Origin of the sequence: Streptomyces sp. NPDC032940 (genome assembly GCF_040636935.1) — a bacterium.
In the GTDB taxonomy this organism is placed as follows: domain Bacteria; phylum Actinomycetota; class Actinomycetes; order Streptomycetales; family Streptomycetaceae; genus Streptomyces.
The window spans coordinates 1-55447 of record NZ_JBEZVJ010000027.1 but is presented as its reverse complement, the minus strand read 5'-3'; the positions used below and the strand labels follow the sequence as shown (position 1 = coordinate 55447).

58 protein-coding genes and 1 riboswitch (1 of these 59 cut by a window edge) are annotated in these 55447 nt (G+C 72.7%); of the genes, 30 read left to right on the top strand and 28 right to left on the bottom strand.

Annotated elements, in window-relative coordinates:
* The 4 genes from AB0E77_RS26915 to AB0E77_RS26900 form a co-directional block, all read right to left on the bottom strand.
* On the bottom strand, positions 1-278 hold the 5' end (the start) of the coding sequence (locus AB0E77_RS26915; RefSeq protein WP_361575080.1) for a cobyric acid synthase. It extends 1231 nt beyond the left edge of the window; 278 of the gene's 1509 nt are visible here — the first part of the coding sequence; the start codon lies at positions 276-278; its stop codon lies off the left edge, out of view.
* Positions 275-1240, bottom strand: coding sequence for a cobalamin biosynthesis protein (locus tag AB0E77_RS26910; RefSeq protein ID WP_361575077.1), 966 nt, complete (start codon positions 1238-1240; stop codon positions 275-277). Before AB0E77_RS26910 ends, AB0E77_RS26915 begins: the two co-directional genes overlap by 4 nt.
* A gap of 125 nt (positions 1241-1365) precedes the next feature.
* A riboswitch (cobalamin riboswitch) is annotated at positions 1366-1448 on the bottom strand.
* Between the two features lie 185 nt (positions 1449-1633).
* Positions 1634-1855, bottom strand: coding sequence for a hypothetical protein (locus tag AB0E77_RS26905; RefSeq protein WP_361575074.1), 222 nt, complete (start codon positions 1853-1855; stop codon positions 1634-1636).
* 33 nt (positions 1856-1888) lie between these two features.
* Entirely contained in the window at positions 1889-3145 is a 1257-nt protein-coding gene (locus AB0E77_RS26900) for an inorganic phosphate transporter (protein ID WP_361575071.1), read from the bottom strand.
* Between the two features lie 236 nt (positions 3146-3381).
* Between AB0E77_RS26900 and AB0E77_RS26895 the strand changes: the two genes are divergently transcribed.
* From AB0E77_RS26895 to AB0E77_RS26885, 3 genes are all read left to right on the top strand, one after another.
* Entirely contained in the window at positions 3382-4053 is a 672-nt protein-coding gene (locus tag AB0E77_RS26895) for a class II aldolase/adducin family protein (protein ID WP_361575068.1), read from the top strand.
* 350 nt (positions 4054-4403) lie between these two features.
* Entirely contained in the window at positions 4404-5534 is a 1131-nt protein-coding gene (locus AB0E77_RS26890; protein WP_361575065.1) for an alpha/beta fold hydrolase, read from the top strand.
* Positions 5535-5724: 190 nt separating this feature from the next.
* Positions 5725-7152, top strand: a complete 1428-nt coding sequence (locus tag AB0E77_RS26885; RefSeq protein WP_361575062.1) for a hypothetical protein — start codon at positions 5725-5727, stop codon at positions 7150-7152.
* An 18-nt stretch (positions 7153-7170) separates the two neighbouring features.
* On the opposite strand, the gene AB0E77_RS26880 is transcribed toward AB0E77_RS26885, so the two are convergent.
* Positions 7171-7584, bottom strand: a complete 414-nt coding sequence (locus AB0E77_RS26880; RefSeq protein ID WP_361575059.1) for a VOC family protein — start codon at positions 7582-7584, stop codon at positions 7171-7173.
* Positions 7585-7952: 368 nt separating this feature from the next.
* Here AB0E77_RS26880 and AB0E77_RS26875 point away from each other — a divergent pair, with 368 nt between their 5' ends.
* The 3 genes from AB0E77_RS26875 to AB0E77_RS26865 all read left to right on the top strand — a co-directional run bounded on the left by AB0E77_RS26875 (position 7953) and on the right by AB0E77_RS26865 (position 11076).
* Complete coding sequence (locus tag AB0E77_RS26875) at positions 7953-9551, top strand: ABC-F family ATP-binding cassette domain-containing protein (protein ID WP_361575056.1); 1599 nt, start codon at positions 7953-7955, stop codon at positions 9549-9551.
* Between the two features lie 335 nt (positions 9552-9886).
* Positions 9887-10111, top strand: a complete 225-nt coding sequence (locus AB0E77_RS26870; RefSeq protein ID WP_361575053.1) for a helix-turn-helix domain-containing protein — start codon at positions 9887-9889, stop codon at positions 10109-10111.
* Positions 10112-10272: 161 nt separating this feature from the next.
* The gene (locus AB0E77_RS26865; RefSeq protein ID WP_361575050.1) at positions 10273-11076 is read left to right on the top strand and encodes an enoyl-CoA hydratase/isomerase family protein; all 804 of its coding nucleotides are present in this window, start codon (positions 10273-10275) and stop codon (positions 11074-11076) included.
* A 335-nt stretch (positions 11077-11411) separates the two neighbouring features.
* Here AB0E77_RS26865 and AB0E77_RS26860 read toward each other — a convergent pair whose 3' ends face one another.
* The gene (locus AB0E77_RS26860; protein ID WP_361575047.1) at positions 11412-12155 is read right to left on the bottom strand and encodes a nucleopolyhedrovirus P10 family protein; all 744 of its coding nucleotides are present in this window, start codon (positions 12153-12155) and stop codon (positions 11412-11414) included.
* Positions 12156-12240: 85 nt separating this feature from the next.
* Here AB0E77_RS26860 and AB0E77_RS26855 point away from each other — a divergent pair, with 85 nt between their 5' ends.
* Genes AB0E77_RS26855 through amaP form a run of 5 tightly spaced genes read left to right on the top strand, consistent with a single transcriptional unit; the run spans position 12241 to position 14540 of the window.
* On the top strand, positions 12241-12702 hold the full coding sequence (locus tag AB0E77_RS26855; RefSeq protein WP_361575044.1) for an Asp23/Gls24 family envelope stress response protein: 462 nt from the start codon (positions 12241-12243) through the stop codon (positions 12700-12702).
* Between the two features lie 29 nt (positions 12703-12731).
* Positions 12732-12917 (top strand): hypothetical protein, encoded by a 186-nt coding sequence (locus AB0E77_RS26850; RefSeq protein ID WP_361575041.1) that lies wholly within the window; start codon positions 12732-12734, stop codon positions 12915-12917.
* Positions 12914-13297 carry an Asp23/Gls24 family envelope stress response protein gene (locus AB0E77_RS26845; protein ID WP_361575039.1) on the top strand — a complete coding sequence of 128 codons (384 nt, stop codon included), beginning with the start codon at positions 12914-12916 and terminating at the stop codon, positions 13295-13297. Before AB0E77_RS26850 ends, AB0E77_RS26845 begins: the two co-directional genes overlap by 4 nt.
* Positions 13294-13956 (top strand): DUF6286 domain-containing protein, encoded by a 663-nt coding sequence (locus AB0E77_RS26840; RefSeq protein ID WP_361575036.1) that lies wholly within the window; start codon positions 13294-13296, stop codon positions 13954-13956. Before AB0E77_RS26845 ends, AB0E77_RS26840 begins: the two co-directional genes overlap by 4 nt.
* The gene (gene amaP, locus AB0E77_RS26835) at positions 13953-14540 is read left to right on the top strand and encodes an alkaline shock response membrane anchor protein AmaP (protein WP_361575033.1); all 588 of its coding nucleotides are present in this window, start codon (positions 13953-13955) and stop codon (positions 14538-14540) included. Before AB0E77_RS26840 ends, amaP begins: the two co-directional genes overlap by 4 nt.
* Positions 14541-14600: 60 nt before the next feature.
* Here amaP and AB0E77_RS26830 read toward each other — a convergent pair whose 3' ends face one another.
* The 7 genes from AB0E77_RS26830 to AB0E77_RS26800 all read right to left on the bottom strand — a co-directional run bounded on the left by AB0E77_RS26830 (position 14601) and on the right by AB0E77_RS26800 (position 22238).
* A complete protein-coding gene (locus tag AB0E77_RS26830; RefSeq protein ID WP_361575030.1) occupies positions 14601-15356 on the bottom strand; it encodes an SDR family oxidoreductase in 756 nt (251 codons plus the stop codon).
* A gap of 4 nt (positions 15357-15360) precedes the next feature.
* The gene (locus AB0E77_RS26825; protein ID WP_361575027.1) at positions 15361-17145 is read right to left on the bottom strand and encodes a glycoside hydrolase family 15 protein; all 1785 of its coding nucleotides are present in this window, start codon (positions 17143-17145) and stop codon (positions 15361-15363) included.
* 28 nt (positions 17146-17173) lie between these two features.
* Positions 17174-17965 (bottom strand): SURF1 family protein, encoded by a 792-nt coding sequence (locus AB0E77_RS26820; protein ID WP_361575024.1) that lies wholly within the window; start codon positions 17963-17965, stop codon positions 17174-17176.
* An 88-nt stretch (positions 17966-18053) separates the two neighbouring features.
* The gene (locus AB0E77_RS26815; RefSeq protein WP_071528763.1) at positions 18054-18287 is read right to left on the bottom strand and encodes a hypothetical protein; all 234 of its coding nucleotides are present in this window, start codon (positions 18285-18287) and stop codon (positions 18054-18056) included.
* Between the two features lie 91 nt (positions 18288-18378).
* On the bottom strand, positions 18379-19365 hold the full coding sequence (locus AB0E77_RS26810) for a DEDDh family exonuclease (RefSeq protein WP_361575021.1): 987 nt from the start codon (positions 19363-19365) through the stop codon (positions 18379-18381).
* A 224-nt stretch (positions 19366-19589) separates the two neighbouring features.
* Positions 19590-20597, bottom strand: coding sequence for a CopD family protein (locus tag AB0E77_RS26805; protein ID WP_361575018.1), 1008 nt, complete (start codon positions 20595-20597; stop codon positions 19590-19592).
* Positions 20598-20720: 123 nt separating this feature from the next.
* Complete coding sequence (locus AB0E77_RS26800; RefSeq protein ID WP_361575015.1) at positions 20721-22238, bottom strand: S8 family serine peptidase; 1518 nt, start codon at positions 22236-22238, stop codon at positions 20721-20723.
* A gap of 440 nt (positions 22239-22678) precedes the next feature.
* On the opposite strand from AB0E77_RS26800, the gene AB0E77_RS26795 reads away from it, so the two are divergent.
* From AB0E77_RS26795 to moaA, 3 genes are all read left to right on the top strand, one after another.
* The gene (locus tag AB0E77_RS26795) at positions 22679-23038 is read left to right on the top strand and encodes a DUF485 domain-containing protein (RefSeq protein WP_361575012.1); all 360 of its coding nucleotides are present in this window, start codon (positions 22679-22681) and stop codon (positions 23036-23038) included.
* On the top strand, positions 23035-24669 hold the full coding sequence (locus tag AB0E77_RS26790) for a cation acetate symporter (RefSeq protein WP_361575009.1): 1635 nt from the start codon (positions 23035-23037) through the stop codon (positions 24667-24669). The genes AB0E77_RS26795 and AB0E77_RS26790 overlap by 4 nt, the downstream gene beginning before the upstream one ends.
* Positions 24670-24823: 154 nt before the next feature.
* Complete coding sequence (gene moaA, locus AB0E77_RS26785) at positions 24824-25813, top strand: GTP 3',8-cyclase MoaA (protein WP_361575218.1); 990 nt, start codon at positions 24824-24826, stop codon at positions 25811-25813.
* Here the strand turns inward: moaA and AB0E77_RS26780 are convergent.
* Both AB0E77_RS26780 and AB0E77_RS26775 read right to left on the bottom strand, forming a co-directional pair.
* Positions 25810-26028 (bottom strand): hypothetical protein, encoded by a 219-nt coding sequence (locus tag AB0E77_RS26780; protein WP_361575006.1) that lies wholly within the window; start codon positions 26026-26028, stop codon positions 25810-25812. The two genes, moaA and AB0E77_RS26780, sit on opposite strands and share 4 nt — an antisense overlap.
* A 234-nt stretch (positions 26029-26262) precedes the next feature.
* On the bottom strand, positions 26263-26661 hold the full coding sequence (locus AB0E77_RS26775; RefSeq protein ID WP_361575003.1) for a DUF3099 domain-containing protein: 399 nt from the start codon (positions 26659-26661) through the stop codon (positions 26263-26265).
* 260 nt (positions 26662-26921) lie between these two features.
* Here AB0E77_RS26775 and AB0E77_RS26770 point away from each other — a divergent pair, with 260 nt between their 5' ends.
* Positions 26922-27203, top strand: coding sequence for a GlsB/YeaQ/YmgE family stress response membrane protein (locus AB0E77_RS26770; protein ID WP_361575000.1), 282 nt, complete (start codon positions 26922-26924; stop codon positions 27201-27203).
* 67 nt (positions 27204-27270) lie between these two features.
* On the opposite strand, the gene tyrS is transcribed toward AB0E77_RS26770, so the two are convergent.
* The 3 genes from tyrS to AB0E77_RS26755 are packed head-to-tail and all read right to left on the bottom strand — an operon-like array spanning position 27271 to position 31497.
* The gene (tyrS, locus tag AB0E77_RS26765) at positions 27271-28539 is read right to left on the bottom strand and encodes a tyrosine--tRNA ligase (protein WP_361574997.1); all 1269 of its coding nucleotides are present in this window, start codon (positions 28537-28539) and stop codon (positions 27271-27273) included.
* A 43-nt stretch (positions 28540-28582) separates the two neighbouring features.
* Positions 28583-29977, bottom strand: a complete 1395-nt coding sequence (locus tag AB0E77_RS26760) for a metallopeptidase TldD-related protein (RefSeq protein WP_361574994.1) — start codon at positions 29975-29977, stop codon at positions 28583-28585.
* The gene (locus AB0E77_RS26755) at positions 29974-31497 is read right to left on the bottom strand and encodes a TldD/PmbA family protein (protein WP_361574991.1); all 1524 of its coding nucleotides are present in this window, start codon (positions 31495-31497) and stop codon (positions 29974-29976) included. The genes AB0E77_RS26760 and AB0E77_RS26755 overlap by 4 nt, the downstream gene beginning before the upstream one ends.
* Before the next feature lie 276 nt (positions 31498-31773).
* Between AB0E77_RS26755 and fabG the strand changes: the two genes are divergently transcribed.
* The 3 genes from fabG to AB0E77_RS26740 all read left to right on the top strand — a co-directional run bounded on the left by fabG (position 31774) and on the right by AB0E77_RS26740 (position 33767).
* A complete protein-coding gene (gene fabG, locus AB0E77_RS26750; RefSeq protein ID WP_189228506.1) occupies positions 31774-32478 on the top strand; it encodes a 3-oxoacyl-[acyl-carrier-protein] reductase in 705 nt (234 codons plus the stop codon).
* A 5-nt stretch (positions 32479-32483) separates the two neighbouring features.
* On the top strand, positions 32484-33251 hold the full coding sequence (gene fabI, locus AB0E77_RS26745; protein WP_361574988.1) for an enoyl-ACP reductase FabI: 768 nt from the start codon (positions 32484-32486) through the stop codon (positions 33249-33251).
* 162 nt (positions 33252-33413) lie between these two features.
* The gene (locus AB0E77_RS26740) at positions 33414-33767 is read left to right on the top strand and encodes a hypothetical protein (RefSeq protein WP_361574985.1); all 354 of its coding nucleotides are present in this window, start codon (positions 33414-33416) and stop codon (positions 33765-33767) included.
* 8 nt (positions 33768-33775) lie between these two features.
* On the opposite strand, the gene AB0E77_RS26735 is transcribed toward AB0E77_RS26740, so the two are convergent.
* A complete protein-coding gene (locus AB0E77_RS26735; RefSeq protein WP_361574982.1) occupies positions 33776-34471 on the bottom strand; it encodes a FadR/GntR family transcriptional regulator in 696 nt (231 codons plus the stop codon).
* Positions 34472-34541: 70 nt separating this feature from the next.
* Between AB0E77_RS26735 and AB0E77_RS26730 the strand changes: the two genes are divergently transcribed.
* The 4 genes from AB0E77_RS26730 (at position 34542) to AB0E77_RS26715 (ending at position 37099) form a co-directional block, all read left to right on the top strand.
* The gene (locus tag AB0E77_RS26730; protein ID WP_361574980.1) at positions 34542-35915 is read left to right on the top strand and encodes a CynX/NimT family MFS transporter; all 1374 of its coding nucleotides are present in this window, start codon (positions 34542-34544) and stop codon (positions 35913-35915) included.
* A 34-nt stretch (positions 35916-35949) separates the two neighbouring features.
* A complete protein-coding gene (locus tag AB0E77_RS26725) occupies positions 35950-36066 on the top strand; it encodes an SGM_5486 family transporter-associated protein (protein WP_361574978.1) in 117 nt (38 codons plus the stop codon).
* Between the two features lie 184 nt (positions 36067-36250).
* Entirely contained in the window at positions 36251-36457 is a 207-nt protein-coding gene (locus AB0E77_RS26720; RefSeq protein ID WP_361574976.1) for a hypothetical protein, read from the top strand.
* A gap of 123 nt (positions 36458-36580) precedes the next feature.
* Positions 36581-37099 (top strand): histidine phosphatase family protein, encoded by a 519-nt coding sequence (locus AB0E77_RS26715; RefSeq protein ID WP_361574973.1) that lies wholly within the window; start codon positions 36581-36583, stop codon positions 37097-37099.
* A 123-nt stretch (positions 37100-37222) separates the two neighbouring features.
* Here AB0E77_RS26715 and serB read toward each other — a convergent pair whose 3' ends face one another.
* Complete coding sequence (serB, locus tag AB0E77_RS26710; protein WP_361574970.1) at positions 37223-38455, bottom strand: phosphoserine phosphatase SerB; 1233 nt, start codon at positions 38453-38455, stop codon at positions 37223-37225.
* 116 nt (positions 38456-38571) lie between these two features.
* A complete protein-coding gene (locus AB0E77_RS26705; RefSeq protein WP_361574967.1) occupies positions 38572-40398 on the bottom strand; it encodes a streptophobe family protein in 1827 nt (608 codons plus the stop codon).
* A gap of 238 nt (positions 40399-40636) precedes the next feature.
* On the opposite strand from AB0E77_RS26705, the gene AB0E77_RS26700 reads away from it, so the two are divergent.
* Positions 40637-43240 (top strand): FHA domain-containing protein, encoded by a 2604-nt coding sequence (locus AB0E77_RS26700; protein ID WP_361574964.1) that lies wholly within the window; start codon positions 40637-40639, stop codon positions 43238-43240.
* A gap of 97 nt (positions 43241-43337) precedes the next feature.
* Here the strand turns inward: AB0E77_RS26700 and AB0E77_RS26695 are convergent, their stop codons facing one another.
* The 3 genes from AB0E77_RS26695 to AB0E77_RS26685 form a co-directional block, all read right to left on the bottom strand.
* Positions 43338-44087: a transglycosylase SLT domain-containing protein gene (locus tag AB0E77_RS26695; RefSeq protein ID WP_361574961.1), complete on the bottom strand. Its 750-nt coding sequence runs from the start codon at positions 44085-44087 to the stop codon at positions 43338-43340.
* Positions 44088-44435: 348 nt separating this feature from the next.
* Positions 44436-45476 carry an S-adenosylmethionine:tRNA ribosyltransferase-isomerase gene (locus tag AB0E77_RS26690; protein ID WP_361574958.1) on the bottom strand — a complete coding sequence of 347 codons (1041 nt, stop codon included), beginning with the start codon at positions 45474-45476 and terminating at the stop codon, positions 44436-44438.
* Positions 45473-46171: an SDR family oxidoreductase gene (locus tag AB0E77_RS26685; RefSeq protein ID WP_361574955.1), complete on the bottom strand. Its 699-nt coding sequence runs from the start codon at positions 46169-46171 to the stop codon at positions 45473-45475. Before AB0E77_RS26685 ends, AB0E77_RS26690 begins: the two co-directional genes overlap by 4 nt.
* A 224-nt stretch (positions 46172-46395) precedes the next feature.
* Between AB0E77_RS26685 and AB0E77_RS26680 the strand changes: the two genes are divergently transcribed.
* From AB0E77_RS26680 to AB0E77_RS26670, 3 genes are all read left to right on the top strand, one after another.
* Positions 46396-47565, top strand: coding sequence for a GAF domain-containing sensor histidine kinase (locus AB0E77_RS26680; protein WP_361574952.1), 1170 nt, complete (start codon positions 46396-46398; stop codon positions 47563-47565).
* A complete protein-coding gene (locus AB0E77_RS26675; protein WP_361574949.1) occupies positions 47558-48199 on the top strand; it encodes a response regulator transcription factor in 642 nt (213 codons plus the stop codon). The genes AB0E77_RS26680 and AB0E77_RS26675 overlap by 8 nt, the downstream gene beginning before the upstream one ends.
* Positions 48200-48362: 163 nt before the next feature.
* Positions 48363-48608, top strand: coding sequence for a chaplin (locus AB0E77_RS26670; protein WP_361574946.1), 246 nt, complete (start codon positions 48363-48365; stop codon positions 48606-48608).
* A 209-nt stretch (positions 48609-48817) separates the two neighbouring features.
* Here the strand turns inward: AB0E77_RS26670 and AB0E77_RS26665 are convergent, their stop codons facing one another.
* Entirely contained in the window at positions 48818-49597 is a 780-nt protein-coding gene (locus AB0E77_RS26665; RefSeq protein WP_361574943.1) for a hypothetical protein, read from the bottom strand.
* Between the two features lie 154 nt (positions 49598-49751).
* On the opposite strand from AB0E77_RS26665, the gene AB0E77_RS26660 reads away from it, so the two are divergent.
* The 3 genes from AB0E77_RS26660 (at position 49752) to AB0E77_RS26650 (ending at position 52104) form a co-directional block, all read left to right on the top strand.
* Complete coding sequence (locus AB0E77_RS26660) at positions 49752-50549, top strand: ABC transporter ATP-binding protein (protein WP_361574940.1); 798 nt, start codon at positions 49752-49754, stop codon at positions 50547-50549.
* A 52-nt stretch (positions 50550-50601) separates the two neighbouring features.
* Positions 50602-51033: an NfeD family protein gene (locus AB0E77_RS26655; protein WP_361574937.1), complete on the top strand. Its 432-nt coding sequence runs from the start codon at positions 50602-50604 to the stop codon at positions 51031-51033.
* Positions 51034-51144: 111 nt separating this feature from the next.
* Positions 51145-52104: an SPFH domain-containing protein gene (locus AB0E77_RS26650; protein ID WP_361574934.1), complete on the top strand. Its 960-nt coding sequence runs from the start codon at positions 51145-51147 to the stop codon at positions 52102-52104.
* Between the two features lie 133 nt (positions 52105-52237).
* Here AB0E77_RS26650 and AB0E77_RS26645 read toward each other — a convergent pair whose 3' ends face one another.
* The 3 genes from AB0E77_RS26645 to AB0E77_RS26635 form a co-directional block, all read right to left on the bottom strand.
* Positions 52238-52744 carry an HNH endonuclease gene (locus tag AB0E77_RS26645; protein ID WP_361574931.1) on the bottom strand — a complete coding sequence of 169 codons (507 nt, stop codon included), beginning with the start codon at positions 52742-52744 and terminating at the stop codon, positions 52238-52240.
* Between the two features lie 208 nt (positions 52745-52952).
* Positions 52953-53492 carry a YbhB/YbcL family Raf kinase inhibitor-like protein gene (locus AB0E77_RS26640; protein ID WP_361574928.1) on the bottom strand — a complete coding sequence of 180 codons (540 nt, stop codon included), beginning with the start codon at positions 53490-53492 and terminating at the stop codon, positions 52953-52955.
* Between the two features lie 49 nt (positions 53493-53541).
* Positions 53542-54324, bottom strand: a complete 783-nt coding sequence (locus AB0E77_RS26635) for a sporulation protein (protein ID WP_361574925.1) — start codon at positions 54322-54324, stop codon at positions 53542-53544.
* A 146-nt stretch (positions 54325-54470) separates the two neighbouring features.
* Between AB0E77_RS26635 and AB0E77_RS26630 the strand changes: the two genes are divergently transcribed.
* Entirely contained in the window at positions 54471-55112 is a 642-nt protein-coding gene (locus tag AB0E77_RS26630) for a DNA-3-methyladenine glycosylase (protein ID WP_361574922.1), read from the top strand.
* Positions 55113-55447: the final 335 nt, after the last annotated feature.

Here is a 55447-nt window from a genome sequence, read left to right as displayed (position 1 = left end):
CCGAGCAGCACGACCTGGCTGCTCTGCTCGCCGCCCGGCTTGAGCAGCACCGGGTTCATCAGCGCGGTCGGCTCGACCCGGCAGGCCTGGGCCTGCATCGCCTGCGCCCGCCCGATCTCGGCGCCCTCGCGCGTCACGAACGAGTTGAGGGACATGTTCTGCGCCTTGAACGGCGCCACCTTCACGCCCTGGCGCACCAGCCAGCGGCAGATCCCGGCGGTGACGACGCTCTTGCCGGCGTCGGAGGTGGTGCCGGCGACGAGGAGGCCACCGCTCATGACGTACGTCCCTTCCCAGTGACTCCGCGGACGAGCAGCCGCGCGCCCGCACAGGCGCCCAGCGCCAGCCAGCTCACGCGCCGGGACAGCCGTACCGCCCGCTCGATGTCGCCGCCGCCGGCCCGGACGGCGCGCCCCGCCGCCCCGTTGAGGACCGGCCGGTGTTCGACCCGGCCGCCGTACGAGAGCGTCCCGCCGAGCCGCACACCCAGGGCGCCCGCGAACGACGCCTCCACGGGCCCGGCGTTGGGGCTCGGGTGCCGCCCGGCGTCGGCCCGCCAGGCACGCACGGCGCCCCGCGGATCGCCGCCGGCCACGGTGGCCAGGACGGCGGTCAGCCGGGCGCCCGGCCAGCCCGCGAGGTCGTCGAGCCGGGCCGAGGCCCAGCCGAACCGCCGGTAGCGGGGGGACTTGTGGCCGACCATGGCGTCCAGCGTGTTCACGGCCCGGAAGCCGAGCAGCCCCGGCACTCCCGCGACCGCGCCCCACACCAGGGCGCCCACGACCGCGTCGGAGGTGTTCTCGGCGACGGACTCCACGACGGCCCGGGCGATGCCGTCGGCGTCCAGCGCCTGCGGGTCCCGCCCGCACAGGTGCGGCAGCCGGGCCCGGGCCGCCTCGACGTCCCCGGCCTCCAGCGCACGGCCGACGGCACGCGCCTCGCGGGCCAGCGAGGTGCCGCCGACTACGGCCCAGGTGGCGGCGCCGGTCAGCGCGACGGAGGCGGCGGGGGAGCGGCGTACGGCACGTGCGGCGGCGGTGCCGAGGGCGGCGGCGCCACCGGCGCACACGAGGGTGTGCAGGGCGCCCCGGCCCCGGTGGTCACGCCACAGCACCCGTTCCACGGCGCCCGCGGCACGGCCGAACGCGGCGACCGGGTGTCCGCGGCGCGGATCGCCGAGGAGGAGGTCGCCGAGAAGGCCGGCGGCGGCACCGTACGCGAAGACGCGTTCGGCGCGCACGGCTCAGCCCGCCGTGGGAAGGGACAGCAGAAGTGCGTCTTCGGTGAGCCTGGAACGGCAGCCGCGCATGGCGATATGTCCTCACTCAGGGTGTCCACGCCCTGGTTCGACGAGATCGGCGGTGAGAGTTCCTGGCTCCCGGGCCGGTACCTGCGTACCGCCCCGGTGACAGTGGCGGGACCGCGCCGGAATCGCACCGGCTTCCTCTCCTGCCGCCGTAATGGCTCCGGAAGTCCACCACGGCCCGCGAACACCCGTCAACTTGCTGTTGACCTGCGGCGGGGGAGTGTGCGGAGGCCCACACACGGGTGGCGTGCGCCGGCACGGAAAAAAGCGCGGGGCGCGGGACGGTGGAATCCGTCCCGCGCCCCGCGCACGGTGTGCGCCCGGCGATCAGGCGACGATCAGATAGATCCCGTACGCCACCGCCGCCGCGCAGGCCGCGAAGCAGGCGTAGGCGCCGGTGACCGCGAGGGCCGCGGAACCGCCCTGGGCGGCGGCCCGCTCCTGGCGGGAGAGACCGGCGATGCCGAGGGTGAACAGGGCCACGAGAGCCACGGTGGCCACGAGACTGACCCCGAAGACGGAGCCGAGGGCTGCCCAGTCGATAGTCATGGCGGTTCTCTTCCTTCGTACCCGGACGCGGGCTCAGACGGTGGTGGCGGCCGACGGGGTCTTGGCGTCGGCGGTGGCGGCCGGGGCCGCGACGGTGGCGGTGAGCTCCTCGCTCACGCCCGCCGGCGGCGGGGTCACGGCGGCCATCGCCGTGGTCACCACGCCGGCCGGCTCGGGCTCCGGCTCGCCGTCGCCGCCGTTGACGTTGGTGTGGTCGACGACCTCGCGCCGGGAGATCCGCCAGATCGCGAAGCTGGAGGCGACGAGGAAGACCGCGACGAGTGCCGTGCCCCCGTCACCGAAGCCGCAGACCCACTCGGCGAGCGCGGCGACCAGGGCCGCGGCCGGCAGGGTCAGGCCCCAGGCGACGAACATCCGGGTGGCCGTGGACCAGCGGACCACGCCGCCCTTGCGGCCGAGGCCCGCGCCCATGACCGAGCCGGAGACCGAGTGCGTGGTGGAGAGGGAGAAGCCGAGGTGGGAGGAGGCCAGGATGACCGTGGCGGCGCTGGTCTGGGCGGCGAAGCCCTGCTGCGGCTGGAGATCGGTCAGGCCCTTGCCCATGGTGCGGATGATGCGCCAGCCGCCGAGGTAGGTGCCGAGCGCGATGGCCAGGCCGGCGGAGAGGATGACCCACACGGGCGGGTTCGAGCCGGGGGCGAGGGCGCCGCCGGCGATCAGGGCGAGGGTGATGATGCCCATCGTCTTCTGGGCGTCGTTGGTGCCGTGGGCGAGCGAGACCAGGCCCGCCGAGGCGATCTGCCCGGCGCGGTAGCCCTTCTCCGCGGCCTTGCCGTCGGCCTTGCGGCCGAGCCTGTACGTCAGCCGGGTGGCCAGCATCGCGGCGACACCCGCGACGATCGGGGCGGCGACGGCCGGCAGGAGCACCTTGGTGACGAGCACGTCGCCGTGGACGGCGCCGATGCCCGCCGAGGCGACGGCCGCGCCGATCAGACCGCCCATGAGGGCGTGCGAGGAGCTGGACGGAAGTCCGACCAGCCAGGTCAGCAGGTTCCAGAGGATCGCGCCGACCAACGCGGCGAAGATGACCTCGGGACGGATACCGGTCTCGTCCACGAGACCCTTGGAGATCGTGTTGGCGACCTCCACCGAGAGGAAGGCGCCCACAAGGTTCAGCACGGCGGACATGGCCACCGCGACCTTGGGTTTGAGTGCACCGGTCGAAATGGTCGTTGCCATCGCGTTCGCGGTGTCGTGGAAACCGTTCGTGAAATCGAACGCGAGTGCGGTCACCACCACAATCGCGAGGATCAGCGAGAAGCTTTCCATTTACCCAGGCAATCGTTCGAGGTCATTGGCGCGTCGAACGTAGGTAACCAGAGTGAACGGAAGATGAACTGGACCGGGCTTGACGGTGACCGGAAACGGGGTCGTGACCTCCATGAACGCCTGCGCTGCGTGCCCGCGTCGGCGCTCTCCGGAGACATGCCTGGCAGGATCGCCGCGGGACGCCGGACCTCGGCGCGGCGAGGGGCGTGCCGGACGCCCGACGGGAGGCGTGGACTGTGACGCAATCGCGGGTCGGACGGGTGTCCGCGGAGGAGTCGGAGGCATGGGAGGCGCTCGTCGCGACGGCCCGGCGGACGGTCGCCGACGGGCTGGTGGTCGGCACCTCGGGCAATGTCTCGGTGCGGGTCGGCGACACGGTGCTGGTCACCCCTTCGGGTGTGCCCTACGACCGTCTGGCCCCCGGCGACGTGACCGGCGTCGACCTCGACGGCCGGCAGGTCCTCGGAGCGCTGGTCCCCACCAGCGAGCTGCCCATGCACCTCGCGGTGTACCGCACGACCGACGCCCGGGCCGTCGTCCACACCCACGCCGTGCACGCGACGGCGGTCTCGCTGCTCGTTCCCGAGCTGCCGCCCGTCCACTACATGGCCGCCGCGCTCGGCGGGCCCGTGCGGGTCGCCCCGTACGCGGCCTACGGCACCGACGCACTCGCCCGCGGCATGCTGGCCGCCCTCACCGACCGCACCGGCTGCCTCCTGCGCAACCACGGCACGATCACCTACGGCGCCACCCTCGACCAGGCCTACGACCGCACCGCCCAGCTGGAGTGGATGTGCCGCCTGTGGCTGACGGCCGCCGCGGTCCCGGGCCACACCCCGTCCCTGCTGACCCCGGCCCAGCTGGAGGAGGCGGCGGAACGCCTGCGCGGCTACGGCCAACGGGGGTGACGGCGAGCTGTGGTGACGCTGGGTGACGTACGCCGGGTGGTGGGTACCGCCGGCTGATCAGGCCGGACACCGGCCGTCCGGCAGGACCCGTGCATTCCGCCCGGCAGGCCGGGGCGGCGGTCCGTGGTGGCCGGCGCCCTCGACGCGAGCCCGGGACGGCGAGCCGGCGGCGGACGGAAGAAGTCCGCGCGGGCGACGCGGGGCCAGTCACGGAGCGTGACCCGGGCTTACGGAGCGATTTCCGGGGTACCGGCAGGCGAGCCGGCCCACCCCCTCGGACCGGCCGGGCGTCGTCACTCCGTGTCGTCCGTCCGCTGGCCGCCCACGGAGTCCACCGGGAGACTGGCCCCATGCGCACTGTCACAGCAACGGCCGCCGCAGTCACCGCAGCCCTGGCGGCGGCCGGCGCAGCGAGCGTCGCCGCCGGCCGACTGGCCAGCGACGCCGCGCTCAAGGCGCCCCCCGGCCGGCCCCTGCCCACCGAACCCCGGCTCACCGTGCACGGGACCGCCGCCGGACAGATCACCCTCACCCGGGACCTGGCCGCACTGCGCCCCGGCCGCTACGGCCTCGCGGGCGACGGGTCCCACGCGGTCGTCGGTCCGGTCCTGAGCACCGCCCAGCACGGCGCCGACACCGTCGTACGCCGCCTCGAAGGCGTCACCCACGGCACCTTCGAGACCGGCGACCGGGCCTGGCTCACCCCCAACCTGTACGTGGGCACCCCCGGCACCGCCCTCGGCCTGGACCACACCGACGTCGACGTCCCCGGGGAACTCGGCCCGCTCCCGGCCTGGTTCGTGCCGGGTGCCCGCCCCACCTGGGTGATCGCCGTGCACGGCCTGGGCGCCACCCGCGAACACGCCCTGAACCTCATGGCCCCCCTGCACGGCCGGCACGTCCCGGTGCTCGCCCTCGCCTACCGCGGCGACGCCGGCGCCCCGCCCTCACCCGACGGCCTGCACCACTTCGGCGAGACCGAGTGGCGCGACGTGGACGCCGCCGTCCACTACGCCCTCGACCACGGCGCCCGCCAGATCGTCCTGCTCGGCTGGTCCACCGGCGCCACCATGGCCCTGTACACCGCCGCGCGCTCCGCCGCCCGCGACCGCATCGCGGGGCTCGTCCTGGACTCCCCGGTGCTCGACTGGGAGGCCACCCTGCGCGCCCTGGCCGCCGCCCGCCGCACCCCCGGCCCGCTGCTGCCGCTCGCGGTCCGCGCCGCGCAGGGCCGCGCCGGGCTGGGCGCCGACGGCACCGCCGACCAGGCCGTCCGCGAGACCCTCACGGTGCCGGCCCTCGTCTTCCACGGCCCGGACGACACCGTCGCCCCCTGGGCGTACACCCGCCGCTTCGCCGACGCCCACCCGCGTCTGGTCTCCCTCCACACCGTCCGCGACGCCCCGCACGCCGCCATGTGGAACGCCGACCCCGACTCCTACCAGGAGACCGTGCGCCGCTTCATGACCCCCCTCGTGTGACCACGGCGGGCTCCCGGCGGGACCCCGCCGGGAGCCGCCGGAGCGCGTACCGGCCAGGTTCCGTTCAAGGCCGTACCGATGGCCGGATCTCCCGCCCCGGCCGCCTGTCGAGGCCCCGCGCCGGCGGTCCCCGGCGCCGCCCCGGGCATTCCGTTTGGGTTTTCGGACCGTCAACCGGAAGACTGCACCCGTGACGTCCCGTATCCCGCGCGACTCCAGGCTTCGACTCGTCCGTCCGCGACCCCTGGCCGCCGCCCCCAGAGCGATGAACCAGCGCCGCCCGCACCGCGCCGCACCGCGCCCCCCCGAGGGCACACCGGCCCGGTCGGAACTGGCCCGAATGGCACGCTCCGGCCTGGCCGACGCCGCCCGCATCGCCCGCTGGGCCGACGCCGCCCTCGGCCCCGGCCGCGGCAGCGCGACCGCCGACGGCAAGGCCACCCTCTCCGACGCGACCGCCGAACACGCGGCCCGCGAGCTGGGCCTGACCGTGGCCGAGGTCCGCGCCCACTGGGACACCGCCCGCCTCGCCGGGCTCATCGAGGTCCACGGCGGCACCGCCCGCCCGGGCTGGCGCCTGCGTGCCTGGAACCGCGACGACAGCGCCGTCCTGCGCGGCTGGGTCGCCCTCTTCGACGCCTGGTCGCTGGCCCACCCCGAGCCCGACGGCCACGAGCCCGCCGCCGTCGCCGAGGCCGTCTCCGCGATGCCCCAGGTGCTCTCCTTCCTCCAGCTGTCCGCCGGACCGGTGCCCGTCGCCCAGCTCCTGGACCTGCTGGAGCAGCGCGTCACCGAACTGCGCACCGAGCGCTGCGAGGTCCCCTACGGCCCCCGGCTCGAACCGGGCACCCCCGAAGCCCCGCAGCCCGAGCAGACCGCGGGCGGCGCCGCCGACGCCCCGCTCGCGCCGCTGCTCGACTGGGCCCTGCACGCCCTGGCCTCCGTCGGCGCCCTCACCTGCGGCGACGGCCACGCCACGCTGACCCCGCTGGGCAGCTGGGCGGTCTGGGTAAAACTGGAGCAGATCTGCGTGGCCGCGCAGAGCCCCGCCGGGAACATCGAGCAGTCGGCCGAGGCCATGCTCCGCGGCTGCGCCCGGCTCCGCCCGAACGCCGCCCGCGCCGAGTACCGCGCATGGCTCGCCGCCCGCCCCGTCGGCAGCGCAGTCGCCGAACTGCTCGGCGCCGCCCGCGGCGAGGACGCCCTGCTGCGCGGCCTCGCCTTCGAAGCGCTGCGCGTCGTCGGCGCCCCCGCCGAGCCGGACGTCCGCGCCGTGCTCGACGAGCCCACGCTGCGCCCGTACGCCCTGCTGTGGCTGGCCGAGCACGACGGCGCCGACCCCGAGGACGCCCACGAGGTCCTCACCCGCCGGGAGGCCACCTGGCTGTGGGTGGACACCGCCGCGGCCGTCGCCGACCACGGCGAGGCCCCGCTGCTCGTCCGGCACCTGGAGTCCGCGGTGCAGCCCACCGTCCCGGCCCTCCTCGACGAGGTCCGCGCCGTCGGGCACCCGCGCACCGTGCAGGTCCTGGTCGCCCTCGCCGCCGCCCACCCCGACCCGGCCCTGGCCAAGGCCGTACGCCGGGCCGCCTTCCAGGTGCACACGGGGGGCAGCTGAACGCGCCCCCGGCGGGCGTCAGCCCCGGATCTCGGGGGCGTAGGTCCCGAAGCTCCAGATGTTGCCCTCGAGGTCCCGGGCCATGTAGTCCCGCGAGCCGTAGTCCTGGTCCGTCGGGGGCATCAGGATCTCCGCGCCGTGCTCCACGGCCCGCCGGTGGTGGGCGTCGACGTCGTCCACCACGACGTACACCCCGGTCGTGCCGGCGTTCTTCATCGCCTGGTCGAAGCGGCTGCCCGTGCCCTTGGAGCCGAGCATCACCGCGCCGTTGCCCTGGGCCAGCTCGGCGTGCGCGACCGTGCCGTCCTCGCCCTCGTACACGGCCAGTTCCCTGAAGCCGAAGGCCTGTGTGAGCTGGCGGACCGCCGCCTTGGCGTCCGCGTACAGCAGCGTCGGGTAGACGCTCGGGCGGCCGCCGTCCATGCCTGCCATGCCGATCACTCCCTTGTGAGCCGGTGCGGGGGACCGGATGCCGGAACGTCCCGGTATCCGGCCCGTCGCCCAGTCTTGCACCGCGCACCGACAGCGCCCCCGGCCCACGCCTCCGAACAGGGGAGCACCGAACGGGCGACCGCGGGGACCGCAGGCAGGGAGCCGCGGGGACCGCCGGCCGGGAAGCCGCGCGGACCGGCCGCGGGACGCTCTCGGCCCGGCGTCGGCAGATCCGTCCGACCGGCGCCCGGAAAAAGTGGTTGCACGGCCCCGTTAGACTGGCCCCATGGCCATTCTCCTCGCGCATTAGACGGCGGGAAACGTCCTCAGCCGCCCATCCCGTCAACCACCCGCCCTGGAGTCTGACCGTGATCTCCGCCTCCGGCATCGAGCTGCGCGCCGGTGCCCGCGTCCTCATCGAGAGCGCCACCTTCCGCGTCGCCAAGGGCGACCGCATCGGCCTGGTCGGCCGCAACGGCGCCGGCAAGACCACCCTCACCAAGGTCCTGGCCGGCGAGGGCATCCCCGCCGGCGGCACCGTCACCCGCTCCGGCGAGGTCGGCTACCTCCCGCAGGACCCGCGCACCGGCGACCTCGACGTGCTGGCCCGCGACCGCATCCTGTCCGCCCGCGGCCTGGACACCCTGATCCGCAAGATGCGCGAGAACGAGCAGCGCATCGCGAACGGCCAGGGCGCCACCCGGGAGAAGGCGCTGAGGCAGTACGAGCGCCAGGAGACGGAGTTCCTCACCAAGGGCGGATACGCCGCCGAGGCCGAGGCCGCCACCATCGCCGCCGCGCTCAACCTGCCCGACCGCGTGCTCGGACAGCCCCTGCACACGCTCTCCGGCGGTCAGCGCCGCCGCGTCGAACTGGCCCGCATCCTGTTCTCCGACGCGGACACCCTGCTGCTCGACGAGCCGACCAACCACCTCGACGCCGACTCGATCGTGTGGCTGCGCGACTACCTGAAGACCTACCGCGGCGGCTTCATCGTGATCTCCCACGACGTCGACCTGGTCGAGACGGTCGTCAACAAGGTCTTCTACCTGGACGCCAACCGCGCCCAGATCGACGTCTACAACATGGGCTGGAAGCTCTACCAGCAGCAGCGCGAGGCCGACGAGAAGCGCCGCAAGCGCGAGCGCGCCAACGCCGAGAAGAAGGCCGCCGCCCTGCACTCGCAGGCCGACAAGATGCGCGCCAAGGCCACCAAGACGGTCGCCGCGCAGAACATGGCCCGCCGCGCCGACAAGCTGCTCTCCGGCCTGGAGGCCGTCCGCCAGTCGGACAAGGTCGCCAAGCTCCGCTTCCCGGATCCCGCGCCCTGCGGCAAGACCCCGCTGACCGCCGAGGGCCTGTCCAAGTCGTACGGCTCCCTGGAGATCTTCACCGACGTCGACCTGGCCATCGACAAGGGCTCCCGCGTCGTCATCCTCGGCCTCAACGGCGCCGGCAAGACGACCCTGCTGCGTCTGCTCGGCGGAGTGGAGAAGCCCGACACCGGCGAGGTCCGCGAGGGCCACGGCCTCAAGCTCGGCTACTACGCGCAGGAGCACGAGACCCTCGACCCCGACCGCACCGTCCTGGAGAACATGCGCTCCGCCGCGCCCGACATGGACCTCGTGGAAGTCCGCAAGGTGCTCGGCTCGTTCCTGTTCTCCGGCGACGACGTCGACAAGCCGGCCGGTGTCCTCTCCGGCGGCGAGAAGACCCGCCTCGCGCTGGCCACCCTCGTGGTGTCCTCGGCGAACGTGCTGCTGCTCGACGAGCCGACCAACAACCTCGACCCGGCCAGCCGCGAGGAGATCCTCGGCGCGCTGCGCACCTACAAGGGCGCCGTCGTGCTCGTCACCCACGACGAGGGCGCCGTCGAGGCGCTCCAGCCGGAGCGGATCATCCTGCTCCCGGACGGCGTCGAGGACCTGTGGGGCTCCGATTACGCGGACCTCGTCGCCCTGGCTTGACCGAATGGATGATCCACTGGGTATGGATCATTCGGCCGATCCGTGATCCACCATCTGTGTGAGATCTCCTCATCACGAGGTGTGTCCTACATCGATTTCGCGGCCGGGACCTCCATTGTGGAGGCCCCGGCCGCGTCGCCTTTCTGACCTGCGATTTCGCCAGGGAAGCCGTTCGGTCGTAGCCGCGGAAATCTTTGGAACGCCTCATTCCGTATGTGGGGACGCGCTCCTGTCGTCACATCCTTGTCTCATCGACCTTGCCGAATGGGTGGCCATGAGCCCCATGAGGGGTGATCATGAGGAGACCAGAGCGCACTTCCCATGAGGAGGCACGGGTGGCCGAGACTCTGAAGAAGGGCAGCCGGGTTACCGGCGCCGCGCGCGACAAGCTCGCGGCAGACCTGAAGAAGAAGTACGACGCCGGTGCGAGCATTCGGGCGTTGGCCGAGGAAACCGGCCGCTCGTATGGCTTCGTGCACCGCATGCTCAGCGAGTCGGGCGTCACGCTCCGAGGGCGTGGCGGGGCGACCCGGGGCAAGAAGGCCGAACCATCGGCCTGATCCGTCCCCGGGCGACCCCCTGGCTCCGAAAGTGAAGGTGGTCACCCGGTCGGTCATCGGACCGCCCGGGTGGTTACTGTGCAGTCACTTAGCTCTGTCGTGGTACGGCGTGGCAGCCGGCGCACGGCAGGGACGACGACCGCACCTTTCGGAGGCACCCCATGGCTTCGCCCGCCCACGACCTCGGTCCCGTACTGGACAAGGACGGCGTGCGGCTCACCGTCGACGACGCCATCGCCACGGTGACGCTGACCAACCCCGCCAAGCGCAACGCGCAGAGCCCCGCTCTGTGGCGGGCGCTCACCGAGGCCGGCCGGCTGCTGCCGGGATCCGTCCGGGTCGTCGTGCTGCGCGCCGAGGGCAAGTCCTTCTCGGCCGGCCTCGACCGGCAGGCGTTCACCCCGGAGGGCTTCGACGGCGAACCGTCGTTCATCGACCTCGCCCGGGGCGGTGACGCCGAGCTGGACGGGACCATCGCCGAGTACCAGGAGGCGTTCACCTGGTGGCGGCGCAGCGACATCCTGTCCGTCGCCGCCGTGCAGGGGCACGCCATCGGGGCCGGATTCCAGCTGGCCCTCGCCTGTGACCTGCGGGTCGTCGCGGACGACGTGCAGTTCGCCATGCGCGAGACCAGCCTCGGCCTCGTGCCGGACCTGACGGGCACGCACCCCCTGGTGTCCCTCGTCGGGTACGCCCGCGCGCTGGAGATCTGTGCGACCGGGCGCTTCGTCACGGCCGAGGAGGCCGTCACCACCGGCCTCGCCAACCTCGCCGTGCCCGGCGACCAGCTCGACGGCGCCGTGCACGACCTGGTGTCCGCGATCCTGTCCGCGCCGCGAGACGCGGTCGTCGAGACCAAGGCGCTGCTCCAGGGCGCCCAGAGCCGCGACTACGAGGCACAGCGCGTCGCGGAACGCGCCGCCCAGGGCCGCCGCCTGCGCGACCTCGCCGGCCTCGGAGACTGAGCCTCCGGCGGCCGCCCCGAACGACCTTCCGTCGCCCCGGACGGCTTTCCGTCGCCCCGGTCGACCGTCCGTCGCCCCGGACGGCCTTCCGTCGCCCCGGGCGACGGGACGCCGCACGGTTCACCGGGGTCACGGCCCCGGCCCCGCCGCCCCGCACCACCCCGCCGCCCCGCACGGCCGCGCTACCCGGCAGGGAACAGCACCCCGGGCCCGCAGCGGAACGGCCCCCCGGGCCCGCAGCGGGACGGCCCACCCGGCCCGCAGGGGAACGGTCCGCCGCGCCCGGCCCACGGCAGCCGGCCCGTCGGTGCGCCCCGCGCGGCACCGCCGGGCCTTCAGCCGATCGCCGTCACCAGGACCGCCACCGTGGGGCGGTCCGGCAGGGTCCCGGCCACCGCCGCCCTGACCTGCCGGGCCACCTCCGCGGTCGTGCGGTCCGCGTCGACCGCCAGTTCCAGCCGGACGTGGCGGTGCGGTAGGGCCGCCTCCCGCCCGGCGTCCCGCCGCGTGATGTGCACCGGACGGCCCAGCGTGCGGCTCAGCCCTCTCACGCCGGGGACCGCGAGCGCGGCGCCCGCCGCACGGCCCTCGTCGGTGCCGTCCGCCTCGACGTCGGCCACGGGGGCGTCCGCGCCCGCAGGGCCCTGCTCCGCCCCCGGTCCGGGGTCCGGCTCCGGTGCCGCCTCGAGCAGGTCCGTCGCCCGCAGGTCCACTTCCGTCACCGCCAGACCGATCCGCCGCGTCGCCGCCTCGGCCAGCGCCGTGCGCAGCCGTTCGGCCGCCACGGGCAGCGGTTCCGCCGCCGACGCCGCGAAGTCGGCCGTCACCCGCAGCGGACCGGGCGGCAGCCCGCTCGGCGGCGCCGGTACCACCGGCTCCGACGTCTCCTGCGGGTCGGCGAGGGCGATGCGCAGCCGTCCGGGCCGCACACCCGGCACGTCCCGCACCGCGGCCAGCAGCGCCTCCCGTGCCGCGCACTCGGCGACCCACGCTCCGTCCCGCGGCCCGCCCAGGGGCAGCAGCCTGCCGAGCCCCAGCTGCTCCCGTACCGTCCGCGTCCACCGATCAGGCGTTGTCATTCCTTCAGCCTGCCGCATCCCCGGCGCGCGATCGCGTCACCGTGCTTACGGTGGGAAAGAACGCCGACCGAAGGGATGTGCGGACATGAGCGACTTGACGGAGAAGGACACGCCGGACACCGGTAGGACGCAGGCGGTCCGGCGCGGCGGCGGCGACCCCGGCACCCGCGGCCGGACCACGATCGCCGACGGCGTCGTGGAGAAGATCACCGGAATGGCGGCACGCGATGTCGCGGGTGTGCACGCCCTGGGCAGCGGCATGGCCCGCACCTTCGGCGCCGTGCGGGACCGGGTGCCCGGCGGGTCCAAGTCGGTGACACGCGGGGTGAAGGCCGAGGTCGGCGAGAAGCAGACCGCCCTCGATCTGGAGATCGTCGTCGAGTACGGCGTGTCGATCAGCGATGTGGCCCGGGACGTACGGGAGAACGTGGTGGCGGCGGTGGAGCGGATGACCGGCCTCGAGGTCGTCGAGGTCAACATCGCGGTCAGCGACGTCAAGCTGCCGGACGAGGAGGACGAGGAGCCGGCCGAGCCGCGGATCAGGTGACGGGGACGACGGACTGAGGGGAGCGCACCATGAGCATGGCGGTGATCGGCATGATCGCCGGGATGGCGCTGGGATTCGCCGGGTACTTCGGGGGTTTCGGAGCCTTCCTGTTGGTGGCGGCCCTGGGCGCCGTCGGGTTCGTCGCCGGCCGGTTCCTGGAGGGGGACATGGACCTCGGCGACCTGTTCCGCGCGCGTGACGACCGACGGCGGTGACCGGCGTGAGCGAGGGGGCCGGTGAGGTCCGCGAAGCCCTGACGCCGGTTCCCGCGGGCGAACGCGGGGCCACGCGGATCGCCGACCGGGTCGTCGCCAAGATCGCCGCCCAGGCGGCGCGCGAGGCGGTCGGCGTGCTCCATCCGGACGCCGAACGCCCGCACGCCACCGTCGTCGTCCACCACGACATCGCCCGCGTCCGCGTCCACGTCGAACTCGACTACCCGTGCGACATCGGCGCCCGCTGCGGCCAGGTGCGCCATCAAGTCGTCCAGCGGGTACGAGGGTTGGCGGGAATGGCGGTGCCGGAGGTCGGCGTCCAGGTGGAGCGGCTGCATCTGGCGGCGGAGTACGGCGCGCGACAGCGGAGGACGCGATGAGCGAACCCCAGGGTTCCGAGGGCAGCACGCAGCGCCTGCCCGTCATGGAGAAGACGGGCGATCAGGCGGGCGGCGCCGGGCCGCAGGCGCCGCCCCCGGCCGAGGGCGAGCGCGGACCGCGCGGCCGCTTCTGGTCCCCGCGCCGTGTCCCCGCGGGCATTGTCGCCCTGCTGCTCCTGATCGTCTCCGGTGCCTTCCTCTACGACGTCGTCGCCGTCCGCGCCGGCCGCTCCGCCCTCGGCTGGCGCCGGGATCTGGCCCAGCAGCTCGCCGAACGGCCCCTCGACGACATCTGGGTGCGGGTCGGCGCCGGAGTCGCCGCCGCCCTCGGGCTGTGGCTGCTCGTGCTGGCGGTCACGCCCGGCCTGCGCAAGGTGCTGCCGATGCGGCGCACCCACCAGGACGTCCGCGCGGGACTGCACCGGGACGCCGCCGCGGCGGTGCTGCGCGACCGGGCCGTGGAGGTCGCCGGCGTGCAGTCGGCGCGCGTGAAGATGCGCCGCAGGAAGGCCAAGGTGCGCGCGCTCGCACACTTCCGGGAACTGGACGACGTACGAGCCGACCTGGACGGCGTGCTCGACGACACGGTGCGCGGGCTGGGGCTCGCCCGGCCGCCCGCCGTGTCGGTCCGGGTGGCGCGGCCCGGACGGAAGGGGTGAGATCCGTGCTCAGGACCGTCGACCGGGTGCTGCTGGGACTCGTGGGCCTGGTGCTGATCGCCGTGGGCGGGGCCGTGCTCGCGGTGTCGTTCGACGTCACGCCGCCGTCCTGGTGGGTGCACCAGGGGCCGCACGACGTGCTGCTCGGTCAGGCCGAGCGGACCCGCTGGCGGGACGCCGGCTGGTGGTGGCCGGTCGTCATCGCCGCGCTCGCCGTCCTGCTGCTGCTCGCCCTGTGGTGGCTCGTCGCCGTGCTGCGCCGCCGCCGGCTCTCCGAGGTCCTCGTCGACACCGGCGACGGCGAGGGCGCGGTGCTGCGCGGCCGGGCCCTGGAGGGCGTCCTCACCCAGGAGACGGACCGGGTGGACGGCGTCGAGCGGGCCAAGGTCCGGCTCACCGGACGGCGCGACGCCCCGAGGGCCCGGGTCCGGCTGCTGCTCGCCCCGCACGTGGACCCCGGAACCGCGCTGGACGACCTGACCGCGCGCGCCCTCACCCACGCCCGGGACTCGGCGGGCCTCGCCACCCTCCCGGCGGAGGTACGCCTCCACGGCGTCAAGCACCACGCGGAACGGGTCAGCTGACCGCCCCCGCCCGGGCACCGGCACCGACCACGCGCCGGTACAGCGGCCTCCGCCCGCCGCCTAGAACCCGTGCCGGCTGCCGCCGTCCACCGGCAGCATCACGCCCGTGACGTACGAGGCCGCAGGCGACAGCAGGAACGCCGCCGCGCGGCCGAACTCCTCCGGGGCGCCGTAACGGCGCAGCGGGACGCGGGACTCGCTCGCCGCCCTGGTCGCCTCCGGGTCGGCGGACAGGGCGTCCAGCTCGCGCACCCGGTCGGTGTCGATGCGGCCCGGCAGCAGCCCGACGACGCGGATGCCGCGCGGGCCCAGCTCGTCGGCGAGGGACTTGGCGAAGCCCGCCAGCCCCGGGCGCAGGCCGTTGGAGATGGTCAGGCCCGGGATCGGCTCGTGCACGGAACCCGACAGTACGAAGCCGATGACGCCGCCGTCGTCCAGCTCGGCGGCGGCCGTGCGGGCCAGCCGCACCGCCCCGAGGAACACCGACTCGAAGGCGGCCTGCCACTGCTCGTCGGTGGTGTCGGCGACGAAGCCGGGCGGCGGTCCGCCCACACTGATCAGCACGCCGTCGAAGCGCCCGAACCGCTCACGGGCGGTCGCGACCAGCCGTGCGGCGGCCTCGGGGTCGGCGTTGTCGGCGGCCACGCCCACCGCGTCCGGTCCCAGCGCGGACGCGGCGTCCGCGGCCTTCTGCCCGTCCCGCCCCGTCACGACCACCTTCGCGCCGTCGGCGACCAGCTCGCGCGCGGCGGCGTGGCCCAGGCCACGGGTGGCTCCGGTGACGACGTACACCCGGTCCTTCAGTCCAAGATCCATGGCCCTATCCTGCCTCGTCCTGCCCGAACAGGGCGAGGGCGGTGTTCACCAGGCCGATGTGGCTGAACGCCTGCGGGAAGTTCCCCAGCTGGCGGCCCGCCACCGGGTCGTACTCCTCGGCCAGCAGCCCCACGTCGTTGGCGAGCCCGACCAGCCGCTCGAACAGCCTCCGGGCCTCGTCGGTCCGGCCGGTGGCGTGCAGCGCGTCGGCGTACCAGAAGGAGCACACCAGGAACGTGCCCTCGCCGCCCGGCAGTCCGTCCACGGGCGGGCCCTCGGTGCTGTAGCGGCGCACCAGGCCGTCCCGGGTCAGTTCCTTGCCGATCGCGTCGACCGTTCCGACGACGCGCGGATCGTCCGCGGGCAGGAAGCCCACCCGGGGGAGGAGGAGCAGCGCGGCGTCCAGCTCCGCCGAGCCGTAGGACTGGGTGAAGGTGCCGCGCTCCGGGTCGTAGCCCTTCTCGCACACCTCCCGGTGCACCTCCTCGCGCAGCGCGCGCCAGCCGTCCAGGTCGCCGCCCAGCTCCGGGTGCGCCTCCAGGGTGCGCACCGCCCGGTCGGCGGCCACCCAGGTCATCACCTTCGAGTGCACGAACTGCCGGCGCCCGCCGCGCACCTCCCACAGTCCTTCGTCCGGCTGCCGCCACACCGTGGTCAGGAAGTCCATCAGCGCGCACTGGAGCTCCCACACCTGGGGCCGCGGGTGCATGCCCGCGAGCCGGGCCAGCGACAGGGAGTCCATGACCTCGCCGTACACGTCCAGCTGGAGCTGGTTCACGGCGTCGTTGCCGATCCGCACGGGCGTCGCCCCGGCGAAGCCCGACAGCCACGGCAGTTCGGACTCCGGCAGCCGGCGCTCGCCCGCCAGGCCGTACATGATCTGCAGGTCGGCCGGGTTTCCCGCGACCGCGCGCAGCAGCCAGTCGCGCCAGGCCTCGGCCTCCTCCAGATACCCCGCCGACAGCAGGGCGCCCAGGGTGAGCGTGGAGTCGCGCAGCCAGCAGAAGCGGTAGTCCCAGTTGCGCACCCCGCCCGGTTCCTCCGGCAGCGAGGTGGTGGCGGCGGCAACGATGCCGCCGGTCGGCCGGTAGGTGAGCGCCTTCAGCGTGATCAGGGAACGGACCACGGCGTCCCGGTGCGGGCCGTCGTAGCGGCAGTGGGCGGCCCAGGCGCGCCAGTCCTCGACGCTGTGCTCCAGCGACTCGTACGGGTCGATCAGGGGCGGGCGCGGCTCGTGCGAGGGATGCCAGGTGAGCACGAACGCGACCTTCTCGCCCTCGGCGACCGTGAACTCGGCGTGGGTCCCGAAGTCCTGCCCCCAGCTGCGCACCTCCGGCTCGCTGCGCAGCCACGCGGAGTCCGGCCCCGCGACGGCCACCCGGTGTCCGTCGGTCCGGCGCACCCACGGCACGACCGAGCCGTAGTCGAAGCGCAGCCGCAGCACGCTGTGCACGGTGACCTCGCCGCGCAGGCCCTCCACGACGCGCACCAGGTCGGGGGCGCGGTCGCGCTGGGGCATGAAGTCGGTGACCCGGACGGCGCCGTCGTCCGTCTCCCACTCGGTGTCCAGGACGAGGGTGTCGGGGCGGTAGGCGCGCCGGGTGCAGCGCCCGGCACCCACGGGGGCGATGCGCCAGTGGCCGTTGTCCTCGTCGCCGAGCAGTCTGGCGAAGCAGGCGGCGGAGTCGAAGCGGGGCAGACACAGCCAGTCCACGGAGCCGTCCGTGGAGACCAGGGCCGCGGTCTGCTGGTCGCCGATGAGCGCGTAGTCCTCGATACGGGGGTGCACGGGGTCCGTCTGCCCGGGCGGTGCCGCGCTACACGGTGGCGGGTTCCGCCTCCGCGGTCTCCACGTCGCCGGTGTTCTCCCGGTCACGCTTCTCGCGTCGGACGAGGATCCACCAGCCGACCGGGACGGCCGCGGAGAACAGCCACCACTGGATGGCGTAGGCGAAGTTCAGCGCGGCGTCCTCGTTGCCGGGCTTGCCGATGGGCTCAGGGACGCCGCCCTCGGCCTCGGGCGCCGTCAGGACGACGTATCCGCCGAGCACCGGGGCGCCCAGGCGGGCGGCCTCCTGCTCGCTGTCGATGAGCATGATCTGCCGGTCGGGCAGGCCCTGGAGGTCCTTGATGCCGCTCGCGGCGGTCGTCTCGTCGGGCATCATCCGCCCGGTGACGGTGATCTCGCCGCGGGGCGGTGCGGGCACCTCGGGGAACTCGGTCTGGCTGGGGCCGTCCGCGGGGATCCAGCCCCGGTTGACGAGCAGGACCTTGCCGTCGTCGAGGACGAACGGGGTCAGGACGTGGTAGCCGATCTTGTCCTGGGCGTTGGTGCGCCGGCGGACGACGACCTCGTCGTCCGTGTCGAAGCGGCCCTTCGCGGTCACCGTGCGGTACCGCTCGCGCGTGGTGATCGTCTTCCCTGGCGCGGTCAGCGACTCCACGGGCACCGGCTTCGCGCCGAGCGCCTCGGCGACGAGGTCGTTCCGGGCGGTGCGCTCCTCGTAGCGGTGCATCTGCCAGAAGCCCAGCTTGATCATCGTCGGGATGAGCAGCAGGGCCACCAGCGTGAGGATCACCCACTGGCGGGACAACAGGAAGCGGTACACGCATCGACGGTACCTTGCCCGAATGCGGCCCTCGCCGGTGGGGCCGGACGAGGACCGCGGCCCCGCGCCGCCGGGAGCGGGTCCGGTCTCAGACCTTGTCGACGATGCCCGCCCTCCCCTCCGCGCGGGCGCAGTGGGCGCCGCAGTACCAGTGGCCCTCGACCTCGACGCCCTGGCCGATGATCTGCACCCGGCAGTGCTCGCAGATGGGGGCCATCCGGTGGATCGCGCAGGAGAAGCAGTCGAAGACGTGCACCGCCCCCTGCGCGTGGACCTCGAAGGTCATTCCGTAGTTGTTGCCGCAGACTTCGCATGTGGCCATGCGCCACAGGGTGAGCCGTCGCCGCGGTCCGGGCGAGCGGGCGCCGGGCGAGTCGCCCGGCAATCACCCGTCCGTACGGCTCACGCGCGGCTCACCCGTCCGCCGGCTCCACGTCCCGCAGCAGCTGGCCGAAGGCCGCCTCGTCCACCACCGGCGTGCCGTACTGCCGGGCCTTGACCACCTTCGAGGTGCCCGAGTCCGGGTCGTTGGTGACCAGCAGGCTGGTCAGCCGGGACAGGCTGGTGGCGACGTGCAGCCCGGCCTCGGTCGCGCGGTCCTCCAGCAGGTCCCGCTCGATCGAGGTGTCACCCGAGAAGGCGACCCGCATGCCCTGCTTGAGGCGTTTGCCCTCTTCGTACCGGCCCGGGTTGGGATAGGGGCACGCAGGCCTTCTGCGGCTGGGGCGCCAACTGGTCCCCCGGGAGCCGCCGTAGCCCGCCTGCCGGCCGATGCGGGGCGCGGGGCGGTCCGACCACTCCGTCAGCGGGCGGCACTCGTGCAGCGGCAGCCGCAGTCCGCCCGCCGCCGCGGCCCGCAGGCACGGCCGGAACGCCTCCGCCAGCACGCGCGCGTCGTCCAGCGCGTGGTGCGCCCGCTGCTGCACCACGCCGAAGTGCGCGGCCAGCGACTCCAGCTTGTGATTGGGCAGCGGCAGCGCCAGCTCCTTGGAGAGCGCGATGGTGCACAGCCGTTGACGCACCGGGGCCGCGCCCTCGGCACGCGCGTACTCCCGGGCGATCATCTGCCAGTCGAAGACGGCGTTGTGCGCGACGAGCACCCGCCCGTCGAGCCGGGCCGCGAACTCCTGGGCGACGTCCCGGAACAGGGGCGCCCCCTCCAGCACCTCGCTCGTCAGCCCGTGTATCCACACCGGGCCCGGGTCCCGCTCCGGATTGACCAGCGTGTACCAGTGGTCCTCGACCTCTCCGCGCGCGTCCAGCCGGTAGACGGCCGCCGAGATGATGCGGTCGTCGCGGGCCAGGCCGGTGGTCTCGACGTCGACGACCGCGTACCCCTGCGGATACGCGGCCGGCCAGGCGGTGGCGGACGACGCTGCGGTCGTGCGGTCTTCGAGCATGGTCCATGAGGATACGGGCCACGACCGACAGTCCCGTCCCGCAGGTACCCCGCCGCGCCCCGCGCGCCGTCGCCCCGTCAAGTCCCCTCGGCCGGGCGAGCGTTGCCCCGGCCTCGACCGCCCCCGGCGGCCGGCAGGCACCGGCGCCACGCCCACGGCACCCCGGACGGCGTCCCCCGCGTGTGACGCAGCCCACGCGCGGCGAGGGCTCCACCGGCCCGGTCTCACCAGCGGATCGGCACCGGAAGCGCCGTCAGCAGCCCCGACACCGCGACCACCACACCCAGGGCGACGACCTCCCCGCGCGCGGGGAAGCAGGCCGACAGCGGGTCGGCGGCGCGGCGCAGCCGCACCCGGGCCCACAGGGCGAGGGCGGCGACGGCCGCCACAAGGATCACCTTGGCCAGCAGCACCCTGCCGTACGCGGTGTCCGTCAACTGCTCCAGGATCGTGTCCGCCGGCATCCGGCGCAGCGAACTGCACAGCCCCGTCGCCGTGAGGGCGGCCAGCAGAACGGCCGCCACGCGCGCGTAGAGACCCAGCAGCGCGGGCCCCGCCTCCGCGTCCCGCCAGTGTCGCAGGACCCGCAGCGCGTACAGCAGGCCGCCCACCCACAGCGAGGCGCAGGTCAGATGGACGAGGGTCAGTCCGGAGCCGATCAGCGGGCTGTACTCGGTCGTGGGGTGCGCCCGCAGCGCGTCCGCGACGATCACCGCGGCCAGCGGCCAGACCTGGAGTGCCGGCCGGCGGGAGGTGGCGCACAGCCAGGCCGCGAGGAACCCGTTGACCTCCAGGAGCGCGAGCCTGCCGTCCCGGGACTCGTAGAGACCGCCGACGTCGATGTCGGCGGCCGAGCCCGGCACCAGATTGCCCGTGGCCACCACCGAGGCCAGCCCCAGTGCGGCGACGAGACCGGCCGCCGCCGCGTACGCCGACCAACTGCGGGGCCGGTCCGGGGGAGCGCCGGGCAGCGACCGGGCGAGCCGGTGCACGAGGAGTTCCCCGAGCGGAACGCTCAACGCGGCGAACAGCACCGTGCGCAGCAGGGCGATGCCGCCGGTGCCCGGCGCCTCGGCCTCACCCGTGCCGTGCAGCGCGGGGGTGGGGCCGAGCAGGGGTATCAGCGCGCCGAGCGCCATCAGCACGAGGACGGCCACGGTCCGGCCGGTACCGGAGGGCCGCGAAGGACGCCGGGCGTGGGTGGCCCGGGACGGGGGACGTATGGAGGTCACCGCAGGATCTTCACCAAGTCCCCAGTTCCGGGCAAGTTCCGGAAAACGACCGGCCGCGGGAAGGCGGACGGGGGCGGCCACCACGGCACCGCCCCCGCCACCCGCGTCCAGCGGCCTACCGGCCTACCGGCGCACCGCGTCCAGCGCGTCGGCCATGCCCCAGCCGTAGAAGCCGTTGCGGTTCTTCGACCCCTCGCACACCGCGTCCACCTTGCCGTCACCGTCGATGTCGTACGGCTTGGTGCACGGCGTGGCGTCGGCCTGCGCGTACAGCAGCGCCTTGACCATCGCCGGGGTGGCGTGCGGGTGCGTCGACTTGATCAGCGCGGCCACACCGGCGACGTGCGGCGACGCCATCGACGTACCGGCCATGTAGCCCCACTTGCCGCCGGGCAGCGTGCCCAGGATCAGACCGCTGGTCGCCGGCGGCGCCGGGGTCTGGTAGGCCGTCGAGTCGCCGCCGGGCGCGGCGATGTCGATGACGCCCAGGCCGTGGTTGGAGAAGGACGACTTCAGACCCTTGGCGCCGGTCGCCGCGACCGTGACGACACCCGGCAGCTGGGTCGGGATGTCGTAGCACTCCGACGGGTCGATCACCCGGTCACCGGGCGTGGAGTCGTTGGGAGAGGTCGGGTCGAGGATCTCGTCGGAGGCGAGGTCGTAGTTCTCGTTGCCGGCCGCGGCGACGTTGACCGCGCCCTTCTTCTCCGCGTAACGCGAGGCCCGCGAGACGGCCTCGACCAGCGCCTTCTGGTCCGGGTCGTTCTTGCAGTTGAAGTACCACGGGTCGGTGTAATAGCTGTTGTTGGTCACGTCGACGCCGTGCTCGGCCGCCCACATGAAGCCGCAGACCACGGCCTCGGTGTAGAAGAAGCCGTCCGGGTTGGACACCTTGATGCCCGCGACCTTCACGCCCGGCGCCACGCCGGTCATGCCGACGCCGTTCTTCGCGGCGGCGATCTCCCCGGCCACGTGCGTGCCGTGCGGGCTCTCCGCCGCGCTCGGCCGCCAGGCGCCGTCGGTGGTGTCCGGCTTGCCCGCCACACAGTTGACCGAGGCCCGCCGGTCGAAGTTCGGCGCGATGTCCGGGTGCGTGTCGTCGACGCCGGTGTCGATGACCGCGACGGTCACCTCGCTGCTGCCCAGCGACTTCTCGTGCGCCTTGTCCGCCTTGATGGCCGGCAGGTCCCACTGGAGGGGCTCCAGCGGGTCCTGTCCCTCGGCCGCCTCCGCGGCGGCGGCCTCCTGCGCGGTGAGCACCTTCGGCGCGCCGAGGTCGGTCGTCGCCGCCGAGGGCAGCGGCGCGGTGCGCGTCGCGCCGGCCGACTGCACGCCGCGCACCGAGCGCACGGTCTTCGCGAAGTCCGGGTTCGCCGAGTGGACGATGATCACGCCGATCCGGTCGTACGACGTCACGATCGTGCCGCCGGCCTTGGCTATCGCCCGCTTCACCTGCGCCGAAGGGCCGTGTCCCGGCTGGACGTTGACGACGTAGCTGAGCGAGCCGGCGTCGGCGGCGGCGACCGGGGCGGCCTCGGCCGCGGACGCCTGGATGTTGGGCAGGAAGGCGAGGGCCGTGGCCAGGGCCATGCCGGCCGGGATCGCGACGGCGCGGCGGTGACGGGAGTGAGGCGCTGTCATGTGCGAGGTCTCCAGTTCATGAGAGAGAAGGGAGGGACGAGCGGAGCGGGACGCTTCACCGCGCGCAGCGCGTCCCCGGCCCCGCGGGCCCCGACGGGAGGCCGGGCGACGCGGTCGGTGACAGCACGACCGGTACGGCGGGAGCGGGCCGCCGTCTGGAAGGCAGATGAATCATGGGGTCTCCACATCATCCGGAAACGAGACCGGCCCGAGACACAGGTGGTGCTCGGGCAGGTACATGACGCAGTGGTGCAGGGCGAAGCTATCTCCCGAAGTCCCTGGCCAGCAATGACTTCCCTCAAGTGACTTGGGAAAGTGCCACGGGTGTTGAACCGGGCCCCCTGGGGCGCCGTGTCGTTGGACAGGGAGCCCGAGCACGATCAGGCCCCCGTGAGAACACCGAGGTCCAAGCCGTCATGTCCGTCGTACGAGGAGACTCCGTGGCCACCGACGCACCGCCGCCCCCCTCGAAAGAGGAACACCGACTCCCGTCCCCCGAGGAGTTCTCCGAGGTGCAGCAGAGTGCGGAGTTCGCCGAACTGCGCCGCACCTTCCGCTCCTTCGCCTTCCCGCTGACGATCGCCTTCGTCGCCTGGTACCTGCTCTACGTGCTGCTGTCGAACTACGCCGGCGGCTTCATGGGCACCAAGCTCTTCGGCAACATCAACGTCGCGTTCGTCTTCGGCATCGCCCAGTTCGTCACCACGTTCCTCATCGCCTGGTGGTACTCGCGGCACGCCGCCGCGAAGCTCGACCCCAAGGCCGAGGCCATCAAGTCCCGGATGGAGGGCGGCGCATGAGCCCCGCACAGACCGTCTTCGCCGCCGAGCTGGCCGCCAACGAGGCCAGCGAGCACCGGCCGCTCATCATCACGCTCTTCTCCGTCTTCGTCGTCGCGACGCTGTTCATCACCGTCTGGGCCGGCCGCCAGACCAAGGACGCCGCGGACTTCTACGCGGGCGGCCGCCAGTTCAGCGCCTTCCAGAACGGCCTCGCCGTCTCCGGCGACTACATGTCGGCCGCGTCCTTCCTCGGCATCGCCGGCGCCATCGCCCTCTTCGGCTACGACGGCTTCCTGTACTCGATCGGCTTCCTCGTCGCCTGGCTGGTGGCCCTGCTCCTGGTGGCCGAGCCGCTGAGGAACTCCGGCCGCTACACGATGGGCGACGTCCTCGCGTACCGCATGCGCCAGCGCCCCGTGCGCACCGCCGCGGGCACCTCCACGATCGTCGTCTCGATCTTCTACCTGCTGGCCCAGATGGCCGGCGCGGGCGTCCTCGTCTCGCTGCTGCTCGGCATCACCTCCGACGCGGGCAAGATCCTCATCGTCGCCCTCGTCGGCGTCCTGATGATCGTCTACGTCACCATCGGCGGCATGAAGGGCACCACCTGGGTCCAGATGGTCAAGGCCGTGCTGCTGATCGGCGGCACCATCCTGATCACCTTCCTGGTGCTGCTGAAGTTCGACTTCAACATCTCCGACCTGCTCGGCAAGGCCGCCGAGAACAGCGGCGCGGGCTCCGCCTTCCTGGAGCCGGGCCTCCAGTACGGCGCGACCGGCACCTCCAAGCTGGACTTCATCTCCCTGGGCATCGCCCTGGTGCTCGGCACGGCCGGCCTGCCGCACATCCTGATCCGCTTCTACACCGTGCCCAACGCCAAGGCCGCCCGTAAGTCCGTGAACTGGGCGATCGGCATCATCGGCGCCTTCTACCTGATGACCATCGCCCTCGGCTTCGGAGCCGCGGCCCTCATCGGCAAGGACGAGATCATCGCGTCCAACCCGTCCGGCAACACGGCCGCGCCGCTGCTCGCGCTGCACGTCGGCGGCGTCGACTCGGCCTGGGGCGCGATCCTGCTCGCCACGATCTCGGCGGTGGCCTTCGCGACCATCCTCGCCGTCGTCGCCGGCCTCACCCTCGCCTCGTCCTCCTCCTTCGCGCACGACATCTACGCCAACGTGATCCGCAAGGGGCAGGCGACCGAGAAGGAGGAGATGAAGGCGGCCCGCTGGGCGACCGTCTTCATCGGCATCGTCTCCATCGCGCTCGGCGCCCTCGCCCGCGACCTGAACGTGGCCGGCCTGGTCGCCCTGGCCTTCGCGGTCGCGGCCTCCGCCAACCTGCCGACCATCCTGTACAGCCTGTTCTGGAAGCGGTTCACCACTCAGGGCGCGCTCTGGTCGATCTACGGCGGCCTGATCGTCGCCGTCGGCCTGGTGCTGTTCTCGCCCGTCGTCTCCGGCGACCCGAAGGCGATGTTCCCGGACGTCGACTTCGCCTGGTTCCCGCTGAAGAACCCGGGCATCATCTCCATCCCGTTCGGCTTCCTCATGGGCTGGCTCGGCACGGTCCTGTCGAAGGAGGAGCCCGACAAGGCGAAGTACGCGGAGCTCGAGGTCCGGTCGCTGACCGGCACGGGCGCCCACTGAGCCACACCGCGCGGCCCCGTCGTAGATCCCTACGACGGGGCCGCGCCGTACGTCGTAGGGATCGCGCCGATGTCGTTGTCGGCGCGGTCACGTAGGCTCGCAGGTGTCGGAGGTGAGAAACGCTCCGCCGATCCGCGTCGAGGAGGGGGCACCCGTGCTCATCGACACCTACGGCCGAGTGGCCACCGACCTGAGGGTCTCGCTGACCGACCGCTGCAATCTGCGCTGCACGTACTGCATGCCGGAAGAGGGCCTGCAGTGGCTGGCCAAGCCCGACCTGCTCACGGACGACGAGATCGTCCGCCTGATCGACATCGCGGTCACCTCCCTCGGCATCGAGGAGGTCCGCTTCACCGGCGGGGAGCCGCTGCTGCGGCCCGGCCTGGTCGGCATCGTCGAGCGCGTCGCCGCGCTCTCGCCGCGCCCCCAGATGTCCCTCACCACCAACGGCATCGGCCTCCGGCGCACGGCGACGGCCCTGAAGGCCGCGGGCCTGGACCGGGTCAACGTCTCCCTGGACACCCTGCGCCCGGACGTCTTCAAGACCCTCACCCGCCGGGACCGCCACAAGGACGTCCTGGAGGGCCTGGCGGCCGCCCGCGAGGCCGGTCTGACCCCGGTGAAGGTCAACTCGGTCCTCATGCCGGGCCTCAATGACGACGAGGCCCCCGACCTGCTGGCCTGGGCCGTCGAGCACGACTACGAGCTGCGCTTCATCGAGCAGATGCCCCTGGACGCCCAGCACGGCTGGAAGCGCGAGGGCATGGTCACCGCCGGTGACATCCTGGCCTCCCTGCGCACCCGCTTCGAGCTGACCGCCGAGGGCTCCGAGCAGCGCGGCTCGGCGCCCGCCGAGCGCTGGCTGGTGGACGGCGGACCGCACCGCGTCGGCGTCATCGCCTCCGTCACCCGCCCGTTCTGCTCGGCCTGCGACCGCACCCGCCTGACCGCCGACGGCCAGGTGCGCACCTGCCTGTTCGCCACCGAGGAGACGGACCTGCGCGCCGCCCTGCGCTCCGACGCCCCGGACGAGGAGATCGCCCGCATCTGGCGGCTGGCCATGTGGGGCAAGAAGGCGGGCGCGGGCCTCGACGACCCGACCTTCGTCCAGCCCGACCGGCCGATGTCGGCGATCGGGGGCTAGCTCTCGGTCGCCTGCCAGTCCTCGAAGCGGGCGACGTCCTTCAGGAAGCCCCGCACCCCGAGGAACTGGGACAGGTGCTCACGGTGCTCCTCGCAGGCGAGCCACGTCTTGCGGCGCTCCGGCGTGTGGACCTTCGGGTTGTTCCAGACCAGCACCCACACGGCGGCACTGCGGCAGCCCTTGGCGGAGCAGATCGGGGTCGACTCGTCACTCACAGGTTCGTCTCACAACTCACGGAAAAAGGCGACGCCGAGCAGCCACGGGGGGAGCTGCCCGGCGTCGGTCCGTCGCTCCGACGGGGGATGCGGAGCGCGTACGAAGTATGTCACGGGTCACCCTCCACCCGGCACCGGAACAACATGATTGATCTGAGCTCTTCTTGAGCCTGGCGTGGAATCGACGCCCGCCCCGGGCGGCCTCCGGGCGCCCGGACACGGCCTCCCCAGTGGTCAGGAGCGGCCGTCCGGCTCCCCGGCCGAGCCTGCCCCCGGACCCGACGCCGCGTCTTCCGGGACGGATTCCGCACGGCCCTCGTCCGCCCGCGGGGCAGTGATCATCGGCCGGGACGGCATCGTCACGAAGGTCGACGGCAACGACGGCGCGTTCTCCCGACCCGCGTTCGCGATCACCACCGCGACGTAGGGCAGAACCGCGCCGAGGACCAGCGCCACGATCGCGACGTGCCGTTCCACGTTCCACAGGCAGGCCGCGAGGATGACCGAAACCGTGCGCACCGACATCGAGATGATGTACCGGCGCTGCCGCCCGCGCACGTCCTCCTGGAGACCCGTACGGGCCCCGGTGATCCGGAAGACCTCCGTGTCCTGCCCGCCGCCCAGCTTCCGCATCACGTTCCACCAACCGCCCGCATCGGTCTCTCCCCGCCCCGCTCGTGTCCGTGGCCGCTCGGGGAGCCCGGTCCCGGACGACTCCACGTTACGCCGCGTCCGCGCCCGTCACGAGACCGGGGCGCCGCCGTCCAGCGCGCCCGGGATGCGCCGCGCCACGTAGGCGGACGCCCCGTTCGGCCGTACCCGGAGTGCGCCGTTCGCGGTACGGCCGAAGACTGGCGGCAATGCTCGTGTAGAGCCGTACGAGGGAGGCAGCCATGGGCTGGTTGTGGGCGATCATCGTCGGATTCGTGCTCGGTCTGATCGCCAAGGCGATCATTCCGGGGAAGCAGCACAGCCCGCTGTGGCTGACCACCATCTTCGGCATGCTCGGAGCCATCGCCGGCAACGCGATCGCCCGCGGCGTCGGCGTCGAGGCGACCTCCGGCATCGACTGGTGGCGGCACCTGTTCCAGCTCGTCGCCGCGATCATCATCGTCGCCGTCGGTGACGCCGCCTACATGGCCGTACGGGGCAACAGGCGGCGGGAACGCGCCTGACGCCGTACGGCGAAGGGGCGGCCCACGGTCGCCGCGAGGCACCGCGAACCGCCCCTCGGGCGCGTGCTCAGGCGCCGGTGACCTCCACCGCGGCCAGGTTCTTCTTGCCGCGGCGCAGCACCAGCCAGCGCCCGTGCAGCAGGTCCTCCACGGCGGGGACGGCGTCCTCGCCGGAGACCTTGACGTTGTTCACGTAGGCGCCGCCCTCCTTGACCGTGCGGCGCGCGGCGGACTTGCTCGCCACCAGGCCGACCTCGGCGAACAGGTCCACGACCGGGGCCGGCTCGGCGACCTGCACGTGCGGCACCTCGGAGAGGGCAGCGGCCAGCGTCCGCTCGTCCAGCTCGGTCAGGTCGCCCTGGCCGAAGAGGGCCTTGGACGCGGCGATCACCGCGGCCGTCTGGTCGGCGCCGTGCACCAGCGTCGTCAGCTCCTCCGCCAGCGCGCGCTGCGCGGCCCGGGCCTGCGGACGCTCCGCGGTCTGCCTCTCCAGCTCCTCCAGCTCCTCGCGGGACCTGAAGGACAGGATCCGCATGTAGCCCGAGATGTCCCGGTCGTCCGCGTTCAGCCAGAACTGGTAGAACGCGTACGGCGTCGTCATCTCCGGGTCCAGCCAGACCGCGCCGCCCTCGGTCTTGCCGAACTTGGTGCCGTCCGCCTTGGTCATCAGCGGGGTCGCCAGCGCGTGCACCTGGGCCTGCGGCTCCAGCCGGTGGATCAGGTCCAGGCCCGCCGTGAGGTTGCCCCACTGGTCGCTGCCGCCCTGCTGGAGCGTGCAGCCGTGCCGCCGGTACAGCTCCAGGAAGTCCATGCCCTGCAGCAGCTGGTAGCTGAACTCCGTGTAGCTGATGCCCTCGGAGGACTCCAGCCGCCGCGCGACCGAGTCCTTCGTCAGCATCTTGTTGACGCGGAAGTGCTTGCCGATGTCGCGCAGGAACTCGATGGCCGACATGCCGGCCGTCCAGTCCAGGTTGTTCACCATCGTCGCGGCGTTGTCGCCCTCGAAGGACAGGAACGGCTCGATCTGCCCGCGCAGCCGGGTCACCCAGTTCGCGACCGTCTCCGGGTCGTTCAGCGTGCGCTCCGCCGTCGGGCGGGGGTCGCCGATCTGGCCCGTGGCACCGCCGACCAGGGCCAGCGGGCGCAGGCCCGCCTGCTGGAGCCGGCGCATGGTGAGCACCTGCACCAGGTGGCCGACGTGCAGGCTGGCCGCGGTCGGGTCGAAGCCGCAATAGAACGTGACGGGACCGTCCGCGAGCGCCTTGCGCAAGGCGTCCTCGTCGGTGGACAGGGCGATCACGCCGCGCCACTTCAGCTCGTCGACGATGTCCGTCACGGTTCTCTTGTCTCCTAAGGTGGGCTCGGAATCAGGTACGAGGTTATACGCCCCGGCTGACGGAGCTCATATTGAAGTCCGGCACCCGCAGCGCGGGCATCGCGGCCCTGGTGAACCAGTCGCCCCACTCCCTGGGCAGCGTCTTCTCCGTGCGCCCGGCCTCCGCGGCCCGGCCCAGCAGCGAGACCGGCGACTCGTTGAAGCGGAAGTTGTTCACCTCGCCGACGACCTCGCCGTCCTCCACGAGATAGACGCCGTCCCGGGTCAGGCCGGTCAGCAGCAGCGTCGCCGGGTCGACCTCGCGGATGTACCACAGGCAGGTCAGCAGCAGCCCACGCCCGGTGCCGGCGACCATCTCCTCCAGCGAGCTCTCACCGCCGCCCTCCAGGACGAGGTTGTCGGCCGCCGGGGCCACCGGCAGCCCGGTCAGGGCGGCGCTGTGCCGGGTGGTGGTCAGCCGGTTCAGCTCGCCCGCGCGGATCCACTCCGTCGCCGCCACCGGCAGCCCGTTGTCGAACACCGACTGGTCGCCGCCCGAGGAGTGCGCGATCACGAACGGCGCGCTCTCCAGACCCGGCTCGTGCGGGTCGCTGCGCAGCGTCAGCGGCAGCTGGCCGAGCCGCTCCCCGACGCGGGTGCCGCCGCCCGGCGTGGAGAACACGGTGCGGCCCTCCACCGCGTCCCGGCCCGAGGAGGACCACAGCTGGTAGATCAGCAGGTCCGCCACCGCGGTCGGCGGCAGCAGCGTCTCGTAGCGGCCCGCGGGCAGCTCCACCCGCCGCTCGGCCCAGCCGAGCCGTACGGCCAGCTCGGCGTCGAGCGCCGCCGGGTCGACGTCCTTGAAGTCCCGTGTGGAACGCCCCGCCCACGCCGACCGGGTCCGGTCCGGCGACTTGGCGTTCAGCTCCAGCGTCCCGGTCGGCTGGTCGTGCCGCAGCCGCAGACCCGTGGACGTGCCCAGGTACGTCGACGTCAGCTCGTGACGCGCGAAGCCGTACAGTTCCCGCCCGCCCGCACGCGCGCGGGCGAACGCCTCACCCAGGGCGGGCGCGAAGTCGGCGAACACGGCCGACGACGTCTCGGCGGGCGCGTCCGTGAAGTCGGGCGCCGCCGGCACGCCCGTGACCAGCGGCTGCGCGTCCTCGGCGGGCCCTGCGCCGCGCGCGGCGGCCTCGGCGGCCCGCACCAGCGGCTCCAGCTCGTCCACGGTCACCGCCGAGCGCGACACCACACCGGACGCCGTGCCCTGCCGCCCGTCGACGGTCGCGACGACGGTGAGCGTGCGCCCGCGCGTGACGCCGTTGGTGGTGAGCGCGTTGCCCGCCCAGCGCAGGTTGGCGGTGGACTCCTCGTCGGCGATGACCACGCAGCCGTCGGCTTGGGACAGCTCCAGCGCCCGCTCGACGATCTCGTGCGGCTTGTTGGTACGCGCGCTCATCGACCGGCCTCCTGCGTCGTATTGAGAATGCTGACTCCCTTGAAGAGGGCCGACGGGCACCCGTGCGAGACGGCCGCGACCTGGCCCGGCTGGGCCTTGCCGCAGTTGAACGCGCCGCCCAGGACGTAGGTCTGCGGACCGCCGACGGCCGCCATCGACCCCCAGAAGTCGGTGGTCGTCGCCTGGTACGCCACGTCCCGCAGCTGCCCGGCGAGCCGCCCGTTCTCGATGCGGAAGAACCGCTGCCCGGTGAACTGGAAGTTGTAGCGCTGCATGTCGATCGACCAGGACCGGTCCCCGACGACGTAGATGCCCCGGTCCACGCCCCCGATCAGATCCTCCGTCGACAGCCCGCCCGGATCCGGTCGCAGCGACACGTTGGCCATGCGCTGCACCGGCACATGGGCGGGGGAGTCCGCGTAGGCGCACCCGTTGGACCGCTCGAAGCCGGTCAGTCTCGCGATCCGCCGGTCGAGCTGGTAGCCGACCAGCGTGCCGTCCCTGACCAGGTCCCAGGACTGGCCGTCGACGCCCTCGTCGTCGTACCCGACCGTCGCCAGCCCGTGCTCGGCGGTGCGGTCGCCGGTGACGTTCATCAGCTCCGAGCCGTAGCGCAGCTTGCCGAGCTGGTCGAAGGTGGCGAAGGAGGTGCCTGCGTAGGCGGCCTCGTAACCGAGGGCGCGGTCCAGCTCCGTGGCGTGGCCGATGGACTCGTGGATCGTCAGCCACAGGTTGGACGGGTCGACGACCAGGTCGTACAGGCCCGGGTCCACGCTCGGCGCACGCATCTTCTCGGCCAGCAGCCCGGGGATCTCGGCCAGCTCGGCGTCCCAGTCCCAGCCGGTGCCCGTCAGGTACTCCCAGCCGCGCCCGGCCGGCGGCGCCAGCGTGCGCATGGAGTCGAACTCGCCGCTGGAGTCGTCCACCGACACGGCCGTGAGCACCGGGTGCAGCCGCACGCGCTGCTGCGTGGTCACGGTCCCGGCGCTGTCGGCGTAGAACTTGTTCTCGTGCACGGTGAGCAGCGAGGCGTCGACGTGGTCGACCCCGTCGGCCGCCAGCAGCCGCGCGCTCCAGTCGGCCAGCAGGGCCGCCTTCTCCTCGCCGGGCACGGTGAAGGGGTCGATCTCGTACGACGAGATCCAGGTCTTGTCGGCGTGCACGGGCTCGTCGGCCAGCTCGACCCGCTCATCGGACCCGGCCGCCTTGATGACCTGCGCGGACAGCTTGGCCATCGCCACCGCCTGCGAGGCGACCCTGGCGGCGGCGTCGAGCGTGAGGTCCACACCGGACGCGAAACCCCACGTCCCGCCGTGCACCACACGCACCGCGTACCCGAGGTCGGTGGTGTCCGAGGACCCGGCGGGCCTGGCGTCCCGCAGCCGCCACGAGGCGTTGCGCACCCGCTCCAGCCGGAAGTCCGCGTGCTCGGCACCCAGCGACCGCGCACGGGCGAGCGCGGCGTCGGCGAGGGCGCGTAGGGGGAGTGCCGTGAAGGCTTCGTCGATGCTGTGAGGCACCTGCGTCTCTTTCTGTCGACGTGACCGGTCGTCCGCGGCGATACCGGGGGCCGCGTCCGCATCATGTCGCGTCGGCGGGGACGGGGACCACACCTTTCCGTCCCCGGGCGGTGCCTTTCTGTAGGGATCCGACAGTGAGTGCGGTGAGCCACTGTGGGTGCCCGATTCCCCGCGCGCGGGCGCCGACCGATAGGTTTTCGAGGAAGCCGCCTGTCATCGCCGCCCGTCGATCCGGGTGTCGGGCGGCCACCAGACCGCAACTGAAAGGGTGATCCGTTGAGCCGCTCGGTTCTCGTCACCGGAGGCAACCGGGGCATCGGCCTCGCCATCGCCCGCGCTTTCGCCGACGCCGGCGACAAGGTCGCGATCACGTACCGCTCGGGTGAGCCGCCGGAGGGCTTCCTCGCCGTCAAGTGCGACATCACCGACAGCGAGCAGGTGGAGCAGGCCTACAAGGAGATCGAGGAAGCGCACGGCACCGTCGAGGTCCTGGTCGCCAACGCCGGCGTCACCAAGGACCAGCTGCTGATGCGCATGTCCGAGGAGGACTTCACCTCCGTCCTCGACACCAACCTCACCGGCACCTTCAGGGTCGTCAAGCGCGCCAACCGCGGCATGCTGCGCGCCAAGAAGGGCCGCGTCGTGCTGATCTCGTCGGTGGTCGGACTGCTCGGCTCCGCGGGGCAGGCGAACTACGCCGCCTCCAAGGCCGGCCTGGTCGGCTTCGCCCGGTCCCTCGCCCGCGAGCTGGGGTCGCGCAACATCACCTTCAACGTCGTCGCGCCCGGCTTCGTCGACACCGACATGACCAAGGTGCTCACCGACGAGCAGCGGGCGGGCATCGTGTCGCAGGTGCCGCTCGGCCGGTACGCGCAGCCGGAGGAGATCGCCGCGACGGTGCGGTTCCTCGCCTCGGACGACGCGTCGTACATCACTGGAGCCGTCATCCCCGTTGACGGCGGACTGGGAATGGGTCACTGAACACCATGAGCGGAATCCTCGAGGGCAAGCGCGTCCTGATCACCGGTGTGCTGATGGAGTCCTCCATCGCCTTCCACACCGCCAAGCTGGCCCAGGAGCAGGGCGCCGAGATCATCCTGACCGCGTTCCCGCGGCCCACGCTGACCGAGCGCATCGCGAAGAAGCTGCCCAATCCCACCAAGGTCATCGAGCTCGACGTCACCAACGACGAGCACCTCGGCCGCCTGGCCGACGTCGTCGGCGAGGAGCTCGGCGGCCTGGACGGCGTCGTGCACTCCATCGGCTTCGCGCCGCAGGACGCGCTCGGCGGCAACTTCCTGAACACGCCGTTCGAGTCGGTCGCCACCGCCATGCACGTCTCGGCGTACTCCCTGAAGTCGCTGACCATGGCCTGCCTGCCGCTGATGCAGAACGGCGGCTCGGTCGTCGGCCTCACCTTCGACGCCCAGTACGCCTGGCCGCAGTACGACTGGATGGGCCCGGCCAAGGCCGCCCTGGAGGCCACCAGCCGCTACATGGCCCGCGACCTGGGCAAGCAGAACATCCGCTGCAACCTCATCTCGGCCGGTCCGATCGGCTCCATGGCCGCCAAGTCGATCCCGGGCTTCGGCGAGCTGGCCTCCGTGTGGGACAACCGCTCGCCGCTGGAGTGGGACCTGAAGGACCCCGAGCCGGCCGGCCGCGGTGTCGTCGCCCTGCTGAGCGACTGGTTCCCGAAGACCACGGGCGAGATCATCCACGTCGACGGCGGTCTGCACGCCATCGGTGCCTGACCGAGCGCCCTCGAAGGGCCCGCGTCCCGCCGGGGGCGCGGGCCCTTCGCGTCGTCACCCGTCCGGCCGAACCGGCCGGGCGGCGGAGCGGGCGGCGACGCACGCTGAAGGACGAGTTCCCCACGCGCTTTTCCTCCCCAGCACGGCCGAGGAGGTCCTCTTGTGCGTCCACTCCACCGCCGCCTGGCCTCAGCGACCGTCGCCCTCGCCTGCGTGCTGTTCCCGCCGTGCGAAGCGCTGTCCCACGCGCGCGTGCCCGACCGCGACGCCGCGCCCGCCGAGCTGTTCGGCGCCACGTGCCGGATCCGCGTCGACGGCTCCGGCGTGACCGCCCACTGCCACAACCCGTACCCGGACACCGACGAGGTGCGCCTGCACATCGAGTGCGCCCGCTGGTGGGACCTCGACAGCGACGGCCCGCCCGCCGAGGCGGGGCCCGCGCGGACCGTACGGCTGGACGGGCGGTGCTGGAAGGACGTGGAGAGTGCGTGGGTCAGTCATCGGCGAGCCGGCTGACGTCCCCGTCAGGCGGGTGAGCCCGGGCTCCCGAGGCGGCCCGGGCGGCACAGGAACGGGTAGCCAGCCGCCTCCCGGCCCGCCGTCTCCGCGTCCGACGCGCGGATCGCGTCGACCAGCCGCGTGTGGTCCATGTGCGACTCCGGCGTCAGCTCGCTGCCCACGTCCTCGCGCAGCCAGTCCCGCATCACCTCGCCGAGGTCCGCGTACATCGCGGTCATCACGTCGTTGTGCGAGGCCGCCACGACGGCCAGGTGGAAGGTCGCGTCCGCCGCGACGAACGCCTCCGCGTCGCCCGACTCCCACGCCTCCTCCCGGCGCACCAGGAGCGCGTCGAGCTGCTTGAGGTCCTTCTCCGTGCGCCGCTCGGCCGCGAGCCGGGCCGCCGACGACTCCAGCGTGGAGCGCAGCTCGGCGATGTGCCGGGGGTCGGCGTCGGCGAAGCGGCGGTGCATCACGCCCGCCAGCTCGCTGGTCGCCACGACGTACGTGCCGGACCCCTGGCGGATGTCCAGCAGCCCGTTGTGGGCCAGGGCGCGGACCGCCTCGCGGACCGTGTTCCGGGCGACACCGAGCTGCTCGACCAGCTCGGGCTCCGTCGGGATACGGGAGCCGACCGGCCACTCGCCCGAGGCGATCTGCTGTCGCAACGCCGTGATGACCTGCTCGGACAGGGCCGAACGACGGGGATGGCTCAGGGGCATGGCTCACCTTCGCACACGGATCCCACGGCGTGGACGGCCGCAGGTGGACAACCAATCATCCCATGATTCTATGATGGGTCTCATGGCTAGTGAGGAAACCCGGACGCTGAACTCCACGACCGTCGGCGAGTCGGCACCACGCGACGCCCGGGAACCCGGCTCCACGGGACCCGGACGGACCTCGGCGCGCGCGTGGACCCCGTGGACGACACGCCTGCTCGTGCTCGGCATCATCCTCGCCGCGCTCAATCTGCGACCGGCCATCACCAGCCTGGGCGCCCTCCTGGAGGAGGTCCGCGACGGGCTCGGGATGAGCGGCAGCGTGGCGGGACTGCTCACCTCGGTCCCGCCGCTCTGCTTCGCCGTCTTCGGGGTCACCGCCCCGCGCCTCGCCCGCCGCTTCGGGCCCGGCGCGGTGGTCTGCGCGGGCATGGTCGCCATCGCCGCGGGCCTGCTGATACGTCCGTACGCCGGCGGGACGGCCGGCTTCCTGGCCGCCAGCGCCCTCGCGCTCATGGGCATCGCGGTCAGCAACGTCCTGATGCCGGTCATCGTCAAGCGCTTCTTCCCCGACCGGGTCGGCTCCATGACCGGCCTGTACTCGATGGCCCTCGCCTTCGGCACCTCGATCGCCGCCGCGGCGACCGTGCCCGTCACCGACGCACTGGGCGGGGACTGGCAGCCGGGCCTCGCCGTGTGGGCCGCGCTGGCGGCGGCGGCCGTCCTGCCGTGGATCCCGTTCGTACGCGACCGGCAGGCGCCCTCCGCCCAGGAGACCCCCGCCGAGACCGCCCCCGCGGACACGGACACGCCGGCCGAGCGGCCCGCCCTGCGGATCACCCGCAGCCGTACCGCCTGGGCGCTCGCCGTCTTCTTCGGCCTCCAGGCCACCGCCGCCTACGTCACCATGGGCTGGGCCGCGCAGATCTTCCGGGACGCGGGAGTGTCCGCCGGCACCGCCGGTCTGCTGCTGGCCGTCATCATGGTGATGGGCGTGCCGCTGGCCTTCGTCATCCCGCGCGTCGCCACCCGCCTGCCCCAGCAGGGTCCCATCGTGGTCGTCCTCGGCGTGTGCGGCCTCGCCGGATACGCCGGGCTGTACCTCGCCCCGGCCGGCGGCGCCTGGGTCTGGGCGCTGCTGCTCGGCGTCTCCAACTGCGCCTTCCCGCTCGCCCTGACCATGGTCGGGATGCGCGCCAGGACGGGCGCGGGCGTCGCCCAGCTGTCCGCGTTCGCGCAGAGCACCGGCTACCTGATCTCCATCCCGGGACCGCTCCTGGTGGGCGTGCTCTACCAGCACAGCGGCGGCTGGGGCCTGCCGATCGCGCTGATGAGCGCCCTCATGGTGCCGCAGATGATCGTCGGCGTCCTCGCGGGGCGCGACCGCACCGTGGAGGACGAAGCGGCGGGGGAGACGGCGGCGGAAGTGGCGACGGGCCGCTGACCCCGGTCCGGGAGCGGGATGGGAGACTGGCACCATGCCAGTCCTGGACCCGAACCCCCAGAACAGCCAGAAGAAGATGCTGCTCGTCTTCGGCGCCATCCTCGCGATCTTCGTGATCATCGGCATCATCGCGACGATCGCCTCGCCGTGACCGTGACCGTGATCGGCCCGGGGGTGGGGTTAACCCCCGGTCCCCTAGGGGGCGGGGGTCAGGGTCAAGTGGGTGGACCTCCGGATGGGCCGGACCCCTCGGATTCCGTAGCTTCGACACGTGACCGCGACAGGCGGTTCGCGGAGCACGGACCAGGGACGTCCGAAGACCAGCGGAGGCACTCATGCCGGCCCCTACGCACACCCGGCCCCACCCGGCGCCCCGGGGCCGCGTCGAGATGCGGCTGCCCTGGTGGGCGCTGGCCCTGCCCGCACTCGCCTTCGTCACGCTGCTCCTGCTGGTGCTCAACCCCGCCGACGCCCACGCGGCCGGCGGCGAGCCGGCCCTCGCACACCTCCTGGAGCGGATGCAGCATCTGACCGCCCGCTGACCCCGTACGCGGGTCCCGGTCACGGGACCGGCCGACGGTCGCCTCCCGGTCGTGCGTTCCCCCGGTGAATCCGCATGTCAACTCCCTGCGCCCTGTGGCCTGTTTCATGCGAAGCTGGATTCCATGAGCGTCGCAGAATCCCGCAGGATCATCCTCTTCCGGCATGCGAAAGCCGACTGGCCACAGGTGTCCGACCATGAGCGGCCGCTCGCCGACCGAGGCCGCAAGGAGGCCGCCGAGGCCGGACGCAGGCTCGCCGACACCGGTATCCCCGTCGACCAGGCCCTGTGCTCCACCGCCGTGCGGACCCGCGACACCTGGAAGCTCGCCGTCGCGGAGTTCCCGCACCGGCCGAAAACCGTCTACGAGGAGCGGATCTACGAGGCCTCGCCCGGCGAGCTGATCGCCCTGCTCAACGAGACCCCGGACGATCTGCGGAACGTGCTGGTCATCGGTCACAACCCGGGCATGGAGGGGCTCACCGAGATCCTGGCCGGCTCCGCCGAGGGCGACGTCCGTGAGCGGATGGGCCGCCGCGGCTTCCCGGCCGCCGCCTTCGCCGTCCTGACCTTCACCGGCTCCTGGAAGAGCGTGGAACCGGGCGTGGCCTCGCTGGTCGACTACTGGGCACCGACCGACTGACCCGGCACGACCCGACGCGGCAGGGGCCCGGCACCCGTGCGGTCCGGGCCCTCGTCGTACCTCGGCGGGCCGGGGCAGGTCGAGGCCGTCGGCGGGCCGGGGCGGGTCGAGGCCGTCGGCGGGTCAGGGCAGGTCGAGGCCGTCGGCGCGGTCCGCCTCCAGGGTGTCCGCCGCCTCGACCTCCTCGCGCGTGATGCCGAGCAGATACAGGACCGTGTCCAGGAACGGCACGTTCACCGCGGTGTGCGCCGCCTCGCGCACCACCGGCTTGGCGTTGAAGGCGACCCCGAGCCCGGCCGCGTTCAGCATGTCCAGGTCGTTGGCGCCGTCCCCGATCGCCACGGTCTGCGACAGCGGCACGCCCGCCTCGGCGGCGAACCGGCGCAGCAGCCGCGCCTTGCCCGCCCGGTCCACGATCTCCCCGGTGACCCGGCCGGTCAGCCGGCCGTCGACGATCTCCAGCGTGTTGGCCTGGGCGAAGTCCAGCCCCAGCCGCTCCCGCAGATCGTCGGTGACCTGGGTGAAGCCGCCGGAGACGACCCCCACCTGGTAGCCGAGCCGCTTCAGCGTGCGGATCAGGGTGCGGGCCCCGGGCGTCAGCCGCACCTCGGCCCGGACCTTGTCCACGACCGAGGCGTCCAGCCCCGCCAGCAGTGCCACGCGCGCGTGCAGCGACTGCTCGAAGTCCAGCTCCCCGCGCATCGCGGCCGCCGTCACCTCGGCGACCTTGTCCTCGCAGCCCGCGTGCGCCGCGAACAGCTCGATGACCTCGTCCTGGATCAGCGTGGAGTCCACGTCCATCACCACCAGGCGCTGCGCCCGCCGGTGCAGACCGGCCGAGACGACCGCGACGTCCACGCCGAGCGCCGCCGCCTCGGTCGCCAGGGCGGTGCGCAGCGGCCCGGTCTCCACGCCGGACACCGCGAACTCGACGGCCGTCACGGGGTACTTGGCGAGCCGGAAGATACGGTCGATGTTGCTTCCGGTCCCGGTGATCGTGGCCGCTATGGCAGCCGTCGCCTCCGCGGTGAGCGGGTGGCCGAGCACGGTCACCAGGGAGCGGCCCAGGCCGCGCGGCCGGTTGTCGCCGATGCCGGAGATGATCTCCGCCTGCATCTTCATCGACTCGGCCCAGCTGTGGACGGTCGCCCGCAGATCGCCCTCCAGCGCCCGGGGCGGCTCGGTCACGAGCGCGCACAGCACGATCCGGCCACGGGTGACGACCTGCTCGATGTCGACCACGTCGACGGAGAAGGCGGCGAGGGTGTCGAACAGGCCGGCCGTGATGCCCGGCCGGTCCTTGCCGAAGATCTTGACGAGAAGAGTGGGAACGTCAGAGGTCTGCGAAGCGCTCATGGTGTTCTTACCGTATCCGGCACGCGGTGCCTTCCGCCCGCGAGGTCCGCCTGACGGACACCGGGGCCGGCGCGGGGGCCGGGGGAACGTACCCGGCCCCCCCGGCGGCGGTGAGATCACTGACCGCCGCCCGGCCGCCGGGGTGGCGCCGGGGGAGGAGGAGGCGGCGGCGGGGGGCCTTCGCCCCACCGGGACGGCGGACGGTTCCCGGGCCGCTCACCGGGACGCGGGGGTCGTCCCGGCGCGCGCGGGTGCGGGTCCAGCGGGCCGACCACGGTTTCGGCGCCGTAGAGGTCGTCACCGTCGCCGGACGGCCGCCCACCCGCCGGAGCCGCGCCCGCACCCGGGGGCCGGGCGTCCTCGGGGCCTTGCTGCGCGCCCGGCCTACGCAGGTAGGGGTTGGTTTCCGGGTCCGGCGGCCGGTACGACGCGCCCCCGGGCCGGTACGGGGTCCCTCCCGGCCCGACCGCGGCGCCGCCCTCCTGCCCGTACGGCCCCGGTGCCCCGCACGACGACGCGGTGTCCCCCGTCTCCGGGCCTTCCGTCACCCTCCCCACGGCACCCCGTGCCATCGGCGTCGCCCGCCGCCCCGCCGCCCCGCTCGCCCGTGCCAGCAGCGCCCCCGCTGCCCCCGCGCCCGCGCCCCACGCGGCGCCGAGGAGCAGTGCCGCCCCGAGACGTCCCCGCAGGTCGATGCCGGCCCCGAACGCGTCGATGCCGAGCACCGACAGCGAGGCGTCCACGGACACCTCCGTCAGCAGGACCGCCGACGGCAGCACCAGTGCCGTCGCGATCCCGAGCCGCAGCGCACAGTGCCCGGCGAAACCGCGGGCGCGAGCCACCGGCGTCCGCGCCGCCGTCAGCACCCCCGCGAGCAGCATCAGCGTCGCCGCCGCCACGGCCAGCAGCCACACCCGCCCGTCCAGCTCCGCCAGGCGCCCCAGCGTGACGGGCTCGTCGGCGCCGGAGCCCAGCAACTCGTCCAGCGGGTCCGGCAGGAACCGGGTCAGCGGACCCGTGGCCCGCCCGTCCCACGGCACGAACAGCCCGAGCGGCACGCCGAGCCAGGCCCCGTTCGGGGCGCCCAGCAGCGCGGCCCCCGCGATCCGGCGGGGATGGTCGTCACCGATCGCCGCGTACGCCGCCGCCGCGTACCCGGCGGCCACCGCCGTCAGCGCCACCGTGACCAGGGCGGACACGGCCGGCCGCACCACCCGGTGCACGGCCCCGCACCCGCGCGGCAGGGGCGTGCGGCGCGAGGCCAGCAGCGCGATCAGCAGCACCCCGGCGCACCAGACCAGACCCCCCAGCAGCGTCGGCACCGCATCGACGCGGAAGCCGACCGCTGCCTCGGCGCCGACCACGTCGCCGACCCGGTCGGGCAGCAGCCCCCCGAGGTCCCCGAGACCACCGAGCCCCGGGATCTCCACGCCGCCGCCCCCGCCGCCGGGCAGGTCGTCGAGCCCGAGCGAGCCGCCGTCGATCGTCACGACGTCGTGCCCCGCCCAGGCCAGCCCGCCGAGCATCGCCACGAACAGGGCCGTCACCGCGCCCGCACGGGCGAGGAGTTCGGCGGGCGCGACCACAACCCCCGCCGCCCGCAAGGAGCGCAGGAAGAAGAAGGACAGCAGCACCGCACCGACCAGCCCCACCCCCAGTGGCGTGATCTCGATGGCCGTGTGCGCCTCGGCGCCTTTCAGCCCGAACGCGGACACATCACCGGACGGCGTGACCGACCCACCCGCACCGAGCGCCACGGCCGCCGCCGTCATCGGCCCCAGCGAGCCCGCCGCGTCCGCGTCCAGCAGCCGCAGACCGAGCGCCGCCGTCCCCGCCATCCCGATCAACGCCCAGCTCACGGAGGCGATCGCGGACAGCACCACGTCCGCCCACGGCACCCCGGCGCCGTATCCCGTGCCCCCGCCGCCCGTGGACGCGCTCATGGCAGACCCCCCGATCCGCGGCGCGGCGGGTTGCCGCGCATGTCCCGCTCGCGTGGATTACCACTCTCCGGGCAGGTTTCCACCCCGTCAACGGGGACGGCCGGTGGGCCTGTACGCGGTTTTCACAAGGCCCGACTTTCGGTCAGGGGGCCCGGCCTGGAATAGTTCCCCCCGATGTTCGACATCCCTAGACTCCCCGCGACGGGGGTATTTCGGGGGACGACTAGTGGGGCATGGAGTGCCGGAACTCGTACTGGAATCTAATGGACGGACCTGGACGCTCGATCCGTCCCGGTCTTACGCGCTCGGGCGCGATCCGCAGGGGGAGCTCGTCTTCGACGACGCCAGGGTTTCCTGGCGCCACGCCACGATCAGTTTCAACGGCCGCAGTTGGGTCGTGGACGATCACGGCAGCACCAACGGCACGTTCGTGCACGGACAGCGGGTCCAGCACATGGAGCTCGGCGCCGGCACGGTCGTGAACCTGGGCAACGCGACCGACGGGCCGCGCCTGAGCCTGACCGCCGGGCAGTCCGCCGCCGGCGCGCCGCAGGCCCAGCCGCTGCAGCAGCCGTACGCCGCGCAGGGCGCGAACGCGGGCTGGGCGCAGCAGGCCCCGGCGCAGGAGCCGCCGCAGCAGGCGCAGCACCAGCAGGCCCCGCAGCATCAGCAGTACGGGCAGCAGGGACAGCAGGCCGGCTGGCAGCAGCCGCAGCAGGCCGTACCGCAGCAGCCCGCACCGCAGCCGCAGCAGCCCGCGGCGCACTTCCCCCAGCAGCAGGGACCCGGCGGCGCGGCGGGGGCGCCGCCGGTCCACGGGGACCGCAGCCCGACCACGTTCCACCAGTTCTCGCTCGGCCGCGTCATGCGCATCGGACGTGCCCTGGAGAACGACCTGGTCGTCTCCGACCTCCAGGTCTCCCGCAACCACGCCGAGTTCCACGCGACGCCCGACGGCCGCATGGAGATCCGCGACCTCGGTTCGCACAACGGCACGTACGTCAACGGCCAGCCGATCACCAAGGGCGGCTCCCAGCTGCTCGGCCCGACCGACATCGTCGGCGTCGGCCACTCGACGTTCCGCATCGTCGGCGACCGGCTCGAGGAGTTCGTCGACACCGGCGAGGTGTCCTTCTCCGCCCGCCATCTGACCGTCACGGTCGACGGCGGCAAGCAGATCCTCAAGGACGTCTCCTTCGGCGTCCCCGAGAAGTCGCTGATCGCGGTGATCGGCCCGTCGGGCTCCGGCAAGTCGACCCTGCTCAAGGCGCTCACCGGTTACCGGCCGGCCGACCAGGGCGAGGTCCTCTACGACAACCGGAACCTGTACAAGCAGTTCGCCGAGCTGCGCCAGCGCATCGGTCTGGTCCCGCAGGACGACATCCTGCACAAGGAGCTGACCGTCAAGAAGGCCCTGAAGTACGCGGCCAAGCTGCGCTTCCCGGCCGACACCACCGGCGCGGAGCGCGACGCCCGCATCGACGAGGTGCTGCGCGAGCTCAAGCTCGACATCCACAAGGACAAGAAGGTCACCTCTCTCTCCGGCGGCCAGCGCAAGCGCGTCTCCGTCGCCCTGGAGCTGCTGACCAAGCCGTCGCTGATCTTCCTGGACGAGCCGACCTCGGGTCTCGACCCGGGCATGGACCGCGACGTCATGCAGCTGCTGCGCGGCCTCGCCGACGACGGCCGCACCGTCCTCGTCGTCACCCACTCGGTGGCCGAGCTGGCGATCTGCGACAAGCTGCTGGTGATGGCGCCGGGCGGCTCGGTCGCCTACTTCGGCCCGCCCGAGGAGGCGCTGAACTTCTTCGGCTACGACACCTGGGCCGACGTCTTCTCCGCCTTCGAGAACTACCGCGACTACGACTGGGCGGGCCGCTGGAAGGGCTCGCAGCACTACCAGATGTACGCCGCGGACCTCGACGCCGTCGCACCGCAGGCCGTACAGGTCCCGCCGATGCAGGCCATGCGGCCGCCGAAGCCGCAGGGCTGGATGTCGCAGTTCGCCACGCTGGTGCGCCGCTACGTGTCGGTGATCGCCTCCGACAAGGGCTTCCTCGCCCTGATGGTGATCCTGCCGGCGGTGCTCGGCGCGGTGAGCCTGCTCATCGACGCGGACAAGGGCCTGCTGCCCAACCCGGCCAACCCGAAGACCGGCCGGATCATCCCGAACGGCACCGCCACCACGGTCCTGCTGATCCTCGCGGTCGGCGCCTGCTTCGCCGGCGCCGCGAACTCCGTCCGTGAGCTGATCAAGGAACGGGTGATCTACGAGCGGGAGCGCGCGACCGGCCTGTCCCGGTCCGCGTACCTGATGTCGAAGGTGTTCGTGCTCGGCATGATCACCGTCTTCCAGGGCCTGCTGGTCGGTGTGATCGGCTTCGCCAGCCGCGAGATCCCGAAGGAGGGCCTGATCCTCGGCGGTGCCACGATGGTCGAGCTCTCCCTGCCGATCATGGCGCTGGGCTTCACCTCGATGATGTTCGGCCTGATCATCTCCTCGCTGGTGAAGACCGCGGAGAAGACCATGCCGCTGCTGGTCATGTTCGCGATCATCCAGGTCGTCTTCACCGGCTGCCTCTTCGCGCTGAACGGCGCGGTCGGCGTCAACCAGTTCTCCTACCTGATGCCGTCCCGCTGGGCGGTCGCCGCCGCGGGCGCCACGCTGGACTTCAACAAGATCAGCCCGCCCGAGGAGGGCGCCGGGACGGACCCGCTGTGGGAGCACTCCGTCGGGGCCTGGGGCATGGACATGGCCGCGCTGATCGCCCTCGGCGTGATCTGCGGCTTCTTCGTGGCCCGCTTCCTGCGCCGCCACGAGCCCGAGGTCATGCGCAAGTAACCGCGGACCCGTACGCCCCGAAGGGCGGCACCCCGTCAGGAGGGTGCCGCCCTTCGGCGTTCGGCGGAGCGTCGGCGTGAAGAGGTCCGCGCCGACCTCAGTACGCGCTGTTGACGTTGTCCATGGAGCCGTACTTGTCCGCGGCGTAGTTGCAGGCCGCGGCGATGTTGGCGACCGGGTCGTAGATGTCCCAGGACGTACCCGGCACGTGGTACGCCTTGAAGGTCGGCGGGATGACCTGGAGCAGGCCCTTCGACGGGATGCCGTTGATGGCGTTGATGTCCCAGTCGTTGATGGCCTTCGGGTTGCCGGAGGACTCGCGGATGATGTTGCGGTGGATACCGCTGTAGGTACCCGGGATGTCGTGCTTGGCCATGATGGCCCGGGCCTCACGGATCCAGCCGTCGAGGTTGTTCGGGTAGCTCTTCTTGACCTCGGTGCGCTTGGCGGACCGGCTCGCGGTCTCCTTCGCCACGCGCTTGGCGGCGGCCTTCTTGGCGGCGGCGGCCTTCTCGGCGGCCGCCTTCTTCTGCGCGGCGGCCTGCTTCGCGGCCGCCTCCTTCTGCGCCTCGATCGCGGCGACCTTCTGGCTCGCACCGGCGAGCTGGTCGGCGACGCCGGCGTGCACGTCCTTGATCTGCTGCTGGCTGCTGTACGCCACCTTGGCCGCCGGAGCGGCCTCGCTCGTGGTCGTCGTCTGCGACGCGCCGGCCGGGAAGGCGGCGAGGGCGACGGCGGTGACGCCGAGCGTGCCGACACCGGCGAACGCGACCTTCTGGGCGCGGTTCAGCTTCTGGGCGCGGTCCAGGGAACGGCGATAACCACGGGTGAGGATGTTCTTGGGCATGGCGGGATAGACCTCTTCGATAGCGCGGAGGTCGCTCTCGTCCGGTGGGGACAGGGGTGCTTCTGGCACAAGCGCCTCGGGGGAACCCACGGCGCTGAGCGACGAGAGCAATTCTTAGCTCCCGCAAAATCCGGAGGCAAAGGTGTGACGTACGAAGCCGGGTAGTGGATCAGGGTCCGGCAAACCGGGACAGTAGGGACTGTCTGCCCCGGTCAAAACGGACGAGTCGTTCTCCTACTCCGGTTCGTACGTGACGTGCACCCTATGCGGGGGCTCACATGGGGGGCGCGGTCATCTCACTGCGAGTTGCTGTCGCAATGCGTTGTGTGAGGGGTTTTCGGGGCCCTCCTACGGCAGGAGGAGATGGACGTCCCCGAACTCGTGCCACAGGTAGCGCCCGCGCACCGCCTCCTCGTACCCACGGCCGATCGCCGCACGTCCCGCCACCGCCTCCAGCATCAGCAGATGCGACGCCTCCGGCTCGTGCAGCCCCGTCAGCAGCCCGTCCACCACCCGCACCCCGCGCTCCGGGGTGACGACCAGACCCGTCCACCCCTCCCGCGCCCGTACGACCCCGTCGGCGCCGGCCGCCGACTCCACCGCCCGCACGGCCGTCGTCCCCACGGCCACGACCCGCCGCCCCGCCGCCCGGGCGGCGTTGATCAGCCGCGCCGACGCCTCCGGCACCCGGAAGCGCTCCGGATACGGCGGCTCGTGCGCCTCCGCCGACGCCACCCCCGTGTGCAGCGTCACCGGCGCGAACTGCACCCCCCGGCTCACCAGCTCCGCCACCAGCCGCGCCGTGAAGGGACGCGCCGCGCTCGGCATCTCCGCACTGCCCGCCCCGTCGGCGGACGGCAGCGCGAACACCGTCTGGTACACCGACAACGGCTGATCCCGCTCCGTATAGGGGTAGCGAATGGGCCGCCCGTGCTCCCGCAGCAGCGCCGGCACCTCCGCCCCGGCCACCCGCGCCCACCACAGCCGCTCCCCGCGCGCGCTCAGCGGCTCCTCCGGCACCAGCCGCCCACCGCCCGGGAGCCACACCTCCTCACCCCTCACTCCCGCACGCGCGCGCGTGGTGCCCCGCCCGTCGGGCTGCCGCAGCTCCACCGCCCACCGGCCGTCGTCCCCGCGCGTGGAGAAGTGCACCACCACGCGCGCGTGCCCCGTGATCCCGTCGACGGCCGCGGCCAGCGTGGCCGACGTGTTCACGATCAGCAGGTCCCCTGCCCGCAGCAGCCGCGGCAGCCGTGCGAACGAGTGGTGCGACACCTCCGTGCCCCGCGACACCAGCAGCCGCACGTCGCTGCGGTCCCGCCCCGGACCCCGCTGCTCGGTCGGCAGCCGGGCCGACAGCTCCCCGGGCACGGACAGAGCCAGCGTCACCGCCGTCCCTCCAGCAGCGCGGGAGCCGCGTAGCGGCCGCTCGCCGGCCGCTCGTCCAGCAGCCGCAGCAGTGCCGGGACGACCTCCCCCGGATCGGGCCGCGGACCGTCGTCGTCCGGCACGGCCGCCGCGTACAGGTCCGTCGCCATGTCCCCGGGATCGACCGCCCACACCCGCAGCCCCGGCTCCTCGACGGCCAGCACCGCCGCCAGCTGGTCCAGGGCCGCCTTGGACGCCCCGTACCCGCCCCACGTCCCGTACGCCTCCGCGGCGGCGTCCGAGCTGACCGTGATCACCGCGCCGGCCCCGGCCGCCCGCAGCAGCGGCAGCGCCTCCTGGACCAGACCCAGCGCGGCCACCGTGTTCACCTCCAGCGCCCGGCGCAGCCCCTCCAGCGGCAGCTCCTCCAGCCGCACCAGCGGCTCCGCACCCAGCGCACTCGCGTTGCTGACCAGCAGATCCACCCCGCCCAGCCGCCACGCCGCCTCCACCAGCCCCGCCCGGTGCCCGGCGTCCGTGACGTCCCCGGGCAGCGCCGTGACCCGCGTGCCGTACGACGCCAGCGCCGCCGCCGCCCCCTCCAGCACCTCCGGTGTCCTGGCGTCGAGCACCAGATCCCAGCCCCGCTCCGCCAGCGCCCCGGCGAACGCCCGGCCCAGCCCCTTCGACGCCCCTGTGATGATCGCTACCGGCATGATCCGTCTCCTCGTCCTCGGCGCCTGCTGATCGGCGTGGCCTCAACCTAGGAACCGCCCCGCCCCGACCGCCTCGGGCACGGGCCGCAACCGTCCGGGGCCCTTCGCCCTAGGCCCGGGGACCGGGACCCGGGCCTACACCTCACGCCCTAGGTCCAGCGCCCCAGACCGCGGCCGTCACCGGTCCGATCCGCACGGTCGGCACCCGCCGGTACCGTGAGGACATGAGTCACGGCCCCCGGTCCGGCCTCGCCGCGGTGAGTTCCGCGCTGCTGGCCATGAGCAGGCATCTCGAGGTGCGCGACGTCCTCAAGACGATCGTCGCCTCGGCCCGCGAGCTGCTCGACGCCGAGTACGCGGCCCTCGGCGTGCCCGACGACCACGGCGGCTTCGCCCAGTTCGTGGTCGACGGCGTCAGCGACGAGCAGTGGAAGGCCATCGGCCCCCTGCCGCGTCAGCACGGCATCCTCGCCGCGATGCTGCACGAGGCCCGCCCCGAGCGCCTCGCCGACGTCCGCAAGGACCCCCGCTTCGAGGGCTGGCCCTCCGCCCACCCCGACCTGGCCGACTTCCTGGGGCTGCCGATCCGCGACGGCGACGAGGTCATCGGCGCGCTCTTCCTGGCCAACAAGCTGCACCCCGAGGGGGGCCACCCCCCGTGTGAGCAGCCCCAGAGCGGCTGCGGCTTCACCGAGGAGGACGAGGAGCTGCTCGGCATCCTCGCCCAGCACGCCGCGATCGCCCTCACCAACGCCCGCCTGTACGAGCGCAGCCGCGAGCTGACCATCGCCGAGGAGCGCTCCCGCCTCGCCCACGAGCTGCACGACGCCGTCAGCCAGAAACTGTTCTCCCTGCGTCTGACCGCCCAGGCCGCCGCCACCCTGGTCGACCGGGACCCGGCCCGCGCCAAGGGCGAACTGCACCAGGTCGCCACCCTCGCCGCCGAGGCCGCCGACGAGCTGCGCGCCGCCGTGGTCGAGCTGCGCCCCGCGGCCCTGGACGAGGACGGCCTCGTCGCCACCCTCCGCACCCAGATCCAGGTCCTCGACCGCGCCCACACAGCGCGCGTGACCTTTACCGGCCGCGGGGTGAAGGCCCTGCCCGCCGCCCAGGAGGAGGCCGTGCTGCGCGTCGCCCAGGAGGCGCTGCACAACGCGCTGCGCCACTCCGGAGCGGAACACGTGGACGTCACGCTGGCCCGGCGCGGTTCCGGCGCCGTGCTGCGGGTCACCGACGACGGCAGCGGCTTCGACCCGCGCACCGTGCGCCGCGCGGGACGCCATCTGGGCCTGGTCTCGATGCGGGACCGGGCGAACGGCGCCGGCGGCAGGCTCACCGTCGAGTCGGCGCCCGGCAAGGGCACGACGATCGAGATGGAGGTTCCCGGTGGCTGACGCGATCAAGGTGCTGCTCGTCGACGACCACCAGGTGGTCCGCCGGGGGCTGCGCACCTTCCTGGAGGTGCAGGACGACATCGAGGTGGTCGGCGAGGCCGCCGACGGCGCCGAGGGCGTCGAACGCGCCGGGGAACTGAAACCCGACGTGATCCTCATGGACGTCAAGATGCCGGGCATGGACGGCGTCGACGCCCTGCGCAGACTCCGCGAGCTGGACAACCCCGCGCGCGTGCTGATCGTGACCAGCTTCACCGAGCAGCGCACGGTCGTCCCGGCCCTGCGGGCGGGCGCGGCGGGCTATGTGTACAAGGACGTCGATCCCGACGCGCTGGCCGGCGCCATCCGCTCGGTGCACGCCGGGCACATCCTGCTCCAGCCCGAGATCGCGGGCGCCCTGCTCTCCCAGGAGGAGAGCGGCTCCGGCCAGGGCAGAGGGGGATCGCTCACGGAGCGGGAACGCGAGGTGCTGGGTCTGATAGCGGACGGCCGGTCCAACCGGGAGATCGCCCGGGCGCTGGTCCTCTCCGAGAAGACCGTGAAGACGCACGTCTCGAACATCCTGATGAAACTCGACCTCGCGGACCGCACCCAGGCCGCGCTGTGGGCCGTGCGTCACGGTGTGACCGGCTGAGCGCAGGACCGGTACACCGGGGCCCGCGGAGGGGTCCACTCCGGTCAGAGATTCATACCGTCGTGGGAATGTCACCCACATGGCGCATCCTTCCCCGCGCCCGGCCGTTCTCCAGTGCGTGCCGCGGCGAGTGCCGTGGCAGTCACTAGGGAGGGTTTGGCAAGTGAAGAACCTGAAGAGGGCAGCGGCCGTGACGATGGTGGCCGGCGGGCTGATCGCCGCCGGCGCGGGCATGGCCTCCGCCACCGAGGGCTCCCACGCCCACGGCGAGGCCGTCGGCTCCCCGGGCATCATCTCGGGCAACGTCATCCAGGCCCCGGTCCACATCCCGGTGAACGCCGTCGGCAACACCGTCAACGTGGTCGGCCTCCTCAACCCGGCCTTCGGCAACCTCGGCCTCAACCACTGACCCCCGCGGCCTCCCGGCCCCACCCGGGAGGCCGACCCACCTGCGGGCAGCCGTGCTCAGCCTGCGGGCATTCGTGCCGCTGGGGCGGCACGGGTGGGCGCAGGCGGCACCCAGCAGCGCCGGGTCGCGCACCCACCCGCCCCCGAGCCGCACCGGCCGCACCCTGTCGGCGCCGCGCACCCCCACCGGGCCTCAACCCCCGGGCAACCTCACCGCTCCCGCTCCTCCACAACGGAGTTGTACGCCGCGACCAACGCCCGCCGAGCCGTCCGCTCCACCGGCCGCAACGCATCCCCCCGCGCCGCCATCTCCGACGCGCTCACCGCACCCCCGTGCCCGTTCTCCACCGCCAGCGTCACCAACGCCCCCACCCGCTGCGCCAGCTCCAGCACCCGCACCGCCCGCGGCGGATACCCCGGCGCCAGCACCTCCCGCCCACGCTCCGCCCGCGCCCGGTACGCAGCCACCGCCGCCTCCGCCACCGGCCCCGAGCCGGCGACGTCCAGCCGTGTCAACACCTCCGTAGCGTCCCGCAGCGCCTCCGCCAGCTCCCGCTCCGCCTCCCCGAGCGACGGCACGTCCGCCGGCGGAGCCTCCCGCACCGGCAGACAGTGCCAGACCACCTCGACGTGCACGTCACCCGAGGGCCCGGCCTCGTACACCTCCGGCACGAGCCCCAACGCGGCCCCGTGACAGACCACCGCCTCCTCGGCCTCCAGCGCCCGCGTGTTGAACTCCGGCGGCCCGCTCAGCCCCAAGGGATGCCCCGGCGCGGGCAGCGCCACCCGCAGCCCGGTCGCCCCGAGGGCACGCAACCGCCCGAGGGCCAGCGTGAGACCGACGGGCCCCGTCTCGCCCGGCAACCCCTCCACCCGGTGCACCGCGTCCTCACCGACGATCGCGACCGCGGCGTCATCCGGCGAGACAATTCCGGCGATAAGGGCATTTCCCCAGGCGGCAAGGCGCCCTGCGCGTGGTTCCGAGAGCATGCCCCCCACCCTAAGGACCGGACCGATGGAACAGCGAAGCCGACCGGTGGCGTAGATTTCCTGGAGGGGCCTGCGCCCACCGGCGCGGCGGCCCGAGCCACAGGCGTACGCGACAGCCGAGACCGGCCACACTGCAAGGGGAGACACTGCGCTCATGAGCGATGTTCTGGAGCTTCAGGACGTATCCGTGGTCCGCGAGGGCCGGGCTCTGGTGGACCAGGTCTCCTGGTCGGTCAAGGAGGGCGAGCGCTGGGTCATCCTCGGCCCCAACGGAGCCGGCAAGACCACCCTCCTCAACGTCGCGTCCAGCTACCTCTACCCGAGCAACGGCACCGCCACCATCCTCGGCGAGACCCTCGGCAAGCCCGGCACCGACGTCTTCGAGCTGCGCCCGCGCATCGGCATGGCCGGCATCGCCATGGCCGACAAGCTGCCCAAGCGCCAGACCGTCCTCCAGACCGTGCTCACCGCCGCCTACGGCATGACCGCCGGCTGGCAGGAGGAGTACGAGGACATCGACGAGCAGCGCGCCCGCGCCTTCCTCGACCGCCTCGGCATGACCGAGTTCCTGGACCGCCGCTTCGGCACCCTCTCCGAAGGTGAGCGCAAGCGCACGCTGATCGCCCGCGCCCTGATGACCGACCCCGAGCTGCTGCTCCTGGACGAGCCCGCCGCCGGCCTCGACCTCGGCGGCCGCGAGGACCTCGTCCGCCGCCTCGGCCGCCTCGCCCGCGACCCCATCGCCCCCTCGATGATCATGGTCACCCACCATGTCGAGGAGATCGCCCCCGGCTTCACCCACGTCCTGATGATCCGTCAGGGCAAGGTCCTGGCCGCGGGCCCCCTCGAGCTCGAACTCACCTCCCGCAACCTGTCCCTCTGCTTCGGCCTCCCGCTCGTCGTCGAGCAGGTCGGCGACCGCTGGACCGCCCAGGGCCTGCCCCTGTCCTGACCGCCCCCCTGCACCCTGTCCCGGGCACGTGTCACGGACCTACCATGACCGTGTGAACGACATCGACGCATGGGTGTGGTGGCTCGTCGCCGCGGCAGCGCTCGGCATTCCGCTCGTCGTGACCGCGATGCCGGAGTTCGGAATGCTCGCCGTCGGCGCGGTCGCGGCCGCCGTCGCCTCGGGCGTCGGCGCCGACCTCGTCGTCCAGGTACTCGTCTTCGTCATCGTCTCGGTCGCCCTCATCGCCGTCGTGCGGCCCGTCGCCGCCCGGCACCGCGCCCAGCGACCCCAACTCGCCACCGGCGTCGACGCCCTGAAAGGCAGACAGGCCGTCGTGCTGGAGCGGGTCGACGGCAACGGCGGACGGATCAAACTCGCCGGCGAGGTCTGGTCGGCACGCGCGCTCGACACCGGCCGGTCCTACGAGGCGGGCCAGGAAGTGGACGTCGTGGACATCGACGGAGCCACGGCGATCATCATGTGAGCGGCCCGAACCGGCCCGACGCAAGTGGCCCGAACGTGCCCCGGGGCATGCGACGGTCTGTCAGACTCGACCAGCAAGATCTTCAGGCGGAGAAGGGTACGCGGAGCCACGATGCAACCGGTCATCATCGTTCTGATCATCCTGGTGGTGTTGGTCTTCATCGCCCTGATCAAGACCATCCAGGTCATCCCACAGGCGAGTGCGGCCATCGTCGAGCGCTTCGGCCGCTACACGCGGACGCTGAACGCGGGACTGAACATCGTCGTCCCCTTCATCGACACCATCCGCAACCGCATCGACCTGCGTGAACAGGTCGTCCCCTTCCCGCCGCAGCCGGTCATCACCCAGGACAACCTGGTCGTCAACATCGACACCGTCATCTACTACCAGGTGACCGACGCCCGCGCCGCCACGTACGAGGTCGCCAGCTACATCCAGGCGATCGAGCAGCTCACCGTCACCACCCTGCGCAACATCATCGGCGGCATGGACCTCGAGCGGACCCTGACCTCCCGCGAGGAGATCAACGCGGCCCTGCGCGGCGTCCTCGACGAGGCCACCGGCAAGTGGGGCATCCGCGTCAACCGCGTGGAGCTCAAGGCCATCGAACCGCCCACCTCCATCCAGGACTCGATGGAGAAGCAGATGCGCGCCGACCGCGACAAGCGCGCCGCGATCCTCCAGGCCGAGGGTGTCCGGCAGTCCGAGATCCTGCGCGCCGAGGGCGAGAAGCAGTCCCAGATCCTGCGCGCCGAAGGTGAGGCCAAGGCCGCCGCCCTGCGCGCGGAGGGCGAGGCCCAGGCCGTCCGCACCGTCTTCGAGGCGATCCACGCCGGAGACCCTGACCAGAAGCTGCTCTCCTACCAGTACCTCCAGATGCTCCCGAAGATCGCCGAGGGTGACGCCAATAAGCTCTGGATCGTCCCCAGCGAGATCGGCGACGCCCTCAAGGGCCTGTCCGGCGCCATGGGCAACTTCGGCGGCCTGGGCGGCGGTTCAGGCAGCGGCGGCTCCTCCACAAGCACCTCGGTCCCGTCCCAGGAACGCCGCGAGAAGCCCAGCATCGACTGACGGACTGCCCTGAAACGACGTTCCCCGCGCCCACCTCAGGGGCGCGGGGCTGTGTCGATATGCGGCTCCGCCGCGTGGGCGCGACCAGCCACACACAACCGTGAGCCGAAGACCGTCCGAACCCGGCAGACGCCTACGCCGCGCTCAACGCCAGCCACTCCGGCAGCGCCGAAGCGTCGTCCCGGGCCAGCGCCAGCAACATCGCATCGGCAGGCGTAGGCTCGAACGGCTGCCGCAGCAACGGCATCCCCGCCTGCTCCGGAGTCCGGTTCGCCTTGCGGTGATTGTCCTCCGCACACGACGCCACCGTGTTCAGCCACGTGTCCTGGCCCCCGTGCGACCTCGGCACCACGTGGTCGACGGTCGTCGCCCGCCGGCCGCAGTACGCGCACCGGTGCCGGTCCCGGACCAGCACACCCCGCCGCGACCACGGGGCACGTCTTCGGAAGGGCACCCGCACGTACTGGCAGAGCCTGATCACCCGCGGCGCCGGTATGTCGAGCGCGGCTCCGCGCATCCGCAGCGAGGGGTGGGCCTGTTCCACGACGGCCTTGTCCTGGAGCACCAGAACGACGGCTCGATTCAACGTCACCGTCGACAGCGGCTCGAAGCTCGCATTGAGTACCAGCGTGTCCCGCATACCAGCCCACCTCCCGTGTGCACCGGCCCACCCCCTGGCGGGCTGGGATCAACTCTGGCCGGGCACGCCGGGATGGACAACGCAATATCCGCCGCCCACCACGAGGGCCCTCCCCGCATCCCCTCCGAGGCCCCCGGCAACAAAAATGCCCGCCCCTGATCACTTCCAAGACCAGAGGCGGGCAAACGTTCCATGAACGCTCGGTTGCTCAGCTGCCGGCGGGCACCTCGTACTCACCGACGAGCTGGGCGCGCGCGACGGTGTGGAAGCGCAGGTTGAAACCCACGACCGCGGGCGTCGCCTCGGCGTCCGGGCCGAGCTTCTCCTCGTCCACGGCGTACACCGTGAAGACATAACGGTGCGGGCCGTCCCCGGGCGGCGGCGCGGCACCGCCGAAGTCCTTGCTGCCGTAGTCGTTGCGCGCCTGCACGGCGCCCTTGGGCAGCCCCTCGAACGTGCCGCTGCCCGCACCCGCCGGCAGCTCGGTCACCGAGGCCGGGATGTCGAACACCACCCAGTGCCAGAACCCGCTGCCCGTCGGCGCGTCCGGGTCGTAGCACGTCACGGCGAAGCTCTTGGTCTCGGCGGGGAAGCCCTCCCACCGCAGGTGCGGAGAGGTGTTGCCGGCCGCCTGGACCTGAGCGTCCTTGAGCGTCGCCCCCTCCTGGACGTCGTCACTCGTGACCGTGAACGACGGCACGGGCGGGTGGAAGTCATGGGGGAGCGGACGCCGCTTGAGCTCGGTCACCTCGGTACCTCCTGATCGTTTGGTGCTGAGACGACCGAGCCTAGAACCACTAGAACCAGTTCCGCTTGCTGCCGACCTCGGACAGCCACTGGTTGAGGTACGCCGCCCAGTCGGTCCCCTGGTAGTCGTTCAGCCCCACCTTGAACGACCGGAAGGTGTCGCTGCCCTCGCTGAACAGGCCCGGCTTCTTGTCCATCTCCAGCACGACGTCCATCGCCTGCGCGTCGGCCACGAAGCTCAGCTCGACCTGGTTCAGCCCCCGGTACTGCTGCGGCGGGAAGAACTCGATCTCCTGGTAGAACGGCAGCTTCTGCCGCGTACCCCTAATGTGGCCGCGCTCCATGTCGGCGCTCTTGAAGCGGAAGCCCAGCTGGATGAACGCGTCCAGGATCGCCTTCTGCGCCGGCAGCGGGTGCACGTTGATCGCGTCCAGGTCACCGGAGTCCACGGCGCGGGCGATCTCCAGCTCGGTCGTGACGCCGATGTTCATCCCGCGCAGCGCCTGTCCGTCGATCATCGTGACCGGCGTCTCCCACGGGATCTCCAGCCCGAACGGCACCGCGTGCACCGCGTTCGCCTTCAGCTCGAAGGCGCCGCCGAGCCGCACCTTCGTGAACTCGATGTCCTGCTTGTACTCCTGGTCGCCGCTCTCCACCTCGACCTTGGCCTGCAGGCCGACCGACAGACCCTCGATCTGCTGGTCCACGGAACCGCCCTGGATCCGCACCTCACCCTGGACGACACCTCCCGGAACGACGTTGACCTCGTGCAGCACGGTCTCCACCGAAGCTCCGCCGGCTCCCAGGCTCGCGAGCAGCTTCTTGAACGCCATGTCTCTCCCTCTCCAGGCTGTGTGTGAACCCTTGATCCCTAGAAACGCGATCCGGCCGCGACCGGTTCCGCGCCCCTCACCCTGACAAGGCGGGCGCCCGCTGACCACCCCCGCGAACCGACCCACCTGCGTTACGCTCGGACGGCATGATCGCGACCCCCGACCGTACGCCCCTGCCCCGGGAATTCTTCGACCGCCCCATCCTCGAGGTGGCCCCAGACCTCCTGGGCCGCATCCTGCTGCGGAACACCCCGGACGGTCCGATCGCGCTCCGCCTGACAGAGGTCGAGGCCTACGACGGCCAGAACGACCCCGGTTCGCACGCCTACCGAGGCCGCACCCCCCGCAACGACGTGATGTTCGGTCCCCCCGGACATGTGTACGTCTACTTCACGTACGGCATGTGGTTCTGCATGAACCTGGTCTGCGGCCCCGAAGGCAGGGCGAGCGCCGTCCTCCTCCGCGCCGGCGAGATCATCGAGGGCGCCGAGCTGGCCCGAACCCGCCGCCTCTCGGCCCGTAACGACAAGGAACTGGCCAAAGGACCCGCCCGCCTGGCCACCGCCCTCGGCGTGGACCGCGCCCTGAACGGCACGGACGCCTGCACCACCGAGGACACGCCGCTGCGCATCCTGACCGGCACCGCCGTCCCGCGCGCCCAGGTACGCAACGGCCCGCGCACCGGAGTGGCCGGCGAGGGCGGCGTCCACCCCTGGCGCTACTGGGTCGCGGACGACCCGACGGTCAGCCCTTACCGGGCCCACGTGCCCCGGCGCCGCCGAAGTTGACTCGCCCCTGCGAGGCGCGTAATGTAGCCCGAGCCGCTGAACCGGGTACGGCAATCGCCTGCAGCCGGAGCGGCCAACCCACTACAACAACTCCTCTCGCGAGGCGGATTCTGGCGTGCCCGCATGCCCGAATTCGAACTCACCGGCTCGATTATGAGACGGCAGGGAAATGGGCTAACGTAGTGAATGTCGAAAGGTCGACGGGCGAAAGCCCAAAAGCCTCGACAAATCCCGCCGACTGGGAATCAGAGCCCGAAAGGATCTGATAGAGTCGGAACCGCCGGAAAGGGAAACGCGGAAGCGGGAACCTGGAAAGCACCGAGGAAATCGGATCG

Coding starts and splice junctions, on each gene's coding strand:
- AB0E77_RS26800 (WP_361575015.1), bottom strand. CDS start 22,238: ATGACAGCGCCTCACTCCCGTCACCGCCGCGCCGTCGCGATCCCGGCC.
- AB0E77_RS26715 (WP_361574973.1), top strand. CDS start 36,581: ATGAGCGTCGCAGAATCCCGCAGGATCATCCTCTTCCGGCATGCGAAA.
- AB0E77_RS26850 (WP_361575041.1), top strand. CDS start 12,732: ATGAGCATGGCGGTGATCGGCATGATCGCCGGGATGGCGCTGGGATTC.
- AB0E77_RS26860 (WP_361575047.1), bottom strand. CDS start 12,155: ATGACAACGCCTGATCGGTGGACGCGGACGGTACGGGAGCAGCTGGGG.
- AB0E77_RS26775 (WP_361575003.1), bottom strand. CDS start 26,661: ATGCGGAAGCTGGGCGGCGGGCAGGACACGGAGGTCTTCCGGATCACC.
- AB0E77_RS26650 (WP_361574934.1), top strand. CDS start 51,145: ATGCAACCGGTCATCATCGTTCTGATCATCCTGGTGGTGTTGGTCTTC.
- AB0E77_RS26630 (WP_361574922.1), top strand. CDS start 54,471: ATGATCGCGACCCCCGACCGTACGCCCCTGCCCCGGGAATTCTTCGAC.
- AB0E77_RS26815 (WP_071528763.1), bottom strand. CDS start 18,287: ATGGCCACATGCGAAGTCTGCGGCAACAACTACGGAATGACCTTCGAG.
- AB0E77_RS26900 (WP_361575071.1), bottom strand. CDS start 3,145: ATGGAAAGCTTCTCGCTGATCCTCGCGATTGTGGTGGTGACCGCACTC.
- AB0E77_RS26665 (WP_361574943.1), bottom strand. CDS start 49,597: ATGCTCTCGGAACCACGCGCAGGGCGCCTTGCCGCCTGGGGAAATGCC.
- AB0E77_RS26645 (WP_361574931.1), bottom strand. CDS start 52,744: ATGCGGGACACGCTGGTACTCAATGCGAGCTTCGAGCCGCTGTCGACG.
- AB0E77_RS26705 (WP_361574967.1), bottom strand. CDS start 40,398: ATGAGCGCGTCCACGGGCGGCGGGGGCACGGGATACGGCGCCGGGGTG.
- AB0E77_RS26680 (WP_361574952.1), top strand. CDS start 46,396: ATGAGTCACGGCCCCCGGTCCGGCCTCGCCGCGGTGAGTTCCGCGCTG.
- AB0E77_RS26760 (WP_361574994.1), bottom strand. CDS start 29,977: ATGAGCGCGCGTACCAACAAGCCGCACGAGATCGTCGAGCGGGCGCTG.
- fabI (WP_361574988.1), top strand. CDS start 32,484: ATGAGCGGAATCCTCGAGGGCAAGCGCGTCCTGATCACCGGTGTGCTG.
- AB0E77_RS26770 (WP_361575000.1), top strand. CDS start 26,922: ATGGGCTGGTTGTGGGCGATCATCGTCGGATTCGTGCTCGGTCTGATC.
- AB0E77_RS26635 (WP_361574925.1), bottom strand. CDS start 54,324: ATGGCGTTCAAGAAGCTGCTCGCGAGCCTGGGAGCCGGCGGAGCTTCG.
- AB0E77_RS26725 (WP_361574978.1), top strand. CDS start 35,950: ATGCCAGTCCTGGACCCGAACCCCCAGAACAGCCAGAAGAAGATGCTG.
- AB0E77_RS26685 (WP_361574955.1), bottom strand. CDS start 46,171: ATGCCGGTAGCGATCATCACAGGGGCGTCGAAGGGGCTGGGCCGGGCG.
- AB0E77_RS26660 (WP_361574940.1), top strand. CDS start 49,752: ATGAGCGATGTTCTGGAGCTTCAGGACGTATCCGTGGTCCGCGAGGGC.
- AB0E77_RS26790 (WP_361575009.1), top strand. CDS start 23,035: ATGAGCCCCGCACAGACCGTCTTCGCCGCCGAGCTGGCCGCCAACGAG.
- AB0E77_RS26735 (WP_361574982.1), bottom strand. CDS start 34,471: ATGCCCCTGAGCCATCCCCGTCGTTCGGCCCTGTCCGAGCAGGTCATC.
- AB0E77_RS26840 (WP_361575036.1), top strand. CDS start 13,294: ATGAGCGAACCCCAGGGTTCCGAGGGCAGCACGCAGCGCCTGCCCGTC.
- AB0E77_RS26730 (WP_361574980.1), top strand. CDS start 34,542: ATGATGGGTCTCATGGCTAGTGAGGAAACCCGGACGCTGAACTCCACG.
- AB0E77_RS26905 (WP_361575074.1), bottom strand. CDS start 1,855: ATGACTATCGACTGGGCAGCCCTCGGCTCCGTCTTCGGGGTCAGTCTC.
- AB0E77_RS26890 (WP_361575065.1), top strand. CDS start 4,404: ATGCGCACTGTCACAGCAACGGCCGCCGCAGTCACCGCAGCCCTGGCG.
- AB0E77_RS26810 (WP_361575021.1), bottom strand. CDS start 19,365: ATGCTCGAAGACCGCACGACCGCAGCGTCGTCCGCCACCGCCTGGCCG.
- AB0E77_RS26865 (WP_361575050.1), top strand. CDS start 10,273: ATGGCTTCGCCCGCCCACGACCTCGGTCCCGTACTGGACAAGGACGGC.
- AB0E77_RS26855 (WP_361575044.1), top strand. CDS start 12,241: ATGAGCGACTTGACGGAGAAGGACACGCCGGACACCGGTAGGACGCAG.
- AB0E77_RS26830 (WP_361575030.1), bottom strand. CDS start 15,356: ATGGATCTTGGACTGAAGGACCGGGTGTACGTCGTCACCGGAGCCACC.
- AB0E77_RS26720 (WP_361574976.1), top strand. CDS start 36,251: ATGCCGGCCCCTACGCACACCCGGCCCCACCCGGCGCCCCGGGGCCGC.
- AB0E77_RS26880 (WP_361575059.1), bottom strand. CDS start 7,584: ATGGCAGGCATGGACGGCGGCCGCCCGAGCGTCTACCCGACGCTGCTG.
- serB (WP_361574970.1), bottom strand. CDS start 38,455: ATGAGCGCTTCGCAGACCTCTGACGTTCCCACTCTTCTCGTCAAGATC.
- AB0E77_RS26695 (WP_361574961.1), bottom strand. CDS start 44,087: ATGCCCAAGAACATCCTCACCCGTGGTTATCGCCGTTCCCTGGACCGC.